Genomic DNA, 57,319 nt, shown 5'->3' with positions numbered 1-57,319 from the left:
ACTGCCCACATCGGAGCGGCGGGCACCCCGCCGCGCCCGCCGCGGTCCCGTGTATCCGTCGCACGGGCCCCCGACCTCGAGCGCGTCCCCGGACGCCGGACGGCCCCGGCCCCGTCCCCGCGTGAGGCGGGAGACGGAGGGCCGGGGCCGTCGTCGGGAAGGGCGCCGCAGGCGTCAGTCCTGCGCCTTCTTGGCCTCCTCCTCGGCGGCGATCGCCGCCTCGAGGGCCTTGTTCAGGCGGTCCTGCTGCTTGCCGTACTCGGCCCAGTCGCCCTCGGCCAGCGCCTCCTCGCCGCGCTCGATGGCGTCCTGCGCCTCCTTGAGGGCCTTCTCCAGGTCGGAGCCGGCCGGGGCCGGGGTGTCGCCGCCGGTCTCACCCTCGTCGGAGCCGCCCTCGTCGGAGCCTCCGTCACCGGCCTCTCCGCCGCCGGTCTCACCCTTGTCGAACTCCTGCTGCTCCTCCGGCGTCACCGCACCCGAGTCGCCGTCGAAGACCTGGTTCAGGGCCCCCTCCAGGGTGTCCGCGAAGCCGACTTGGTCGCCGAAGGAGACGAGCACCTTGCGCAGGGTCGGGTACGAGGTGGGGCCCGAGGACCGCACGTACACCGGCTGCACATAGAGGATGCCGCCGGCCACCGGGAGGGTGATCATGTTGCCGTTGATCACGTCCGAGGCGCCCTGGCGGAGCAGGTTCAGCTCCTGGGACACGCTGTCGTTCGAGTCGAAGTTCGCCTGCGCCTGGCCCGGTCCGGGGACCGTGGTCTGGCGCGGCAGCTCGAGCAGGCGGAGCGTGCCGTAGGAGTCGCGCTTCTGGCCGTCCTCGCCGGTGCCGGCGTCGCCGTCGGCGGAGAGGAAGCCGTACAGCACGTTGCGCTGCTGCGCGCCCTGCGTGATCTGCGGGATGAAGGTCGAGGTCAGCGAGAACGCGGCCTCGTCCTGGCCCGGCATCTGCATGGTCATGTAGTACGGCGGCTGCTTCACGTTGTCGTCGTCCTGGGTCGGGTCCGAGGGGACCGACCAGGCGTCGTTGTTCTCGTAGAAGTCGTCCGCATCGGTCACGTGGTATCGGCCGAGCAGCTCACGCTGCACCTTGAACATGTCCTCCGGGTAGCGGACGTGGTCCATCAGCTCCGCGCTCATCTCGGAGTACGGGTGCATGATGTCCGGGTACACGTTCTGCCAGGCCTTCAGCAGCGGGTCCTCGGTGTCCCACGCGTAGAGCTTCACGGTGCCGTCGTAGGCGTCCACCGTTGCCTTCACGGAGTTGCGGATGTAGTTCACCTGGCCGGAGAGGTTGAACTGCTCGTTGCGGTTCAGGGCGTCGGTGGTGGCCTCGCCCAGCGCCTGCGCGGTCGAGTACGGGAACGCGTCCGAGGTGGTGTAGGCGTCCACGATCCACTGGATGCGCCCGTCCACGATCGCCGGGTAGGCGTTCGAGTCCACGGTGAGGAACGGGGCGACCTTCTGGACGCGCTCCACCGGGTCACGGTCGTACAGGATCTGCGATTCCTCGTTCACATCGGAGGACAGCACGAGCTCGGTGGAGCCGAACTTCACGGCGTAGGCGAGCTGGTTGAACAGGTTGCCCACGGACGGGCCGCCGTCGCCGGAGAAGGTGTAGGCGGTGTCCTCGCCGGAGTCGGCGGTCTGCGGGCGGTCGCGCTCCTTCGGCGCCGCGCCCTCGGGAGCGCCCACCACGGAGTACTCCGGCGAGTTGGTGCCGAAGTAGATGCGCGGCTCGTAGTCCTTCTCGTCCGCCAGCGCGCCGGTGGTGGGGATGCCGGAGAGCAGGAACTTCGGCCGGCCCTGGGCGGCCACCTCGGAGGCGTCCGCGGCCACCATGCCGTAGCCGTGGGTGTAGACGATGTGGCTGTTCACCCAGGACTGGTCCTCGCTGACGTTGACGTCGCGGACGGACACCACGGTGTCGCGGGTCTCCCCCTCGATCTCGTAGCGGTCCACGTGCAGCGTGTCGGGGAAGGTGTAGTACGGGCGGAACTGCTGGAGCTGGCCGTAGGTCTGCGAGAGCAGGTTCGGATCCATCAGGCGGATGTTCGCGGTGTTCGCGGACTCGCCCGCCAGCGCGCCGGCCTCGGCGTCGGTGGCGCCCTCGTAGTTCGTGGTCTCGACGTCATGCAGGCCATAGGCCTCGCGGGTCATCTCGATGTTGCGCTTGATGTACTCGGCCTCGAGGGAGCGCTCGGACGGCTGCACCTGGTACTGCTGCACCAGGAACGGGTAGCCGGCGCCCACCACGAGCGAGGTGATCACCAGGACCGCGGTGCCCACCAGGGCGACGCGCCAGCGGCCGTTGAGGATGGTCACCACGAACAGGGCGGCCACGATCACCGCGGTCACCGCGAGGATCGCGGAGGTCGGGATCACGGCGTGCACGTCCGTGTACAGGGCGCCGGCCCAGCCGCCGTCCTGCGACTGCAGGGTGCGGTAGCGGGCGAGCCAGTAGTTCACACCCTGCAGGAGCAGGAACAGCGCGGCGAAGACGCCCACATGGATGCGGGCGGGCTTCTCCACGGTCACGCCGCCGCGCTCCTCCACGCGGATCGAGCCGTAGAGGTAGTGGACCAGCAGGCCGGCGATGCCGGCCACCAGGGTCACGGAGATCAGGAAGCTGACCAGCATGCCGAGGAACGGCAGGGTGGCCAGGTAGAAGCTGATGTCCATGCCGAACTGCGGATCCTGCTTGCCGTAGGGCTCCTGGTTCAGGAACAGCAGGACCGTCTGCCAGCCGTTCATGGCGGCGGAGCCGGCGAACAGGCCGACCACCACGGGAACGGCGACGAACACCAGGCGGCGCATCGGCTCGAGCTGCCGCTGGTACTGGCTCAGCGAGTCGCGGCCGGCCGAGGGCGCCTTCTGCGGGCGGCCCTTCCAGGCCAGGCGCACGGACAGCCACACGGCCGCGGCCATGACGACCGCGGCGACCGCGAACAGGGCCACACGGGTCCAGATCTCCGTCCAGAACACATCCGCGAAGCCGATCTGGTTGAACCAGAGGATCTCGGTGTAGACGCCGGTGAAGAGCACGAAGAGCCCCACCAGCACGACCACGGAGATCAGGGTGAGCACCAGGGCGCTCGGACGACCCGGTCGACGGGACTGCCCACCCTTCCGGGCACCGCCGCCCTCGCCCCCGTCGCCTCCGCCGAAGGGGCCGCGGCCCGCTCCTCCGCGGCCGCCGGCGCCGTCACCGTCGTCGCCGCGGCCGCCGAACGGGTTGAAGGGCCCGAAGGCGCCGAACGGTCCGTCGTTCCCCTTCCCCGGCGATCCGCCGGATCCTCCCTGATGCGGCGGGCCTCCGAAGGGCCCGCTTCCTGACTGTCCGAAGCTCACTCGTCTCCTCTGTGGTGCTTCCCGTCCCGCCGCCTGCGGGACTCGTGCTGATGGTCTCGGCGCCCCGTCCGTCCGACGGGGACTCCGTGGTGCCGGTGCGGGGCTGCGCGGCACGGCATCGTGCTGCGCTCCCCCACCGTCCGGGTCGTGGTGCGGCCGATGTCAGCCGCAGGTGCGCACCCCCTCGGGGGTGCGCCCGTGGGCCACGGCGTCCACCGTGTCCCGGGCCGTGGACAGGGTGTCCACGGCGTACACGGTCAGCCCCTCCGGGACCCGACCGTCCAGATCTGCGCAGTTCTCCATGGGGGCGAGGAACACCTCGGCCCCGGCCTCCCGGGCGCCGCGGACCTTCTGCGGGATGCCGCCGATCGCCCCGACGACGCCGTCCGGGGTGATGGTCCCCGTGCCGGCGATGTGCCGCCCGCCGGTGAGGTCGCCCGGCGAGAGCCGGTCCACGATGGACAGGGCGAACATCAGCCCGGCGGAGGGGCCGCCGATGTCCTCGAGCGCGATGTCGACCTGCACGGGGAACTCGAACGTCTGCTGCAGGTACGCGCCCATGAGCCAGCGGTCCGGCCCGTCGGTGGGGGCCGCGGACACGGGGACGTCGATCCGCATCTGTTCGCCGTCGCGGCGCACGGTCATGGGCACCGGGTCTCCGCCCGAGGCGTTGAGGACGTTCTTGAGCGCAGACACGTCCGAGACCTGCTCGCCGTCGGCCTCCAGGATCACGTCTGCCACCTGCAGCGCCCCCTCCGAGGCGCTGCCCTCGGTGAACTCCTGCACGGTCAGCTGGGTGCGGTAGTCCACGCCGAGCTCGGTGAGGGCGGCCGCGGTGGCGATCTCCTGGGACGAGGCCATGGCGGCCGTGTTGCCGGCGCTGACCTCCTCGGAGGTGGTGCCGGTCGGGTAGACGAGCTCCCGCGGGATCACGTCTGCGCCCGGGTCCAGCAGGGCTCCGAGCAGGTCCGAGACGGTGGTGGTTCCGGTCGGCGGCCCGCCCACGAGCACGGTGGTCATGTCGAGGCGGCCCTCGGAGGCGCCGTGGTCGTCCACCTGGGCCGTGTCCTCCTCGCCGGTGACGGTGAGGACCTCGTGCCCCTCATAGGTGCCGAGGACGTCGATGGCGGGGCCGGGGCTCTCCACGATGTAGGGGGTCGGCGCGGCCACGGCGACCGTCGCGCTGGCCGCGGCGATCCAGCCGGCCAGGCGAGGCGGCCTGCGGCGGCGGGCGGCCGTCGTCGTGGTTCCGGCGGGCGGCGAGGCGTGGCGGGGTCGGGCCGCAGATGCAGGTCCCCGGGGCGCGTCCGGGCGCGGCTCCGGAGAGGGTGTCTTCTGGGGCACGCGGCACCGCTTCCTGTAGCTCGGCCGAGGCGGGCTCGGCGGGGCGGGTCCGTGCGCCGTCGGCGTGCGACGGACACGGAACGGCCCCGCCAGTCTACTCCGTTCCCCGACGACGGCCCTCGGGCATGTCCTCCCAAGTCGCCCGGGCGCCCGGCAGAGGCCGGCACACCGCGTCCCGCGGGCGGCCCGCGGCCGTCACCTGGTGGCGAACACCGGCCCGCGGACGGGCCCCGGCACAGACAGGGCACGGCCGACGCCACTACGCTGAAGGACATGACCAACGACCCGAAGAACCCCGGATCCGGCGACGAGCGCGACCCCCTGGAGGAGATGCTCGGGCGCCTCTTCGGCGGTCAGGGCCCGGACCCGGAGGAGATCCGCCGCGCCATGGAGCAGATGGGCGGCCCCGGCGGCGGCGCCATGCCCGGCTTCGACCCGTCGCAGATGGACCCGGCGATGATGCAGCAGATGATGGCCCAGTTCCAGGCGATGATGAACCCGGCCGCGTCCGGCCAGTCCGGTCCCGTGAACTGGGACCTGGCCAAGAACGCGGCCCGCCAGGCCGTGGCCGGCACCGACCCGTCCGTGGGCTCGTTCGCCCGCCGCGAGGTCGACGAGGCGCTGCGCCTGGCCGAACTGTGGCTCGACGGCGCGACCGACACCGAGCAGTCCGGCCTGATCGGCAAGGCCGTCTCCCGTGCCGAATGGGTCGAGGCGACCATGGACAGCTGGCGCCGCATGACAGAGCCGGTCGCCACCTCGCTGTCCCGGGCGATGTCCGCGGCGATCGAGCAGCAGCTCTCCCGGCAGATGCCCGAGGAGATGGCAGGCATGCTCGGCGGCCTGGAGGGCCTGAAGCCGATGCTGCAGAACATGGGCGGCACCATGTTCGGCCTGCAGCTGGGCACGGCCGTGGGCGAGATCGGCAAGGACGTGCTCTCCGGCACCGACATCGGCTTCCCCCTGGCCGGCCACACCCTGTCCATGCTGCCGGTGAACATCGAGGAGTTCGGGGACGGGCTGTCCGTCCCGGACGACCAGCTGCGCATCTACCTGGCCCTGCGCGAGGTGGCCCGGATGCGCCTGTTCCTCCACTCCCCGTGGCTGGAGCGGGACCTGTTCGCGGCGATCGAGCAGTACGCCGCCGGAATCCGCCTGGACACCGAGGGCATCGAGTCCGCCGCGGCGAACGTGGACCCGATGGACCCGGAGTCCATGCAGCAGGTGTTCGACGGCCGTTCCTTCATCGCCGAGCCGGACGCCACCCAGCGCGCGGCCCTCGAGCAGCTGGAGCTGCTGCTGGCCCTGGTGGAGGGGTGGGTGGACGTGGTGGTCGCCGAGGCCGCCGCTCCCCTGGACCACGCCGCGGCGCTGCGCGAGACGATGAACCGCCGCCGCGCCTCCGGCGGCCCGGCCGAGCACGCGTTCGCCGCGCTCGTGGGTCTTGAGCTGCGCCCGCGCCGCCTGCATGCCGCCTCCGATTTGTGGGCGGAGATCACCAAGACCCACGGCAAGCAGTACCGGGAGGAGGTCTGGCGCCATCCGGAGCGCCAGCCCACCGCCGAGGACCTGGACGATCCGACCGGCTACGCCGGCCGCCGCGAGGAGCAGGACAGGACCACCGACTCCCTCGACGACGAGCTGCGCCGCCTGCTGGACGGCGGGTTCGGGGACGCCCCGAAGGAGAAGTGATCCCCTCCTGCTGACCGCCCGGTCCTCGCCGACGACGGCCGCCCTCCGCCCGCGACAGGCGCACCCGGGACGGTCGTCCGGTGAAGACGACGAGGCCGCCGCTCCCCCGCCGGGGCGGCGGCCTCTTCGCGTTCAGGACGTTCAGGACTCGGTATCCGCAGCCTGGTCCGGGGTGGCGTCCGGCACGGCGTCCGGGCTGAGCCCGCGGCCGGTGGCGAAGGTGACGCCCTGGAGGAAGGCCATGGCCTCGGCGTAGCGGTCGTACCGGGACACCAGGCGCCGGAAGGCCGGTCCGTGGCCGGACTCGAGCAGGTGGGCCAGCTCGTGGACCAGCACGGCGTCCAGGACCCACTCCGGCATGCCGTGCACCTGGGTGGAGATGCGGAGGGTGCGACGCGACGGGGTGCAGGAGCCCCACCGCTGCCGCTGCCGGGAGGACCAGGTCACGGACGTCGGGCGGGGCGCCTCGGGCACAAGGCGAGCGCGGAGGCGCTCCGCGCGGGCGGCCAGGGAGCCGTCGTCGGGTGCGGGACCGTCGTCGTGGGCCGCCGGCGGGGCCGGGGCCTTGGCGATCATGCGCTCGATCCACTGGCGCTCCTCCCCCGCCGCCAGGCCGGCGGGCAGCAGGATGCGCAGCCGGCCGTCCCGCCAGGCCGCGGACACGGTGCGGCGACGGGCCGTGGAGCGGATGAGCGTCAGCGGGACCCCATGGACCTCGGTGAGCTCCGTGGCGCGCACGGCGGGGGCGCGGCCGGAACGGCCGCCGGCCGAGGCGCGGGAGCCAGCCGCTGCGCGGCGCGGACTCGAGCGGCGACGCGATCCTCCGTTGAAAGGCATCCCCACATTGTGCACCGTCCGGGACTCGGAGGCGGCACCTGTGGAGGACCGGACCGCACGGGCGTCGTCGGGGGACGGCCTGCTGTGGACGGCCGCGGGGCGGTCGGACGCGTCGATGCGACGCTGGAGCGGACCCGCCGCGGACGGATCCGCGGCGGACCGGAGTGGTCGCAGGCGTCGTAAGGGACGCCGGAGGGGACAGAGCATGCGGATCGATCCGACGGTGTCGACGGTGCAGGTCGGCCCGGGGCAGGTGCAGGTGGGCAACGGGCCGCGGGCCGTGGTGGTGGACGTCCGGCCCCGCGGGGTGCGGACGCTGCTGGCCGAGCTGTCGGCGGGGACGGTGGCCGGACGCGGCTCCGCGGCTGCGCTGGCGCGCCGCTGCGGCATGGAGAAGACGGAGCTGGCCCTGGTGCTGGAAGGCCTGGCACCGGTGCTGGTCGAGGGCGCAGGGGCGGACGGCGCAGCGGACCCTGGGGCGGACGGCGCAGCGGACCCCGGAGCAGACGGGCGCCGGGACAGCGGCGGGAACGAGACGCAAGTTGCTCCGGCGCCGAGCCGGGCGCTGCCGGACGCCGTGCACGTGGACGGGCTCGGGCCGACCGGGGCCGCGGTGGCCGACCTGCTGGCAGCCGCCGGGGTCGGACGGTTCGGGCTGACGGACCGGCGCCCGGTGCGGGCGGAGGAGCTGGGCCACGGGCTCGTCACCGCGGACGTCGGGCGGCCGCGGGCCGAGGCGCTGGCCCAGCGCCTCGGAGACCGCGGGGTCGCCGCGGTGGCCTGTCACCCGGCTGGACGCCGCGCGATCGGGGCGGTCACGGTGACGGTGGCGGCGGGCGCCTGGGACGCGGACCGGCTGGCGCGGGCGCAGGCCGGCGGGCACATCGTCCTGCCGGTGGTGCTGCGTGACGAGGACACGCTCGTGGGGCCCTGGTGCGCGCCGGACGTCCCGGGATGCCCGCTGTGCTGGGAGCGCTGGGCCGGACAGGGGGACCCGCTCCGGGCGCAGCGGACCGCGGCACTGCACCGGGCCGGTGCCGGCCGGGACCCGGTGGAGCGGGCCCGCCTCACGGCCTGCGTGGTGGTCGCGGCCCTGAAGAGCGGGCCGGTGCCGGGACTCGCCTGGCGGGTGCGGGACCAGGCCCCCGGACCACGGTCGTCGCCCCTGAGCGTGGCCGAGGAGTCCGTGGCGCCCTGGCCGGGCTGCGCCTGCGGCGGGTGAGGGCTCTGGCGAGGGGCGGCTCGGACAGCTCAGGCGACGTCGGTGCCGTGGAGCAGCTCGATGACCTCTTCCCCGTAGGACTCCAGCTTGATCCTGCCGACGCCGGAGATCCTGAGCAGCTCGGCCGCGGAGCGCGGCATGGTCTCGGCGATCGCGACGAGCGTGGCGTCCGTGAACACCACGAACGGCGGCTTGCGCATCTGCTTCGCCTTGGCCGTCCGCCAGTCCTTGAGCGTGTCCAGAACGGCCTCGTCATAGGTGGCCGGGCAATCGATGCAGCGCCCGATCTTTCGCTCGGCGCCGGTGTCCAGGACCTCGCCGCAGGTGCGGCAGGTCGCGGGGGCCGCGCTGCGCCGGCGGCGGGCCGGGGCGGCCGACGCCGAGGCCGCCGCGGCCTTGCGGTTGCCTCCGAGCGTGGAGTCGATCGCGGACAGGAAGCGGGACGGCCTGCGGGTGGACCGGCCGCCGCCGCGGGACAGCGTCCAGGTCAGACAGAGGTGCTTGCGCGCACGCGTGATTCCCACGTAGAGCAGGCGGCGCTCCTCGTCCACCTCCGCGGGGGTGTCCGCGAAGGAGATCGGCATGAGCCCCTCGGACAGGCCCACGAGGAAGACGGCGTCCCACTCCAGGCCCTTGGCCGAGTGCAGGGACGCCAGGGTGACGCCCTGGACCGCCGGGGCGTGCTGGTGCTCGGCGCGCTCGTCCAGCTCGGCCACCAGCTCGGTGAGGGTGAACTCCGCGCCGCGGGTGTCCGCCAGCTGCTCGGCCAGGTGCACGAGCGCCCGCAGGGACTCCCACCGCTCGCGGTGGGCCCCGGAGCCGGCCGGAGGCTCGTCCGTGTAGCCGAGTGAGGACAGCACGTCCTTGACGCGCTGGATCACGTCGGCACCGGTGAGGTCCTGGGCCGCGCGGGCGGCCGCCCGCAGCTGCAGGATGCCGTCCCGGACCTCGGCGCGGGAGAAGAACCGCTCGCCGCCGCGCAGCAGGTAGCCGATGCCCGCCGTGGTCAGGGCGGTCTCGAACGCCTCGGACTGGCCGTTCGTGCGGAAGAGGACGGCGATCTCCGAGGCGGGCACGCCCTCGTCGATGAGCCGCTTCGCCTGCTCGGCGACCCAGCCGGCCTCGGCCTCGTCGTCGTCGCACTCGGCGAACACGACCTGCGGGCCGGACTCGCGCTGGGACACCAGCTGCAGCGGCTCCGGCCACGCCGGGAGGGAACGGTCGCGGGCCCCGGCGCGGGTGCGGTCGGCCAGCAGCCGGTTGGCGGCTTCGACCACCTGGGGGCTGGAGCGGTAGTCCCGGACGAGCTTCACCTGGGTGGCGTCCGGGTAGCGCTCGCGGAAGCCCGTGAGGAAATCGGAGGTCGCGCCGGTGAAGGAGTAGATGGTCTGGGAGGCGTCGCCCACCACGCAGAGGTCGTCGCGGCCGCCGAGCCACAGGTCCAGGAGCCGATGCTGCAGCGGAGAGACGTCCTGGTACTCGTCCACCACGAACACCCGGTACTGCTCGCGGACGGTGGCCGCGATGCGCTCCTCGGACTCCAGGATGGCCACCAGGATCAGGAGCACGTCCTCGAAGTCGATGGCCTGCTGCGCCGTCTTGAGCTCCTCGTAGCCGGCGTAGAGGCGGGCCACGGTGACCGGGGTCCAGCCGGAGGGCATGTCCCGCTCCGCGGCCGCCTCGGCGTAGGCCTCGGGGGCGTGCAGGGACACCTTCGCCCACTCGATCTCCGAGGCGAGGTCACGCAGGGCGGCGCGGTCCACGCTCATGCGCATGCGCTGGGCCACCTGCGTGAGCAGGCGGACCTTGTTCTCCATCACGTTGGGCATGGACCCGCCCACGGCATGGGGCCAGAAGTAGCGCAGCTGGCGCAGGGCGGCCGCGTGGAAGGTGCGGGCCTGGACGCCGTGGGCGCCGAGGTCGCGCAGGCGGGTGCGCATCTCCGCGGCGGCGCGCGCCGTGAAGGTCAGCGCCAGCGTGCGCTGCGGGTCGTAGACGCCGCAGGCCACGCCGTACGCGATGCGGTGGGTGATGGCGCGGGTCTTGCCGGTGCCGGCGCCTGCGAGGATGCAGACGGGTCCGTGGAGCGCGGTCGCGGCCTGGCGCTGCTCGGCGTCGAGGCCGCGGAGGATCTCATCGGGCGAGCTCACGGGTGTTCCAGACTCCTTCGGGCGCTTCGGCGTCGGCGTGCCCGCACGGGCAGGCGCTCCACCGTATCAACGGCGTCTGGACGGGGCCCGAGAGCCACACCGGGGCCGGTGTCGCCCCAGGGCGACGAGCCCGGACGGACCTAGGATTGTGGGCGTGAACCGTCAGCCCATGCATCTCGCCGCCCTTGCCGCCGCTGCCGTCCCGGGCCTGTCCCCGACCGGCGTGCTGGCCAGCCCGGACGACCCCGCGGACTTCTCCTCGGCGATCGTGCTGGCCGAGAGGGGCGAGCGCTGGCGCGTCCGCTCCCCGCACACCCCGGAGGCCGCCATGCGCCTGGAGACCGAGCTTCAGGTGCTCGCCGGCTTCACGCCTGCCGTGCGGGCGAACCTCCCCTTCCGCACCCCGTCCGTGGCCGGTGCCGTCCGCTTGGACGGGCTGCGCACCTTCGTCTACCAGGACATGCCGGGGGCCGTGCATCCGCTCGAGGACCTAGTGGACGCCGGCGAAGCGGCCGTGGCGGACGTCGCCCGGGTGATGGCCGCCATCCACACCCTCCCGGACCAGGTGGTGGCCCTGGCCGACCTCCCGGTGTACACCCCCGAGCAGGTCCGCACCCGCCGGCTCAACGAGCTGGACCAGGCCGCGACCACCGGCCGCATCCCGGCCACGCTGCTGCGCCGCTGGGAGACCGCCCTGGAGGAGAAGGAGCTCTGGAGCTTCGAGCCCGTCCCGGTCCACGGCGACCTGCACGAGGAGAACCTGCTGCTCGAGCGCGGCCGGGTGGTCGGGGTGACCGGATGGACCGACCTGCATGTGGGCGACCCGGCCGTGGACTTCGCCTGGCTGGCCGCCGTCGAGGACCCCGACTTCGCAGACCGCGTGCTCGAGGCCTACCGTGCGCGCCGGGGGGCCGCCGGCGCCGCCGACGACGGCGACGAGCACCTGATGCGCCGCGCCGCCCTGGTGGCCGAGTTCGCCCTCGCCCAGTGGCTGGTGCGCGGCGTGGACCGCCACGACACGGCCATGGTGGCGGAGGCGGAGGAGATGCTCGGCGAGCTCGAGGACGGGATCCGGGCGGCCGAGGAGGCCGAGCGCGCCGCCGAGCAGGCCCGGCGAGCCGAGGCGGAGCGTGCCGCCAAGCAGGCCCGCCGCGCCGAGGCGGAGCGCGCCGAGCTCGGCGCCCCCGCCTCCGGCGTGGACGACGAGGCCGAGACCGGCGTGCTGCCGGCAGTGCCGCCGTCCGGCACGCCGCGCACCGGCGGCTCGCACCGGGCCTGATCCGGCGCCGGCCGCCGAGGCTCTCTGCCGGCCCGCGACGGTCGAGGAGGCCGGTCACCCCGCAGCGCCCGCCTGGTGTCAGTGGCTGCCCAGCGCCTCACACAGGATCCGCTCCAGCTCCTCCTCCCCGGGGAGCGCCTCCATGGTGCGCTCTTCGCCGTGGGCGATGTAGACGAAGCTGGCGCCGATGTTCTCCAGCGGGATCCCGTGCAGCCGTGAGAAGGCCAGCCGGTAGACGGCCAGTTGCAGCGCCTTGTTCTCCAGATCCCGGCCAGTGGGGACCCGGCCGGTCTTCCAGTCCACGAGCTCCCACTGCGCCTGCGGGTCGAAGGGGTCGGCCGGGTCTCCTCCGGAGCGGTAGACGGCGTCCACGCGGCCGCGGAGGGTCACTCCGGCCACCGTGGTCTCCAGCGGCGCCTCCACCTGGGCGGGAGTCCGGTCCGCCCAGCGGGAGGACAGGAACCACTGCTGCATCGGCTCGAGGTCGAGGGCGTCGTCCATCCACTGGTCGGCGGCGTCGTCCGGGTCGTCGATGTCCAGCATGCCGGTGGCTTCGAAGCGGTCCTCGAGCCAGGCGTGGAAGGCGGTGCCGCGGCGGGCGGCGTGGGCCGGCGGGCGGGGCATCGGCCTGCGCAGCTGCTCCGCCACGGCCTCCGGGTCCTTCGCCAACTCGCCGTACAGGGAGACGGACAGGTGCTGCGGCAGGGCCACCTCGCCGCTGGCGTCCTGCAGGGCGCGCTCGCGCAGCACGGCCCACTCCAGCTGGGCGCCGAGCGCCGAGTCCAGGTCCAGGTCGGCCGGATCGGCTCCGCGCACGGCAGCGGCGGCGGCCTCGACGGCCGCGCGGCGTCCGCGGGAACGGCGCGGCAGCTCGGTCCATGCCTCGCGGTCCTCGGGGTCGTCCGGGTCCACGTCGTAGGCGATCGGGCCCTCGAGCGGGTCGAACGGCCAGAGGGCCGCCCGCATGCGGCCGGCGGTGGGGTTGGCGTCAGTCCGCTGCTGGTCGGTGAGGCGAGTCCCCCAGCCGACGCCGGCGACCGGTGTGGGGCCGTCCTCGGCGAGCTCGGCGGCCTCGGCGAAGAACTCGGAGACCTCCACGGGCGTCTTGTTGGTCCCCTTCCACTGGCAGGTGCTCAGCCAGAGGCGGCTGCGGGCGCGGGTGAAGGCCACGTAGGCCAGGCGCCGCTCGTCCCGGAGCGCGTGCTCGGTGAGCAGGGTGGCGAAGTCCGGGCGGGAGCCGAGCAGCTCGAGGGCGGCCTTGGCCTTCACGGTCCCGGAGCTCTGCACCCAGTCGCGGTCGTTCTCGGCCCACGAGTGGTCCCACTGCGGGAGGGCGTTCCGGTCTCCGCGCAGGGGCCACGGAAGGGCGCCGGCGCCGAGGGCCATCCAGCGGTCGGCACGGGTGGAGGGGAAGGCGCCGCGCACCAGGCCGGGCACGGCCACGACGTCCCACTCCAGGCCCTTGGAGGCGTGGGCGGTGAGGACGGAGATCGCGCGCGGGTCCGGCTCGGCGTTCTCGATGCCCAGGCCCTTCTCGTGCTCGGCGGCGGACTCGACCCAGGCGAGGAATCCGGCCAGGTCCACGGTGCGTCCGACGGCGCGGCGACCGAACTGCCGGGCGGTGTCGATGAAGGCGTTCAGGTGCCGCCGGGCGGCCACGGCGGAGGGTCCGGGGCGCAGGGCGAGCTCGACGTCCAGGCCGGTGGCGCGCTCGACCTCGCCGATCATCTCGGCCGGGTCCATGTCCGTGCGGCGGGCCAGGCGGCGGAGCATGTCCCGGGCGGCGGTGAGCCGGCGCAGCCCCTCGGCGGAGAAGGTGCGCCCATCGCGGCCGGTCCAGCGGCTCGACTCGCGGGGCAGGTCGTCCAGGGCCTCGAGCAGCACGGCGGCGTCCGCGTCCTCCTCCGGGCTGGTGTCCTCGAGGCGGGCGGCCTCCTCGTCGCTCTGGCGCGTGCGCAGCCGGGCGACGAAGCGGGCGCGTTCCTTCAGCAGCGCCAGGTCGGCCGGGCCGATGCGCCAGCGCGGGCCGGAGAGCCAGCGAACGAGGTGGTCGGAGCGGCCGGGCTCGGCCACCACGTGCAGGACGGCGAGGACCTCGGCGACCTCGGGCAGGGACAGCAGGCCGTTGAGCCCGAGGACCTGGTAGGGGGCGCCGGCGGCCTCGAGCGCGTCGATCACCGGGCCGAACTGGGCGCGTCCGCGGCAGAGGATCGCCCGCGAGGGCACGGGGCCGTCGCCGGCGTCGTCGGCGAGCCGCTGCATCCGGGCGACGAGGTCGGCGGCCTCCTCCTCGCCGGTCACGTACTCGTCCAGGCGGACCTCGCCGGCGGAGGCGCCGGGGCGCGACTGCAGGGGCTGCACCTGGACGGTGTCCGTCTCCGGCTGGGCCATGGGCGCCACGATCCGGTTGGCCAGGGCGAGGATCGACTCGTCGTTGCGCCAGGCGGTCGTCAGGTGGGACACGTCCGCCGGCCTCAGCCTCCCGACGACGGCCCCCTCCCCCGTCTGCGCCTCGCCGTCCGCGGCGGCCGGGTCGGCGCCGGGCGCCTGCCGCGCGTCCTCGTCCCTCGCCGGGAAGCGGTGGGGGAAGTCGAAGAGCTGCCCGGCGGAGGCGCCGCGGAATCCGTAGATGGACTGGTGGGGGTCGCCGACGGCGGTGACGCAGTGGCCGGCGCCCTCGCCGGAGGACGCGCCGAAGAGCCCTGCGAAGATCGTCATCTGGGCGTGGGATGTGTCCTGGAACTCGTCCAGCAGGACCACTCGATAGCGGTCTCGCTCGATGCGGCCGACCTCGGGGACGGCGGCGGCGATGCGGGCAGCATGGCGTAGCAGGTCGCCGAAGTCCATGACCTCGGCCTCCTCCTTGGCGGCCGTGTAGGCCTCGACCATGTGCGCCATGAGCAGCCGGGCCCGCAGGGAGAAGAGCAGCTCGCCGGCCTCCTTGTTGCGGGCGGCCCCGGCACGGGTCGGCGGCAGGGAGGCGCCGTGGGCGATTTCGGCGGCCAGGTAGTCGCGGACGGCGTCGGGCTCGACGAGGTGCTCGGCCATGTCCCCGGCCAAGCCGAGCGCGCCGGAGATGAGCGTGGACAGGGCGGGTGCACCCTCCTGCAGGTCCACATCCGCGTCCTCGGCGATCTGCCGCATCATCCGATACGCGTCGGCGTCGGTGATCTGCACGGCACCGGGTTCGACGCCGATGCGCAGACCGTGGTCCCGCACCAACGCGCCCGCGTAGGAGTGGTAGGTGGAGACGGCGGCGCGGCCGAGCTCCTCGGCAGTGCCCTCGAACCCGGGGATCTCGAAGCCGGGCACGGCGAGCAGCCGCTCGAGGCGGCCGTTGATGCGGTGGGTGAGCTCGCCGGCGGCCTTGCGGGTGAAGGTGACGCCGAGGATCTGGTCCGGGCGGACGAGTCCGTTGGCCACGAGCCAGACCACGCGGTCGGCCATGGTGGCGGTCTTGCCGGAGCCGGCGCCGGCCACCACCAGGCGTGGCGTGAGCGGCGCCTGGATGACCTCGGCCTGCTGGGCGGTGGGCCGCAGCCAGGTGCCGGCCTCCTGCTCGGCCTCGGTGGCCAGGAGGCGGGCGAGCTCGTCGGGGCTGTAGCGGATCTGCATGGGCTGCTCCACGGTCTGGGCTGGGCTGCTCGGTGCTGGGCTACTCTGGGCTGTGCCGCCGCCCGGGCGGCCGGCGGTGGTGCTGGGGGCGTCGGTCACCGGGTCCACTCGGTCACCTGCCGTCCCTCGGAGCACAGCGGGCAGAGCGCCGCGTGGCGGCAACGGTCCCCTGTGCCGTGCAGGGTCAGGTAGAACGGGCCGACCGTCCGACCGGCGGCGAGCGCCAGCTGGGCCCATGCCCACTCGTCGTCCTCGCCGAGGGCGGGCTGGTCCTGGACCTTGACCTTCTTGGTCCCCGCGCCGAGCTGCACGAGCCCGGCGCCGCCGGGCTCGGTGGGTCGGGAGACGCCGGGGACCTCGACGCCCTCGGCGGTGAGCGCGCCCGCGGCGAGGGCCACCTGGTAGGCCGCCAGCTGGGGCTGGCGCAGCATCTCCTTCTGCGTGGGGGTGCTCCGGCCGGTCTTCAGGTCGATCACGTAGGGGCGTCCCTCGGCGTCCACCTCGAGACGGTCGATCACACCGGTGATGCGCACGGTGACGTCGGCCAGCGGCACCGGCACGTCGATCCGGATCTCCTGGGCCACGCACACACGGCCGGCGTCGCGGGACTCGGGCAGGTAGCGGATGAAGGTCTCCACGAGCTCACGGACCCGCTCCAGCTGGACCTCGCCGGTCCAGCCCGCCGGCAGGCCGAGCTCGGGCAGGCGACGCTCGACCTCGTCCCGCAGCGCTTCGGGCGGGCCGGCAGGGTGGGCCTCACAGACGCTGTGCACGAAGGTGCCCACGGACTGCGCCAGGGTGGTGGTCGCCTCGGCCCCGGCCTGGGACATGATCCAGTCGAGCGGGTTCTGCAGGAGCATCTGGGCGCGCGAGGGGGACAGCCGGACCTCTCCGGCCGGGTCCACGACCGGTTCCTGCGAGGACAGCGGGGCCAGGCCCCACCAGTGGTCCGGATGGGCTGCCTCCACGCCCTGGGCGGCGAGCCAGGCGAGGCCGCCCGCGGCCTCGGCGCCGTCCTTGCCCTCGCCCTCCTCCAGCGAACGCCGCATCCGGGCCACGAGGGCGCCGGTGGTGAGCGGGTCGGGGACCTCGGTGCAGACCAGCTCGCCCTTCTCGGTGCGTTCGGGGCGGGCGATCAGCTCGAGGAACTCGGACGGTGCCGCCTCATGGTTGACCACGGCCGTGCCGACCACCGTGTGACGGGCCCGTGAGACCGCGGCGGCGAACGTGCGCAGCTCGTCCTGGCGGGTCTCCTGCAGGCGGATCCGGTGCGGGGTCGGCCAGGCCGCGCCCTGACGGTGCAGGACGAGGTCCGCCAGGTCCGTGGCGCCGAGCAGCTGGCCGCGCAGGCGGGTGTTGGGCCAGACGCCGTCCTGGATCCCGACGACCAGCACGGTGTGCCAGCCGCGGCCGGCCGCGGAGGCGGGGGTGAGCATGTGGACGGCGTCCCGTCCGGACGCGCCGCGGGCCAAGGAGTCCATCGGCAGATCCTGGGACTCCATGTAGCGGGAGAACGCTGCGGGGGCAGCGCCGGGGAACTGGTCCACATAGCGCTCGACCATCTGGAACAGGGCGACGACGGCGTCGAGGTCCGCGTCCGCGCGCCGGCCCTCGCGGGCGGCGTCCGGGCGGTCGGTCTTGCCGAGCGCAAGACGGCGCCATGCCTCCCCGCGTTCGGCGGCCTCCCAGACGGCCCAGAGGACGGTCTCCGCGGTGGCCCCCTCCTGCCGGGCGGCGTCGAGCCCGGCGTGGAGCATGCGGGACAGGCGCTGCAGGCCGTGGTGGCGCGGCGCCTCCTCCCCCAGCAGCGAGGGGTCCAGCAGGGCGGCCGGAAGCAGCACCTCGGAGCCACGGCGTCCGCCGCGGGCGCGCTCCGTGGCGAGCAGGTCCTGGCGCAGGCGGCGCAGGTGCAGCGGCGTGGTGCTGCCGTAGCGGCCGCGCAGCAGGTGCTGCACGTCGAGGGAGTCCAGGACGCCGGCGAGCACGTCCTGGCGGTCCTCCTCGGCGGTGTCCCGGCCGTCCTCGTCCACGAGGGCGGCCACCACGGTCAGCAGGTGCAGCAGCGGGGCCACCGCGGGCTCGTCCTTGAGGACGGTGCCGGCGACGTCGCGGACCACCGGCACGCCCTCCGACTCGAGGAACGCGGTGATTTCGGCGACGCGGGAGCCGGCGCGGGCGATCACCGCGATCTCGTCCAGGGGCACGCCCTGGCCGTGGTGGACCTGCAGCACGCGCTGCAGGACGAGGCGGTCCTCGTGCGCGGCGGTGGGCACCACGTGGACCTCGGCTGCCGGGGCCGGGATCTGTCCGCCGTCCGGCCCCTCGGTGCCGTCCGCAGTGCCGTCGTCCGTGCGGTCCTCGGCCGCCCGGGTCAGCCCACGCACGCGCGCCAGGTCCGCGGAGGCGGTGGCCACGCGTCGGGCCACCCGCTCCCAGGCCTCGAGCACGGGGGCGGACATGCGGTGGCCCTGGGTGAGCACGTGGATCCGTTCGGCGGCCGGACGCGGCCCGCCCTCCTCGTCCAGACGGGCCGGATAGGCGCCGACCTCTGCCGGGACGGCGCCGCGGAAGCCCTGCACGGTGGTGTCCGGGGAGGCGGCGAGGAGCGCATCGGTGCCGCGGGCGATCACCGCGAGCAGGTCGTGGACCGCCGGGGTCGCCTCCTGCAGGTCGTCCACCATCACAAGCCGCAGCCTCCGGCGCTCGGCTGCGGCGAAGGCCTCCGTGGCTGCGGCACGCTCCGGGTCGTCCGGGTCCACGTCCGTGAGCACGCGGACGGCTGCGGAGATCAGACCGGCGGGGTCGAACGCCTCGGCCATGCCCAGGTCGATGCGGTCGCGGTAGTCCTGCACGAGGATCGCGGCGGCCTCCCACTCGGGTCGGCCGTGCCGGGCGCCCAGCTCCTGCAGGTCCCCCGGCTCCACGCCGAACTCGCTCATGCGGTCCACGAGCTCGCGGACCTCGCGGCGGAAGCCGCGGGTGCCGACGGCCTCGGACACGGACGGCGGCCAGTCCGGACCCACCGCGGCGCCCTCCGCGTAGCCGTCCAGCAGCTCGGCGATCACGGTGTCCTGCTCGGCGCCGGAGAGCAGGCGCGGCGGCCGGGCCAGGTGCCGTAGGGGGCCGTCCACACGGGCGCGGCGGATCAGGTCGAACGCGTAGGAGGACCAGGTGCGCACCGGTGTGACGGCGCGCGTGCCGTGGCCGGTGGCCTCGAGGCGCACGGTCAGGGCGTCCCGCAGGCGAGCCGCGGCCTGGCGGGTCGGTGCGAGCACGAGCACGGACTCCGGGTCCAGCCCCGCCTCGAGCCGGCGGGCGACGGCCTCCACGAGCGTCGCGGTGCGACCGGTGCCCGGGCCGCCGAGCAGCAGGACGGCGCCGTGCCCGGCGGTGAGCGAGGCGACGGCCTCCTGCTCCTCGGCGAAGGCTCCCGGACCCGTCTTCGCGGCGTCCGGTCCGCGCAGCCGGGCCGCCACGGTGCCCTCGACGGTGGACGTCTCCGCCCAGGACTCCTCCCACGCCTGCCGCTGCTCCTGCCGCAGGGCGGCGACGTCCTGCACGTCGTCCGCGGCCGGATGGTCGGCGACGTTCGGCGGGGCGGGGTGCTCGGTGCTCTGGTCCATGTCCCCGATTCTGTCAGGAGCACCGGACACGCTAACGGCCGCCTTCGGGCCTCAGGCCTGGCGCGACCGCTGCGCCAGCCGCTCCAGGGAGCGCTGCGCCGCGGCATCCGGCTGCCAGCGCGCAGCGGACAGGTCGACCCTCGGATCATCGTGTCCGCGCAGCGGCGTCCCCTCGGTCTCCCAGTGTCCCTTCGCGACGACGGCCAGCTGAGTCGGCAGGGACCCGTCAGCCCGCACCACGCGCCACCAGGGCGTGCCCTCGGCAGACTCCGCCATGGCCCTGCCCGCCTGACGGGCGCCGCCGACGCCGAGCAGGGCGGCCAGGCCGCCGTAGGCGACGGCACACCCGGCCGGGATCAGCCACGCGGCGGCGGCGAGGGCCTCGAGCACGGTGAGGGGGCCGTCGTCGGGAAGGCCGGGGACGGCAGGAAGGGAGCCGTCGCCAGGCAGGCAGTCCCCGGCGAGCGGCTGTGCAGGAGGGGTCTGAGCGGTGTCCACAGGCCCATCCTGCCGTGTCCGTCGACGCGGTAGCGTGGAGGCCGTGAACTGGCATGAGCAGATCCGGGCAGGGTTCGACCTCGAGACGACCGGCCGCGACCCCGCGAAGGCGCTGATCGTCACCGCGACGATCGTCATGGTGGACGGCGCGGGCCTCGCCCGCTCCAGCGCCGAGTGGCTGCTGGACCCGGGTGTGCCGATCCCGGACGAGGCCGCCGAGGTACACGGGGTCACCACCGCGAAGGCACAGGCTGAGGGCATGCCCGCCGCTCAGGGCGTCGCCGAGATCCTCGAGACCCTGCGTGACCTGTTCCGCGCCGGCATCCCGGTGATCGCGTTCAACGGCGTCTACGACTTCACGGTGATGGACCGAGAGGCCCGCCGCCACGGCCTGCAGCCGCTGGAGCCGACGCCGGTGATCGACCCCTTCGTCCTGGACCGTCAGATGGACCGCTTCCGCAAGGGCAAGCGCACCCTCTCCGTGGTGTCGGAGCACTACGGCGTCACCCTCGAGAACGCCCACACCTCCGCCGCGGACGCCCTCGCCGGCGTGCACGTGGCGGACGCCCTGGCCCGCAAGTACGACGCGCTGCGCATCGACCCCGCCGACCTGCACGAGCGCCAGGTCACCTGGAAGGCCGAGCAGGCCGCCAGCTTCGAGGAGTACCTGCGCCGCAAGGACCCCCAGGCCACCGTCTCGCGGGCCTGGCCGGTCGAGCCGCAGGCCTGAGGCCGCCGGCTGCCCCGCCGCCCGGCTCGGCCAGGCCGCGCACACCACGAACAGTCGTGACGTCCGTGATACGACGACGGCGCCCCACCTCGAGCAGGTGGGGCGCCGTTCGTCTGTGCTCCGGTCCGGGAGGCAGCGGCTGCGGATCAGCCCTGCGGCGTGGCCTGCGCCGCGGCCTCGGCGGCGGCCGGCAGTGCGTCGAGGACCTGCTGGACGGCGGCGTCGTCGTGGGCGGCGGAGACGAACCAGGCCTCGAACACCGAGGGCGGCAGGTACACGCCGGAGGCCAGCATGGACTGGAAGAACGGGGCGTGGCGGAAGACCTGTTGGCCCTGGGCGTCGGCGTAGTCCTTGACGCCGTCGGCCGAGGTGCCGAAGGCGACGGAGAACAGGGTGCCGGCACGCTGGATGGAGTGGTCCACGCCGGCGGCGGTCAAGGCTGAGGTCAGGCCCTCGCGGATGGCGTCGGAGGCGGCGGCCACACGGGCGTAGACGGCCTCGTCGGCGTGCTCGAGGGTGGCGTGGCCGGCGGCCATGGCGACCGGGTTCCCGGAGAGGGTGCCGGCCTGGTACACCGGGCCGAGCGGGGCCAGGTGGTCCATGATCTCGGCGGAGCCGCCGAGGGCGGCCGCGGGCATGCCGCCGCCGATCACCTTGCCGAAGCACCAGATGTCCGGGGTCCAGCCCTCGACCTCGCCGAACAGTCCCCAGCCGCCGGTGGCGGTGGCGCGGAAACCGGTGAGGACCTCGTCCCAGATCAGCAGCGCGCCGTGCTTCGCGGTGATCTCGCGCAGGAAGCGGTTGAACCCGTCGCCCGGCTCCACCACGCCCATGTTGCAGGGCACGGCCTCGGTGATCACGGCGGCGATCCTCTCGCCGTGCTCGGCGAAGACGGCCTCGAGCGCCTTGGGCGAGTTGTAGTCCACCACGATGGTCTCGGAGGCGGCGGCCTCGGTGACTCCGGCGGAGCCGGGCAGGGCCTGGGTGGCGACGCCCGAGCCGGCGGCGGCGAGCAGGCCGTCCGAGTGGCCGTGGTAGCAGCCTGCGAACTTCACGATCAGGTTGCGGCCGGTGACGCCGCGCGCCAGGCGGATGGCGGTCATGGTGGCCTCGGTGCCGGTGGACACGAAGCGCACGCGCTCGACCGGCACGCGGGAGGCGATCAGCTCCGCCAGCCGGGTCTCGCCCTCCACGGAGGTGCCGAAGGACAGGCCCGCGTCGACGGCGCGGTGGACGGCCTCGACCACGGCGGGGTGCTGGTGGCCCAGGAGCATGGGGCCCCAGGAGCAGACGAGGTCCACGTAGCGCTTGCCCTCGACGTCGGTCAGGTACGGGCCCTGGGCAGAGGCCATGAAGCGGGGCGTGCCGCCGACGGAGCCGAAGGCGCGGACGGGCGAGTCGACGCCGCCGGGGATGACGGCCTGGGCTGCGGCGAAGGCCGCGGCGTTGGTGGTCACAGTGACCCCTCCTTGATCCAGCGGCCGAGCTCGGCCGCGTAGTAGGTGAGCACGGAGCCGGCGCCGGCGCGCCGGATGGAGAGCACGGACTCGGCGATCGCGGCGCGGCGGTCGATCCAGCCCTGGGCCGCGGCCGCCTCGATCATCGCGTACTCGCCGGAGATCTGGTAGGCGGACACCGGGACGTCGGCCGTCTCGGCCACGTCGCGGACGATGTCCAGGTAGGCCATGGCCGGCTTGACCATCACCATGTCCGCGCCCTCCTCCAGGTCCAGGCAGACCTCACGCAGCGCCTCGGTGCGGTTAGCCGCGTCCATCTGGTAGGTCTTGCGGTCGCCGGTGAGCTGGGAGTCGACGGCGTCCCGGAACGGTCCGTAGAACGCGGAGGAGTACTTGGCGGCGTAGGCGAAGATCACCGCGTCGGTGTGACCGGCCGCGTCGAGGGCCTCACGGATGACGCGGACCTGGCCGTCCATCATGCCGGAGGGGCCGAGCACGTCCGCCCCGGCCTCGGCCTGGGCCACGGCCATCTGCCCGTAGATCTCCAGGGTGGCGTCGTTGTCCACGGCACCGTCCTCGCGGAGCACGCCGCAGTGCCCGTGGTCGGTGAACTCGTCCAGGCAGAGGTCGGACATGACCAGCAGCCCGTCCCCGACCTCGGCCTTCACGTCCGCGATCGCCCGGTTGAGCACGCCCTGCGGGTCCAGGCCGGCGGAGCCGGTGGCGTCGCGGGTCTCGGGGACTCCGAAGAGCATGATGCCGCCCAGACCCAGTTCGGCGGCCTCGGCCGCGGCGGCCTTGAGGGAGTCCGTGGTGTGCTGCACGACGCCCGGCATCGAGGCGATCGGCAACGGCTCGTCCGCCCCCTCCTTGACGAAGGCGGGCAGGATCAGCTGGGACGGATGCAGGCGGGTCTCGGCGACCAGCCGACGCATCGCCGGGGACTGGCGCAGGCGGCGCGGACGCTGCAGCGGGAACGGCATGGGGACGTCATCTCCTGTCAGAGAGTCTTTCCGGGGGCCCGGACGGGCCGACGGTCCAGCCCTCCACTGTACCGAGACGCCACCGCCGCCCGCAGGAGAAGGCGGACAGCCGTCGTCGAGACGAGCCCGGCCCCGCCGATAGGGTGGGACCATGACCTCCCCCTCCGCCGGCACACGCATCGCCGTGCTCATCGACTGCGACAACGTCTCCCCGTCCTACGCCTCCCTGATCCTGGAGGAGCTGGCCAGCCACGGCACACCCACCATCAAGCGGGCGTACGGCGACTGGACCACCACCAACCTGAACGGCTGGAAGAAGACGCTGTCCACGCTGGCGATCCAGCCGATGCTGCAGATCGCCAACACCGTGGGGAAGAACTCCTCGGACTCCGCCCTGATCATCGACGCGATGGACCTGCTCTGGATGGGCAACGTGGACACCTTCGCCATCGTGTCCTCGGACTCCGACTTCACCCGCCTGGCCATGCGCCTGCGTGAGTCCGGCAAGCGCGTGATCGGCCTGGGCGCCCGCAAGACCCCGGCTTCCCTGCGCAACGCCGTGGACCAGTTCGTGTACCTCGAGCTGCTGGCGAAGGCGGCCGAGGACGAGCAGGCCGAGAAGCGGACCGGTGAGGCCGCCGACGAGGCCGAGGACTCGAAGCCCTCGGGACGCTCCCGCTCGCGCGGCGGCCGCGGCTCCGGCACCAGCGGGGCGAAGAGGAAGGCGGAGACGAAGGACGAGACGGACGCGGCTGCCGCCGAGGAGACGAAGCCGGCCAAGGAGCCCGCGAAGCCCGCGGGTTCGCGTGCAGACGACGTCACCCCGGCGTTCTCCGATGCCGAGCACGCCGACGACGCCCCGCGCATCAACCTGCAGTCCGCCCTGGTCAAGGCCATCAACGCCACCTCCGGCGACGACGGATGGGCCTCCCTCGGCGTCATCGGCCAGCACCTGTCCCGCACGCACGTCGACTTCGACCCGCGCGACTTCGGCTTCCGCAAGCTCTCGGACCTGGTGGAGGACCAGTCCTACCTGCAGACCCGCACCGAGGGCCGGACCATGGAGGCCGCCGTCAAGGCCCGGCGCCGCCGCAGGGCGGAGGGCTGATGGCCGGACCCGAGTACGCCGGGGCGGACACCGCGGCGGGCGCCGGGCGGTCAGGGGCGGTGCGCCGCGCGCGTTCGCTGCTGGCGATGCTGCGCAACCCGAAGCTGCGCCGCAGCCTCGGCGCCGTGTTCTCCGGGACCGCGACCGCCGACGACGCCGGTCCCCTGCGCGGGGCCGTGTCGCTGGGTGCGGTCGAGCTGTCCGAGGACGGCGCTCCCGTGTTCGTCGAGTCTTTCCTGGGCGAGGCCGTGGCCGACCTGGACCGGGTGCTCGGCCCGCTCGCGGTGCTGGACGGCGCGCGGATCGACGTGAAGGACCTCGCCCTGGACGCCGTGGACGACGCCGTCCGCGCCGTGGCCGTGCGCGTGCTGGATGAAGGCGAGCGGGTGACCGAGTCGGAGCTCAACGGACGCCTGCGACTGTTCGTGCAGGACGTGGCGTTCTTCCGCCGGCACGCCTTCGACCTCGGCGTCTACGAGCGCGCCGCCGACGGCTCGGCCTACTGGCGCGTGGAGGGCTGAGCGGGGCTGGACGGCGGCTGACCGGGCTTCGTGTCAGGAGTGTCTTGCGTGTATGGAAGGCACCACCGCGTTGCGTGGATCGAAGGCACCGCCGCGTTGCGTGTATCGAAGGTGGGCCGAAACCGCTCTGATCGGGCCGATCTCGCCCAACTTTGATACATGCAAGGACGTCCGACCAGGAAACAGTCCTGCAGGTCCTGAACCCCGCCCCGCAGGTCCTGACCTGTCACGGCCGCACGGCCACGCCCCATTCACCTCGGCGATACCCTGCGCTCACCTGGGATTCCTACGCTGACCGGCATGGCCAACGAACTCGAGTTCCTCAAGGGCGTGGACAAGCTGCATGCCTTCTACACCGAGAATGTCAGGATGCTGGCCCACGCCTACGACCTGACGGACGAGGAGGCCTCGAACCTGCTCTACCAGCACGACTTCCAGAACGTCTCGCGCTCCATCCTGCGGCCGCCGCGGGTGGACGTGATGGCCCCGCCGCCGGAGAACTGACCGGGGCTGCACCGGGCACACGGCCACGCCCGCCGCTCAGGCGATGCGGGTCAGCTGGATGAGCACGACCTCGGTCTCGTCCGGCAGCGCCCCGCCCCAGAACTCCTCATGGGCCGCCCGCCAGGCGCGCACGTCCCGGTGGCCCTCCCCCTCCGCCACCACGTGCCAGTGCGGCACCCGGCCCAGGGGCACCACGGTCACGCCGGTGACCTCCACGACGGCCGCCACCTGCCCGGCCGAGTCCAGCACACGCTCCCGCGTCCCGGCCCGCGGCAGCGGCTCCTGCGCAGCCTCGTAGTCCCGCAGCAGCGCGGAGGTGGCGGTCTTCTCCCCGGCCAGGATCGCCGCGACCAGCGCATCGCGCAGCGGACCGGGCTCGGCGTACTCGCCGTCCACCTCTGCAGTGCCGCCCGCCTCCTGAAGGCTCAGCCCATGCCCCAGCGCACGCAGGATCCCCTCGGCGTCCGGCGTCTGCGCCACGGCCGACAGCTCCAGCCCCAGCCGCCGCGCCTCCGCGGCCGTGGGCCGGCCGATCGCGACCAGGCGGCTGGTCAGCCGCACCCGCTCGTCGTCCAGCCCGTGGTGCGTGGCCAGCTCGCGGGCGGCCGAGGGGCTCGTGAGCACCACATCGTGGCCGGCCAGCCCCGCCACCGGCACGACGACGGCACCCGCCTCCGCCATCTCGCCCACCGGGGCATCGTGGCCCGTTCGCGCTGCACGGTGGCCCGGTCGGGCTGCATCGTGGCTCGCTCGGGCTGCGCCGTGGCTCGCTCGGGCTGCGCCGTGGCCCGGTCGGGCTGCGCCGTGGCCCGGTCGGGCTGTGCGCGCGGACCCCGCCCCGGGCGCCGGCCCGGCGGTGTCCCCGCGACGGTCGAGCTCGCCGGCGTGGTCGGCCCCGCCCTGGGGTTCGGGCAGCAGGCGACGAAGCGGGTCGGCCGGGTAGGGCACGGTCCGGTAGGCCTCCACGCGGGCGACGTGCCAGCCCTTCGCCTCCAGGCCGGAGGTCAGCTCCCCGGTGGCCAGCGCGGACTGCGGAAGCAGCACCAGGGACGCCGGGGCCTCATGGGGGTCGGAGACGTCCGCATCGACACCCTGCGGAACGGCACCCTGCGGAACGGCGACGTCCGCATCGGCGCCCTGCGGAACGGACCGGTCACCGGCGTCCCCGGCGACGTCCGCTCCGTCGGCCATCATGGCGGCGTCTGCGGCGCAGCGGCCTGCAGGCTCCACGGACGGGAAGTCGGCCAGGATCCCGGCGGCCGACGCCTGCTCAGGCATCCACGGCTCGGCGGTGCAGCCCAGCTCGGCCAGAACCCGCGCGGTGCCGGCTCCGGTCACGGCCACCTTCGTGCTCCCGCCGACCCCGCCGGTCCAGCCGGCGGCCTGCAGGGCGCGCACGGTGTTGGGACTGGTCAGCACCAGCCATGCGCACTCCCCCGCCTCCACCCGGGCCACCACGGCCCGCAGAGGCCCCGGCTCGCCGGACAGCTCGAAGTCCGTCAGCGGGCAGAAGCGGACGTCCAGCCCCGCCGCGGCCAGGTCCGCCTCCACGGCACCGGCCTGAGCCGGCTGCCGGGTGAGCACCAGCGGTCTGCGTCGCACACCGGCAGTCCGCCCGGTGGCCACGCCTGCCACGGGACCACACCCACTCGTCCCCGAGGACCCCTGCCCGGCGCCCGGGCGAGGGCCCTCGAGACGGTGCGGGTCCGACGTCGTCATGTGCGGGGTGCCCCGAGGATCAGGCACCGGTGCCGCGGACGGTTCCCGGCAGCAGGTCGGCGCCCTCGGCGATGAACCCCTCGGCCATGTGCACGCCCAGCGCACCGGCCGCCGTCATCAGGGTGTCCTCGAGCCACTCGGCCGACTGCTCCGGCTCCGCATTCACCTCCTGCGGCACCGCGTCCAGCTGCACCGAGGAGGTGCGGCGCAGGATGCGGGAGCCGTCCAGCGCGGCGACCATCGCGTCCATGACGATGCGCGGGGCGGCGGCACCGGCCTCGTCCTCACCGTCCTCCACACGGGCGACCGCCCCGATCGGCGCGGCGCAGCCGGCCTCCAGGCGCAGCAGCAGGGCGCGCTCGGCGGTCACGGCGGCATGGGTGTGCAGGTCGTCCAGGCGGGCCAGGCCCTCCCGCAGGCGTCCGGCCGGCGTGGTCGGGTCCAGCAGGGCGTCGCCCACGATGCCGTCGTGGAGCGCACGGACCTCCACCGCCAGGGCGCCCTGGCCCGGGGCCGGGAGCATGACGTCCGGGTCGATGCGCTCGGTGATCACGTGTTCCAGGCCGAGACGGTCCAGGCCGGCGCAGGCCAGGACGACGGCGTCCAGGTCCCCGCGCGGGGAGCCGGCGGCGGCCGGGGCGTTGTCGTCGTGCTGCTCCAAGCCCGGCACACGGGCCAGGCGGGTCTGCACGTTGCCGCGGATGTCCACGAGCTCCAGGTCCGGACGCAGCGCCTTCAGCTGCGCCACACGGCGCGGCGAGCCGGTGCCGACCCGGGCTCCCTCCGGGAGGGTCTCCAGGGTCAGGCCGTCACGGGCGCACAGGGCGTCCCGCAGGTCCGCACGCGCCGGGACGGCGATGATCTCCAGGTCCTCCGGCTGAGCCGCCGGCAGGTCCTTGAGCGAGTGCACGGCCATGTCCACCACGCCGTCGAGGATCGAGGCGCGCAGCGCGGAGGCGAACACGCCGGTGCCGCCCAGGGAGGCGAGCGAGCCGGTGGTGACGTCCCCGTCGGTCCGGATGATCACCAGCTCGTGGTCCAGGCCCGCCTGCTCGGTCAGCGCCTGCGCCACCGTCCGGGTCTGGGTGGTGGCCAGCGCAGAGCCGCGGGTGCCGACGCGCACGGACATGGTTCAGGCCTCCTCGACGTCGGCGGCGGTCTCGGCTGCCGGGGCCCCCTCGGACGCCTCGGCGCCTCGGCCGTGCTCGGCCAGGCCGCGCACAGCGGCGTCCACGGCGGAGGTGGTCGGGCGGACGGAGCCGTCCCGCATGACCTTCACGCAGCAGTCCGGGCGGCAGACGTCCGGCCAGGCCGGGAAGCAGCCGACGGCGGCGCGGCCGGCACGCAGGCCCATGCGCTCCTCGACGATGTCCACCAGGCCGGACACGAAGCGCGCGTCGGTGCCCGGGGTGCCGGTGCGGCGGAAGCCGACGCCCAGCTCGGCCGCGGTGTCCTTCGCCTCGGTGTCCAGGTCCCAGATGACCTCCATGTGGTCGGACACGAAGCCGAGCGGGACCACCACGAAGCCGGCCACGGCACGGCCGGAGGCGTCGGTCTGCGCCCCCTCGCCGGCGAGCGCCTCCATGGCGTCGTTGATGTCCGGCTCGAGCCACGGCACCTGCGGGGAGCCGGAACGGGACTGGTAGACCAGCGACCACTCGACCCCCTCGGCCTCCGGGACGCCGGCGAGGATCTCGCGGGCCACGTCCAGGTGCTGCGCCGAGTACAGGTCGGCGCCCTCGGCCTCGCCGGCCTCCGCGCCAGCCTCGGAGGCCAGCTGCGCGGACAGCTCGCGCGGGCCGGCGGCCTCGGCGTCGGCGGTCGGGATGGAGTGGGTGACGAACAGGACGTGGATCCGGGCGTCGTCGCCCAGCTCTCCGCGCAGGGAGAGCAGGTCCTCACGCAGGCCGTCGCGGAACGGCTCCACGAACCCCGGGTGGTTGAAGTACTGGCGGGTCTTGTCCAGGTCCACCGTGCCCTCCAGGCCGGTCTTCTCCATGGCCATGCCCATGTCCTCGCGGTACTGGCGGCAGGACGAGTAGCAGGAGTAGGCGGAGGTGGTGACGGTCAGGATGCGGCGGTGGCCGTCGTCGACCATCCGCTGGAGGGTGTCCGGGAAGTACGGCTCCCAGTTGCGGTTGCCCCAGTAGACGGGCAGATCGTGGCCGCGGCGGTCCAGCTCGCCCTCGATCGCGGCGATCAGCGCACGGTTCTGGGCGTTGATCGGGCTGACGCCGCCGTTGGTGCGGTAGTGGACGGCGACCTCCTCGAGGCGCTCGTCCGGGATGCCGCGACCGCCGGTGACGTTGCGGAGGAACGGGAGGACGTCCTCCTGGCCCTCGGGGCCGCCGAAGGAGGCGAGCATGAGGGCGTCGTAGGTCTTGGGCGCCATGGTGCCGCAGACGTCGTAGTCGACGCCGGCGGCGGCCTCCGGGACCTGCCGGACCGGGCGCTCGGCGCCGTCCGGGTGGTGGTGCGTCGGGGACAGGCTCATCAGGCGAGGACCTCCAGGATCTCGGCGGTCTCCACGCGGCGGCCGGTGTAGAACGGCACCTCTTCGCGCACGTAGTGGCGGGTCTCGTTGTCCCGCAGATGGCGCATCATGTCCACCAGGTCGGTGAGCTTCGGGGCCTCCAGCCCGAGCAGCCACTCCCAGTCGTTCAGGGCGAAGGCGGACGTGGTGTTGGCCCAGACCTGCGGGAAGTCGCGGCCGAGCAGGCCGTGTTCGCGCAGCATGCGGGCGCGCTCCTTCGGATCCATGGTGTACCAGTCGTAGGAACGCACGAACGGGTAGAAGCAGAGCCACTCGAGGGGCTCGCGGCCCATGGCGAACGCCGGGATGTGCTCCTTGTTGAACTCGGCCAGGCGGTCGGCGCCCATCGCGGAGAGCACGATGTGCGTGCCGGCGAACAGGCGGGTGCGGCGGATGCGGCGGATCGCAGCCTGCAGGTCCTCAGGGACCTGGCCGTACATCCACACCATGACGTCGGCGTCGGCGCGCATGCCGGAGACGTCGTAGGTGCCGCGGACGGTCACGCCCTGCTCGCCGAGCTCGGCGACGAGGGCGTCGAACTCCTGCACGGCGTCCTCCGCCTGCGGACCGTCGAGCGGGGCGGGGCAGGAGCCGTCGTTCGGGCGGGCGAACACGGTGTAGGTGGTGAACCAGTCCTTGCCGGCCAGCGGGTTCGGCGCGTTCTCCTCGGTGGCGGCGGCGTCTGCGGTGTGCTGGGTGTCCTGCACGGGGATCACTCTCTTCCTGCTGCGGGGGTGATGGGGTCGAAGGAGCCGAACCGGCGGTCCACGGCCTCCACGATCGAGGCCAGGCCGGTGCCGTCGGCCCAGGCGCCGACCACGTCCACGCCGTCGGTGGCCTCGGCGTAGGCGGTCAGCGCCTTCATGGCGGTGCGGGCGGGGCCGGACTGCGGCGGGATGGCGTCGCGCCAGCGGACGACCATGTGAGCGGCCACGTCCTCGGCTGCGAGGTCCACTCCGGTGAGCACGGCGGCGTCGGCGATCGCCTGCTCCACGAGCTGCTCGTCCGCGGTGCGGTAGCCCAGCTGGTCCGGGCCGCCGCCGTGCCGGCCGTAGGAGAGGCGGAGCACGTGGCGGTGCCGGTGGCGGGCGGTGCCGTCCTCGCGGTCGCGGCGGACGACCTCGGCGAGCCACTCCCACTTGGCGGTGGCGTGGGTGAGCGCCTTGGCGCCCACCTCGGTGCCCTCGGCCACGAGGACTCCGGTGCCGCGCGGGGCGCAGTCGAGCCCCTCGGCGTCCACCACGAGCGTCACCAGGGCGACGCCGTCGGCCGGGTGGGGGCCGTCGTCGGGGTCGAGGGCGCCGTGCGAGGCGGGGGCGAGCAGCTCCCAGGCGTTGGGGCCGTCCACGGCGAGGACGATGCGGTCGGCTTCGAGCCCCCGGAGGACCTCCTCGTTGCGATCGCTGATCTGCGCCCACCACTGGCCGCGCTCGTCGAAATGCTTCAGGGCGGCCACACGGACGCCGCGCAGCACGGTCACGCCGGTGTCCCGCAGCCGGGCGATCAGCCGGGTGGTCAGGATGTTCATGCCGCCGTCGAGGCCGGCCACGAGGGAGCCCGGGGTGTGCTGGCCACGCAGTGCGGCGACGCCGGCGGACAGGCTGCCCTGCTCCACGAAGGCCTCGAGCAGACCCGGGGCCACCCGGTGCACGGCGACGGTGGAGGGGTCGGCGGAGTGCACCCCCGCCACCACGGGGGCCACGAGGCGCTGCAGCACCTCGTCGCCGAGACGGTCGGCCACCAGCTCGCCGAGGGTGATCTCCTCGCCGGCGGCGATGCGCTCGGCCCAGTCGCCCACCTCGGCGGTCAGGTCCTGGCGTGCGCGCTCCAGGCCGGCGGCGGACAGGGCCGCGGCGGTGTCCTCGGCGTCCAGGTCCCCGGGGATGCCCAGCAGGCCCAGCCGTGGAGACGGGAACGAGCCCTCGGCGGCGTGGATCCAGGACCCGCCGGCCGCCGGGGACATGATGCGTTCGTAGATGTCCAGCTCATGCAGCAGCTCCTGGACTGCGGTGCCGCGCAGCGCGAAGGCCTCCGCTCCGCCGTCCAGCTCCAGCGTCTGGTCCTGCACGGCGCCGTGCTCGTCTTCGGACGGCACGGTGAGGTAGCGCGGCGAGACGGCGCCGCCGAGCACCGAGGTGGCCTCGGCGAGGGTGACTTCCCAGCCGGACTGGCGCAGGCGCAGCGCGGAGAGCAGGCCGGCGATGCCGCCGCCGATCACCAGGGCCGTGCGGGGCGCCTGGTCCGCAGCGGGGGCCACCGGGGCCGGGATCTGCTGCACAGAGATGTCCGGGACCTTCATGCGTGCTCCTCCCCCGAGGCGGGACGCTCGGGCACGTCGATGGAGTGGATCAGCTCGACCACGCGGGTCAGCTCGGTCGGGTCGGTCTCCGGCGGGACGCCGTGGGCCAGGTTGACCACGTGTCCCGGCGCAGCGGCGCCGGAGGCGACGACCTCGCGGACGTGGGCCTCGAGCACCTCCCAGGGGGCGCCCAGCAGGGCCGGGTCAATGTTGCCCTGCAGCGGGACGGCGCCGCGGCCGTCCGGGCCCGGGTTCGCGCAGAGGCGACGGTGCGCCTCGGCCAGGGTGAGGCGGTGGTCCACGCCGACGGCGGACGCGCCGGCATCGCGCAGGTGGTGCAGGAAATCGCCGGTGCCGATGCCGAAGTGCAGCAGCGGGACGCCTCCGACCACACCCGGTCCGGCCAGGTCGGCGACGGCCTCGAAGGCGGCGGCGGAGTGACGCTGCACGTGGGCACGGTAGTCGGCCGCGGAGAGCGAGCCGGCCCACGAGTCGAAGAGCTGGGCGGCGGAGGCGCCGGAGACGATCTGGGCGCGGAGGAACTGGCCGGACACGCGGGCGGCCCAGGACGCCAGCGCGTTCCAGGTCTCCGGGTCGGCGTGCATCATGCGGCGCGGCCCGAAGTGGTCGCGGGAGGGGCGGCCCTCCACCATGTAGGCGGCCAGGGTGAACGGCGCGCCGGCGAAGCCGATGAGCGGGCGGCTGCCGAGCTCGCCCACGGTGAGCGAGACGGCCTCGCGGATGACGTCGAGGGCGGAGTCCTCGAGCTCGGGCAGTGCGGCGACGTCCGCGGCGGTGCGCACCGGGTGGTCCAGGACCGGCCCGACGCCCGGGACGATCTCCACGCCGATCCCGGCCAGGCGCAGCGGGACCACGATGTCCGAGAAGAAGATGCCGGCGTCCACGTCATGGCGGCGGACCGGCTGCATCGTGATTTCCCTCACAAGGTCGGGCATGAGGCAGGAATCGAGCATCCCGATGCCCTCGCGCACCTTCTTGTACTCCGGCAGCGAACGGCCGGCCTGGCGCATGAACCAGACGGGGTGGCGCTCGGGGCGGGCGCCGCGCAGCGCGGTGATCAACGCCGAATCGGCCGTGGATCGCGCGGATTCGGTGGTGCGCAACGGATGGTCGGCCGGCAGGGCTGCGGCCGCCGTGGACGGGGTCTGAGCAGAGGTCTCGGCGGACATGCCCCCCATTCTTCCATCGAAAGCGATTCCGGGCCCGTGGACGACGACGGCCCACCTCGCCCCACGTGACGGCCGTCACCTCAGCGTCGCCCTATCTGAGCGGATGCCCCGCTGCAGGTGAGGTGCGCCTCGGTGACGGAAGGACCGGCCCCGGCTAGGATGGACGGCGCTGTGACACTCTTCTCGCTGATCGCCTCGCACAAGGACGTCCACCTCGACACGGTCGCCCGCCTGTCCGCCGGTGCCGCGTCCGTGCTCTCCGCCCTGCCCGCCTCCGGTGCCGGCGGGGCCGTCGTGCTGACCACGTGCAACCGCGTGGAGGTCTACGCCGACGCGGACAACGGCGACGTGTCCGGCACCCACAACACCCTCGTGAAGGCGATCGCCGCCGAGACGGACCTCCCGTACGCCACCGTGGACGGCACCTTCCGCCTGCTCGGCGCCGACGCCACCGTCCGCCACCTGTTCGAGGTCGCCTCCGGCCTGGACTCCGCCGTGGTCGGCGAGCGCGAGATCGCCGGACAGGTGCGCCGGGCCCTCGTCGAGGCCCGGGAGGCCGGCACCGCCACGGGCCCGCTCGTCCGCCTGTTCGAGGGCGCGACCCGCGCGGCCAAGGACGTGGGCTCCCAGACCGCTCTCGGCGCCACCGGCCGGTCCGTCGTGACCGTGGCCCTGGACCTGGCCGAGGAGCTGCGCGGCGTCGTCACCGAGGAGGAGGCCGAGGACTTCTGGGCCGAGGCGAACGTGCTGCTGATCGGCACCGGCTCCTATGCGGGCACCACCCTGTCCCAGCTGGCGGACCGCGGCGCCACCGCCGTGGCCGTGCACTCCTCCTCCGGCCGTGCCGAGCAGTTCGTCGCCGATCGCGGCGGCTGGGCGATGGCCTTGGGCGGCGAGAGCATCGCCGGGGCACTGGCCGAGGCCGACGTGGTGATCGGCTGCTCCGGGTCCGGCCGGCAGGTCTCCCCTGAGCAGCTCGTGGCCCTCCGTGAGGGCGCCCGGCATCCGGTCACCCTGCTGGACCTGGCGCTCACCCGTGACTTCGACCCCGCCGTGGCGGACCTGGACCAGGTCGACCTGATCACCCTCGAGGACGTCCGCCTCGCCGCACCGGAGCAGGCCGCCTCTGCCGTCTCCGAGGCACGCACCCTCGTGGAGGGCGCCCTCCGCGACTTCACCGACTCCCAGCGCGGCCGCACCGCAGACGGCGCCATCCGCGCCCTGCGCGAGCACACCCTCGCGGCCCTGGACACCGAACTGGAGCGCGTCCGCCGCCGCCACGGCTGCACCGCACCGGCCGAGGAGATCGAGTTCGCCCTGCGCCACATGGTGCGCCAGCTCCTCCACACCCCCACCGTCCGCGCCCGGCGCATGGCTGCCGAGGGACGGCTGGACGAGTACGAGCGCGCGCTGCAGGCGCTGTACGACATCGAGGTGCCCGCCGCCGCTCCGATCCCGGACTCGCCGTCCGCCTGCCCGGTCCCCCATCAGGACGCGGACGGGCAGAGACGCACCGCATGAGCGGCCACACCCGCGCGGCACGCCTGCCCCGGGCCGAACGCCGCCGGCAGCTGGTGGAGGTCGCCCGCGCGCTGTTCGTGGAGCACGGCTACGCGCAGACCTCCATGGACCAGATCGCCGAGTCGGCGGCCGTGTCCAAGCCGGTGCTCTACCAGCACTTCCCCGGCAAGCACGAGCTCTTCCTCCACCTGCTCGACGTCGAGGTCGAGGCCTTCGTCGCACAGATCTCCGAGGTGCTGTCCTCGGACCTGGACAACAGGCAGCGCACGCGCCAGACGGTGACCGCGGTCTACCGGTATGTGTCCGACCCGAGCCGCCGCCACCGGTTGCTGCTGTCCTCCGGCCGCACCCACGACCCGGACGTCCAGCAGCGCGGCGAGGTCATCGAGGGCACCCTGGCCCGGCACATCGCCAAGCTGCTGCAGGAGGGAGCCACGGTCTCCGTCGAGGAGGCCGAGCTGGTCTCCCGCGGCCTGGTGGCCTGCATGATCGAGGCCGCCCGCTGGTGGGCCGACGAGACCGACGAGGCCTCCCGTCCCACCCTCGAGCGCGCCGCCGAGGTCACCTTCACCATGCTCTGGCGCGGCCTCTCCAGACTCTGAGCACGCCCCGCCCCGACAGCGGGGCGCCACACACGCCCCGCCCCGCCGACGGGGGCCCCACACCGCCCGCGCCCCGCGGACGGACCTGTTCCGGCCCCTGTGTTTCGCCACGGGGTGAAACGCCTCCCGTGCCCTGCCTGCCGCCGCGCCCCGTGCCCTAGTCTAAACGGGAACAGAGCCGTTCCGGACGCGCGCGGCCCCGGCCCCGCCGTCCGACGCAGACCGCAGACCCCTGTCCTAGGAGGACCCCATGGAGATCCGCATCGGAGTGCAGCACTCGGCCCGCGAGGTGACTCTGGAGACCGAGCACACCGCCGAGGAGGTCCGCGAGCGCGTGGCCGCCGCGATCGCCGACGGCTCCCTGCTCCAGCTGGACGACGCCAAGGGCCGCACCGTGCTCGTGCCCGGCGAGAAGATCGCCTTCGTCGAGATCGGCGCCCAGAAGGCCGGCCCGCTGGGCTTCGCCGCTCGCTGAGCCGACGGGCGAAGGGGCCTGACCCATGCTGCTGCCCGCACTCGGCGTCCACGGCGCCGGTGAGGACTCCGCCCTCACCGCACGGCTGACCCGTCTCCGCCGGGACCTCGAGCTGCCGGACGCGTTCCCGGACGACGTGCTGGCCGAGGCCGAACGTGCCGCCGAGGACGTCCTCGGCTCCCTCGGGCAGGACCCCGAGCGCGTGGACCTCACCGACGTCCCCTTCGTCACGGTGGATCCCGCCGGGTCCACCGACCTGGACCAGGCCGTCTTCATCGAGCGCACGGACGTCGGCGTCCGCGTGCACTACGCCATCGCCGACGTCCCCGCGTTCGTGGCCCTCGGCGGGGCCATCGACGCGGAGGCCCGCCGACGGGGCCAGACGGTCTACCTTCCGGACGGGCGTGTCCCCCTCCACCCCGAGCGCATCAGCGAGCACGCCGGCTCCCTGCTGCCCGAGCAGGAGCGCCCCGCCTACGTCTGGTCCATGGACCTGGACGCCGAGGGCGTCCTCGGGGCCGTGGAGCTGGTCCGCGCACGGGTGCGCTCCCGCTTCCAGCTGACCTACCCGCAGGTGCAGGCCCTCGTCGGGGACGAGTTCCCGGCGGGCGGGGCACCCGGGGGCGGTGCCGTCGTCGGGAAGGACGGGCGGGCCCCGGCCGACGTGCCGGACCTGCCCGAGGATGTTGTGGCCTCGTTGCGGCTGCTCCCCGAGGTGGGCCGGCTGCGGCGCGCCCAGGAGGCGGCCCGTGGCGGCGCGTCCCTGAACATGCCGGACCAGGAGATCCACGTGGACGAGTCCGGCGCCTACCGCCTCGTGCAGCGCAACCCGCTGCCGGTGGAGGACGACAACGCCCACGTCTCCCTCATGACGGGGATGGCGGCGGCCCGCATCATGCTCGACGCCGGCGTCGGCATCCTGCGCACCATGCCCGCCCCGGACGACGAGGCGATCGCCGAGTTCCGCTCTCGCGTGGCCGCCCTCGGCCTGCCGTGGACCCACGAGCAGGACTACGGCGCCTACCTGCGCACCGTGGACCCGACCGCACCCCAGGGCCTGGCCGTCCTCCACGCCGCCACCGCCCTGTTCCGCGGCGCCGACTACACCGCGTTCGACGCGTCCTCCGACGACCCTGAGCTGCACACCCCGCCGGAGGACCCGGAGCAGGCCGCCCTGGCCGCCCCCTATGCCCACACCACCGCTCCGCTGCGCCGCCTGGTGGACCGCTTCGTGCTGATCGTCTGCCATGCCCTGGTGCAGGGCCACGAAGTGCCCGCCGAGGTGCGGGCCGCCCTGCCGGAGCTGCCCGCGCTGATGGCGGACTCGGGGCGCCGCGCCTCCCAGGCCGACCGGGCGGCCGTGGACCTCGTGGAGGCCGCAGAGCTGACCGCCCACGTGGGCGAGGAGCTCGCCGGCACCGTGGTCCGCACCCGCGGCGAGGACTCCGTGGACGTGCAGCTCGTGGACCCGCCCGCCTACCTGAGCGTCCCCGCCGGTGCCGCCCCCGGCGACGAGGTGCGCGTGCGCATCGACTCCGTGGACGTGGCCTCCGGTCAGGTCGACGCGTCCCTGGCCGGAGGCCGCTGAGGCTCCCTGCCGTCCGCTCCTTCCGGCGCGCCCGCAGGCCGAGGGGCTAGACTGGCCCCCGACGACCGCGTCCCCGCAGTCGTCGTGACCACTGGATGACCGGTCGCACCTGATCACCTGTACTGCCGAATCCGGCGGCGCCTCCCCACCGTGGGGGACGGCCGAGACCGGGTTCCCGGGGCGGGGCCACGAGGCCTTGCGGCTCCGGTGTGTTCTCCCCGCGATCGGCTTCCCCCTGCAGCGCGCACACGGCGCGAGCCCGCACGCACGGGCCCGGAGGCATCCGGCCGCCCGCGCCGCGGACCGACGCCCCGCGCGCCCGAGAAGGAAACGGGAGCGTGAGCATGAGCGACACACCCACCACCCAGAACCCCGAGACCACCCCGGACAGGGCCGCCGAGGAGATGGCCGCCGTCGAGGAGATGGCCGCCGAGACCGTGACCCCTGACGAGGTCCCGGCCGTCGAGGAGAAGACCTTCGCCGACTACGGCGTCTCCGCCGAGATCGTGGACGCGCTGTCCGCGCGCGGCATCACCCATCCGTTCCCGATCCAGTCCATGACCCTCCCGGTCGCCCTGGGCGGGCATGACATCATCGGCCAGGCCAAGACCGGCACCGGCAAGACCCTCGGCTTCGGCATCCCCGCCCTGCAGCGGGCCGTCGGTCCGGGCGAGCCCGGCTGGGACAGGCTGGAGAAGGACGGCTCCGCCGGCGCCCCGCAGGCGCTCATCGTGGCACCGACCCGCGAACTGGCCGTCCAGGTGGCCGGCGACCTCACCGAGGCCGCGAAGAACCGCTCGCTGCGCATCGCCACCATCTACGGCGGCCGCGCCTATGAGCCGCAGATCGAGGAGCTGGGCCGCGGCGTGGAGATCGTGGTCGGCACCCCCGGCCGCCTGATCGACCTGATGCGCCAGCGCCACCTGCGGCTGAACCTGGTGAACACCGTGGTGCTCGACGAGGCCGACGAGATGCTCGACCTCGGCTTCCTGCCGGATGTGGAGACCCTGCTGGCCGCCGTGCCGCAGGTCCGCCAGACCATGCTGTTCTCGGCCACCATGCCGGGTCCGGTGGTCGCCATGGCCCGCCGGTACATGACCCACCCGACGCACATCCGCGCCACCGACCCGGACGACGAGGGCCTGACCAAGAAGGACATCCGCCAGCTCGTCTACCGCGCCCACCACATGGACAAGGACGAGCTCATCGCCCGTGCCCTGCAGGGCGAGGGCCGCGGCCGCACCATCATCTTCACCCGCACCAAGCGCACCGCCGCCCGTGTGGCCGACGAGCTGACCAAGCGCGGCTTCGCCGCCGGCCCGCTGCACGGCGACCTGGGCCAGGGCGCCCGCGAGCAGGCGCTGCGCGCCTTCCGCAACGGCAAGATCGACATCCTGGTGGCCACCGACGTCGCCGCCCGCGGCATCGACGTGGACGACGTGACCCACGTGTTCAACTTCCAGGCCCCGGAGGACGAGAAGACCTATGTCCACCGCGTCGGCCGCACCGGCCGCGCCGGCAACAAGGGCATCGCGGTGACCCTCGTGGACTGGGAGGACATGCCGCGCTGGTCCCTGATCGACAGGGCCCTCGGTCTCGGCCAGCCCGAGCCGGTGGAGACCTACTCCTCCTCCCCGCACCTGTTCGAGGACCTCGGCATCCCGAAGGGCACCAAGGGCCGTCTGCCGAAGGACAAGCGCACCCTCGAGGGCCTGGACGCCGAGCACGTCGAGGACCTGGGCGGTCCGGGCTCCGCAGCGCGCGGCGGCCGCAGCTCCGAGCGCGGCGGTCGCGGCGGCGGCCGGGGCCGTGGACGCGGTCGTGGCCGCGGCGGCGAGGCCCGGGGCCGTGGTGGCGAGGGCCGGAGCCGCGACAGCGAGCGCGGCGAGTCCGGCGAGTCCCGCGGCCGACGCGGCGGCGAGGGTCGTGACCGCTCCGAGGGCGGCGAGCGCTCGGGTGAGGGCGGGGGCGGGGGCCGTCGCAGGCGCTCCCGCGGAGGCCGCAACCGCACCCGCCGCCGCAACGGCGAGGTCGTGAAGGGCGGCGAGAGCGCCCCGAAGACCGAGAGGTGACCCTCCCCCGCGCACGTACTGGTGAGGACTCACCGTCATCACGGGTCCTGAGGGGCTCGAGACGGCGTGTCCTCACCAGTTGGGAAGCGGGTCGCCTTAGTATCCGGACGCCGACGACGGCGGCGCACCTGACGCTGTCAGGTGCGCCGCCGTCGTCGTCTCGTCTGCCGCGCCCGGGGCATGGCCTCCGGGTCCCCAGACCTCGTCGTCTCCCCGCGGCGCCGCTGGGACACGGCGCCCGCTCAGCGCAGGACGTCCGTCCCGGTTGCCTGACGTTCGATCTCGGCGAGCACCTCGGGTGCGGTGAGGTTCTCCCCCAGCCGGTTGGGCTTGCCGCTGCCGTGGTAGTCCGAGGATCCGGTGGTGAACAGGCCGTGGCGCTCGGCGATGCCGCGGAGCACGGCGCGGGCCTCGTCCGGGTTGTCGCGGTGGTCCACCTCAAGACCGCCGAGGCCGGCGCCGATCATCTCCTCGAAGGTCTCCATGCCCACCACCCGTCCGCGGGCCGAGGCCAGCGGATGCGCGAACACGGGGACTCCGCCGGCGTCGCGCACGAGGCGGACGGCGTCGGCCGGATGCGGCGCGTAGTGCGGGACGTAGTACTTGGAGGAGCCGGCGAGGATGGAGCGGAACGCGGCGGTGCGGTCCGGGACCACGCCGATCCGCACGAGGGCATCCGCCAGGTGCGGTCGCCCGATGGTGGCTCCCTCCCCCGCGTGCTCGAGCACGTCGTCCCAGGTGAGGTCGAAGTCCTCGGCGAGGCGCTCCACCATCATCTGCGCGCGGTGCAGGCGGGCGTCGCGGGCGCGGGCCATCTCGGCGTTGAGGCCGTCGTGCTCCGGGTCGTGCAGGTAGGACAGCAGGTGCACGGAGACGCCCTCGTCCGTGCGGCAGGACATCTCCATCCCACGCACCAGCAGCAGGCCGTGCCTGCGGGCCGCCTCCTCGGCCTCGGCCCAGCCGGCGTTCGTGTCATGGTCGGTGAGCGCCAGCCCGTCCAGCCCCGCCGCCGCGGCCGCCGCCACGAGCTCGGCGGGAGACTCGGTGCCGTCCGAGACGGTCGAGTGCGTGTGCAGGTCGAAGCGGGGCGTGCTCATGACCCCAGCCTACGGGGCGGAGCCTGCTGCCGGTCCCCGCGGCAGCGCCCCGAGTGCGGCGCCCGGTCCCGGGTGACAAGATGGACGGCATGACCGAGCAGAACAGCGAGAAGACGACCCTCGAGACCTCCGGTGCCGAGCAGGAGCGCCAGCCGCTTCACGAGCGCGTGGAGAACCGCTCACAGCGCCCGAACTCGGACGCGTTCCGCGCGTTCATGGGTTCCCAGTGGGCCCCGGCGCGCACCGAGCTGCCGGAGGCGGACGCCTCCGCCGAGCACGCCGCCCGCCGCCGTGCCGCGGTGTCCGAGCGCTTCCAGGGCGAGCGCCTGGTGATCCCGGCCGGCCAGCTGAAGGTGCGCTCGAACGACACGGACTACCGCTTCCGCCCGCATTCGGCCTTCGCCCACCTGACCGGCCTGGGCGTGGACCACGAGCCGGACGCCGTGCTCGTCCTCGAGCCGACCGACGCCGGTGCCGGGGACGAGGGCTCCTCCCACGCGGCCACCCTCTACTTCCGACCGCTCGCCGGCCGGGACACCGAGCAGTTCTACGCGGACGCCCGCTCCGGCGAGTTCTGGATCGGCCCGCGCCCGACGCTGGCCGAGATGGCCGCCCGCACCGGCCTGCGCACCGCCTCCCTCGAGGAGCTCGAGGTGGCCGTGACCAAGGATGCGGGCTCCCCTGCCGCCGGTCAGGTCCAGCTGCGCCTGCTCCGCTCGGACGACGCGGACATGCTGCAGCTGGTGGAGTCCACCCGCTCCGCCGCGGGCGTGGACCCGGCCGAGGCCGAGGCGCAGGACGGCGAGCTCGCCGAGTTCGCCTCCGAGCTGCGCCTGGTCAAGGACGAGTGGGAGATCGAGCAGATGCGCGAGTCCGTGGCCGCGACCATCGCCGGCTTCGAGGACATCGTCCGCGTGCTGCCGCGGGCGATCGGCCACCACCGCGGTGAGCGCATCGTGGAGGGCGCCTTCTTCTCCCGTGCCCGCCTCGAGGGCAACGACCTCGGCTACGACACCATCGCCGCCTCCGGCAACAACGCGACCATCCTGCACTGGATCCGCAACACCGGCGACGTGCAGGACGGCGAGCTGCTGCTGGTGGACGCCGGCGTGGAGGCCGACTCCCTCTACACCGCGGACATCACCCGCACCCTGCCGGTCAACGGCACGTTCACGGACATCCAGCGCAAGGCCTACCAGGCGGTGCTGGACGCGGCGGACGCGGCTTTCGCGATCGTGAAGCCGGGCATCCGGTTCCGCGAGATCCATGCCGAGGCCATGAAGGTCCTCGTCTCCCGCCTGCACGAGTGGGGCCTGCTGCCGGTCTCCGTGGAGGAGGCGCTGTCCGAAGACGGCCAGCACCACCGCCGCTGGATGCCGCACGGCACGAGCCACCACCTCGGCCTCGACGTGCACGACTGCGCCCAGGCCAAGCGCGAGCTCTACCTGGACGGCGTGCTCGAGCCGGGCATGGTGTTCACCATCGAGCCGGGCCTGTACTTCAAGGAGGAGGACCTGGCCGTGCCGGAGGAGTACCGCGGCATGGGCATCCGCATCGAGGACGACATCCTCGTCACCGAGGACGGCGCGGAGAACCTCTCCGCCGCGCTGCCGCGCACCCCGGACGAGGTCGAGGCCTGGATGAAGGGCCTCCAGCAGCACTGACGCCCAGCATCACGACGACGGCCCCGCACCGTGCCGAGAATCGCTTCCGGCGGGTGCGGGGCCGAGTCATGTCCGGGTCGGCCAGGTCATGTCCGGGCCGGTCAGGTCATGTCCGGGCCGGTCGGGTCAGCGGCCGGAGCCTCCCTGCGGCGGCTCGGGCGGCTGCTGTCCGGGGGTGCCGCCGCGGGCGGCGATGATCCGGTCCACCTCCTCCTGGGACAGGCGCAGGCCGTAGGTCCTGTCCAGACCCTGCGGGGCACCGTCGGCGGAGGCGGAGCCGTCGGCCTGCTGTCCGTCCTGCGCCGGCTGCGCCGGCTGGGCCTGCTGCCCGTCCTGGGTCTGCGGCCCCTCGGCCGGCCTCTGCGCCTGCGGCGCCCCGTCCTGCTGCACGTGACCGGCCTGGCCGCCCTGGCCGCCCTGGCCCTCATGCGGGGTCTGGCCCGGCTGCGGCCCCTGCGGCGCGGGGACCTGCTCGGACCCGTCCGGACCGGAGGCGCCCTGCGGGGCGGAGGCCGGTGCCGTCGTCGGGACGCCCTGCTGACCCTGCTGGGCCGACTGGCCCTGCGGACCCGGCTGGACCGCGGCGGGCACGGCCTGACCGGTCCCGGCGTTCAGGACGCCGCGGGCGCGGCCGGCGTGCTCGAAGGCGACCACCACGTCATAGGCGGCCGGGACGACCTGCTGGGTGGAGGCGAAGCCGTTGCTGTCCTTGCGCATCGCGAACGCGATCACGCCGAGGATCATCCACAGGCCCACGCCGAGCAGCGCGGAGAACAGGATCTGCTGCGCGCCGCCCTGGGGAGCGATCAGGTACATGAACAGGCCGATGAGCGAGCCGAAGAGCAGTCCGCGCAGGCCCGCGGACAGCGCCACCTGCGGATAGGACATCCGGCCGCGCACCCGCTCGACCACACGCAGGTCCTTGCCCACGATCGTCACCGCGGTGGGCGGGACGTCTCCCTGGACCAGCTTCTCCAGCTGCTCCTGGGCGGCCGCGCGGGTGGTGTGGGTGGAGACGAGCTCGCCGCGGGGCAGGCCGTCGTCACGGGAGGCGTTCGGTCCGGACATCATGAAGGACATGTGCCCATTCTGCCGTGTCGGCCCGCACACGGACGGGTCGGCGCGGCCCTGTACGCCCAGGGCCGATCTGGGACGGCACGCACCGGACGACTAGGCTGGACCGGTGAGCTCCTCCAAGATCTTCGTGGCCCGGCTGCTGGGCCTGGACGTGTTCGACCCGCTCGGCGACCGCCTCGGCCGCCTGCGGGACGTCGTGGTGCTCGACCGCGGGCTGCGCAACGCACCGCTGGCGATCGGCCTGGTGATCGAGGTCCCCGGCAAGAAACGCGTGTTCGTGCCGATGACCCGCGTGACGTCCATGGACTCCGGGCAGATCATCACCACCGGCCTGATCAACCTGCGCCGGTTCTCCCGCCGCGGCGCCGAGCAGACCGTGGCCGCCGACCTCTTCGACCGCCGCATGACGCTGCTGGACGGGGAGGGTGAGGTCGTCCTCGAGGACGCCGGACTGGAGCAGCAGCGCAACGGCGACTGGCTGATGACCGAGCTGTACGTCCGCAAGGACGCCGGGCGCAGCACCTTCGGCCGCCCCCGCGGCGAGCACCGGCTCATCGCCTGGAACGAGGCCCGCTGGACCTCCGGCGCCGAGCCGCAGGGCGCCACCAGCTTCGTGGCCCACCATGAGGACCTCAAGCCCGCCGACCTGGCGGACATGATCCATGACATGCCGGCCAAGCGCCGCGTGGAGGTCGCCTCCGAGCTGCAGGACGAGCGCCTCGCGGACGTCCTCCAGGAGCTCCCGGACGACGACCAGGTGCAGATCCTCTCCCACCTGGACATCGAGCGCGCCGCGGACGTGCTGGAGGAGATGGACCCGGACGACGCCGCCGACCTGCTCCACGAGCTGCCGGACAGCCAGCAGGAGCTGCTGCTCGAGCTGATGGAGCCCGAGGACGCGGACGACGTGCGCCGCCTCCTGGAGTACGAGGAGGACACCGCCGGCTCCGTCATGACCCCGGTGCCGGTGATCATGGCCCCGGAGGACACCGTGGCCGAGGCCATGGCGACCATCCGCCAGCAGGAGATCTCCGCGGCCCGCGCCTCCCTCGTGCTGGTGGTCCGCCCCCCGCTGGAGACCCCCACCGGCCGCTACCTCGGCGCCGTGCACTTCCAGCAGCTGCTGCGCTACCCGCCGCCGGAGCCGCTGGGCAACATCCTGGACAAGGACCTCGAGCCGGTCTCCGACCTCGCCCCGATCGCCCATGTGACCCGCGAGCTGGCGACCTACAACCTCACCTGCATCCCCGTGGTGAACGAGCAGCAGCGCGTCGTCGGCGCCGTGACCGTGGACGACGTGCTGGACCACATCCTCCCGGAGGACTGGCGCGCCATGGACCCCGAGGACCTGCCGAACCCGACGACGAGCACGCAGTAAGGAGCGCCCATGGCCGAGAACGCGAACGACCCGCGCACCCGCCAGTCCGGACTGGACACCCCGCTCAGCGCGCGCCGCCGCCGCCTGCCCCGCCTCTCCCCGAACCCGGACGCCTTCGGCGAGGCCACCGAGGGCTTCGCCCGCTTCATGGGCACGCCGCAGTTCCTGCTCTGGATGACGCTGTTCTGTGCCCTCTGGCTCGGCTGGAACACCTGGGGTCCGGAGTCCCTGCGCTTCGACGACGCCGCGATCGGCTTCACCGCCCTGACCCTGATGCTCTCGCTGCAGGCCTCCTATGCCGCCCCGCTGCTGCTGCTCGCCCAGAACCGCCAGGACGACCGTGACAAGGTGGCCCTGCGCGAGGACCGCGACCGCGCCGAGCGCAACCTGGCGGACACCGAGTACCTCACCCGCGAGATCGCGGGCCTGCGCCTGGCCCTGCAGGACGTCTCCACCCGTGACTTCGTGCGCTCCGAGATGCGCAGCCTGTCCGACGACGTCGTCGAACAGCTCCGCGAGTCCCTGCGCGAGGAGATCCGCAACGAGATCCGCAACGACCTCCTCGAGGCCCGCTCCGCGGACCGGGACAGGAAGGCCACCAAGAAGGGCTCGGCCACGAAGTCCGGCAAGAAGAAGCGCGGGACTCGACCCGCCGACGCGGAGGACACCTCCACCACCACGCTGGCGCTCCTGGCCGCCGAGGAGGCCGCCGAGGCAGCCGCCGAGCGCCCCCAGGAGGGACCGCAGGCATGAGCGCCCCCGAGATCGTCACCTCCACCCCGACGACGGCTCTGGAGTCCGCCGCTCTCGTCGCCCTGGCGGCGGTGCAGGACCCGGAGATCCGCCGTCCGGTCACCGAGCTCGGCATGGTCGCCTCCGTCAGGGAGTCCTCCCCGGGCCGGCTCGAGGTCGTGCTGCGCCTCACGATCGCCGGCTGCCCGCTGAAGGGCACGCTCGAGGCGGACGCCCGGGCCGCCGTCGAGGGCCTGGACGGCTGCGTGGAAGGCGAGGTGAGGCTCGAGGTGATGACCCCCGAGCAGCGTCGCGACCTGCAGGAGCGACTGCGCGGCTCCCGGCCGGCCAATCCCTTCGGGGAGGGCACGCTCACCCGGGTGGTCGGCGTCGCCTCCGGCAAGGGCGGCGTGGGCAAGTCCACCGTCACCGCCAACCTCGCGGTCGCGCTGGCCCGGCGTGGGCTGTCCGTGGGACTGATCGACGCGGACGTCCACGGCTTCTCGATCCCCGGCCTGCTCGGCACCCACGCCTCCCCGACCCGCGTGGAGGACATGATCCTGCCTCCGGTCGCGCACGGGGTGAAGGTCATCTCGATCGGCATGTTCCTGGACGAGGACCGACCGGTGGCCTGGCGCGGCCCCATGCTGCACCGCGCCCTGGAGCAGTTCGTCACCGACGTCTACTGGGGCGACCTGGACGTCCTGCTGATCGACCTGCCGCCCGGCACCGGGGACATCGCGATCTCCGCCGCCCAGCTGCTGCCGACCTCCGAGCTGCTCGTGGTCACGACCCCGCAGCACGCCGCCGCCCAGGTCGCCGCCCGTGCCGGCCAGCTGGCGAAGCAGACCGGCCAGCGCGTGGCCGGCGTGGTGGAGAACATGGGCCCCATGACCCTGCCGGACGGCACCGTGATGGAGGTCTTCGGCGCCGGGGGCGGCCAGGAGGTCGCCGACCGCCTGTCCCAGACCCTCGGGGCCGAGGTGCCGCTGCTGGGCACCGTCCCGCTCGAGCCGGCCGTCCGCACCGGCGGCGACGACGGCGTGCCCGTGGTCCTCACAGACACCGCCGCCTCCCCCGCGGCGCAGGCGCTGGAGCAGGTCGCCGCACGCCTGGCCGTCCGCCCGCGCAGCCTGCGCGGCGTCGGACTGCCGCTGTCCCCGCGCTGACCGCGGCGTGCCCGGCCGTCGTCGGGAAGGACGACAGGAGGGTCAGGTGGCGTCCACGTCGAACGGGGCGGGCGCCTTGCCGAGCAGGTCCAGCGGATCCGGCTCGGTGTCCGGGTGCGCGGCGGGGGCCTCCTGTGCCATCGCGGCCTCGGCACGGCCGGAGCCCATGAGCGCGGCGGCGGCACCTCCGGCGGCGACGGCGGCCGCTCCCCCGGCTGCTGGGGCGCCGGATGCGGCGGTCCCGGCGGTGGCCGCGGGAGCCGCAGTCTCTGCGGTGGCCGCGGAGGCGGCGGTCGAGCCGCCGCCTGAGGCGCGGAAGATCGTCCGCGGGTCCATGTCCTGGATGTCCTGACGGCTCAGGCCGCCGTGCAGGTCCTCGGCCCGGACGCCGTTGCGGGCGGTGTCGCGGGTGGAGTCGACGGGCTCGCGCAGTGCCTCCCGGATCATGCGGCGCGGGTCGTACTGGCGCGGGTCGTACTTGCGCCACTCGATCTCGTCGAAGTCCTGGCCGGTCTCCTCCTTGAACTGCTCCTTCGCCCCTTCGGCCATGACCTTCATGGAGCGGAGCCAGTCCGTGAACTTCCTCGTGTACTCGGGCAGTCGCTCAGGACCCAGCACAAGAAGGGCGATGAGGACGAGGACGATGAACTCGCCACCGTTGATACCGATGTTCACAGGCTCTGACTCTACTAGAGGCCCGGCCCCCGGGCCACGCCGGTGGACAGTCCCATCGAGCCGAACAGGCGATCGATGCCGCGTTCGAGACGGTCGGTGATCTCGTCCGGGTCGCCCAGGTCGTCCGCCACGCTCGAACGCTCGGACAGGACCATCATGGACAGCAGCTGCTCCACGCGCTCGCGCGGCATGTCCGAGGTGACCACATACCGCGCCTGGCCCACCGGCAGGACCGCCGTCCAGGTGTCCGTGCCGTCGTCCGCGGTCACGTGGTAGGTGACCCCCACCGGGAGGGTGCCCTCGGTGGCCGCCGGGGCGCTGTCCTGGCCCGGGCACGCGGCCGGGACCGCAGACTCGCCCGCACTGCGGCACTCGCGCACGTGCACCGAGCGCTCCTCGTCCGACCAGTCCACGGACACCTCCACCACGTCCTGGTCGCTGGCGACCTCCAGGCCGTGGGGGCGCAGGCCGACCGTCTGCAGCGACGGGACCGCCCAGCCCTGGCGGCGCAGGGCGCGGATCGCCGCCCCGTTCTCCGCCGCCACCGCGGCCGAGGCAGCCCCTGCGGACTCGGCGGAGGCGGCCGGGTCCGCCTCGGACTCGGCGTCGGCGACGATGCTGCGGGCGTCCGCCAGGTCGGGGCTCGACGCCGCGTCGGACGGGTCTCCGGCGACCCAGACGGCCGCCAGGGCGCCGGCGGCGAGGACGAGGACGCCGAGCCCTGCGACCACGAACCGACCCGAGACGCCCTGGGCGGCCATGGCGACGCTCTGGCGGTGCGTCGCACCGGCGGCGAGATCGGCGGCCGTGGATCCATGGCCGGCGGGCGTGACGCCGTGGGAGGCGGGTGTGACGCCGTGGGCGTGGTCGCGTTCGACGCGGCGGGCGGCGGCCAGCACGCGGGCGCGCTCGCGAACGGCGTCGGTGCAGTAGGGACACGACTGAAGATGGGAGGCGACGCGCCGACGGCGACGACCGCTCAGGGTGCCCTCAAGATATCCGTCGAGGCGCCCCAGGGGATGGCGGGCCATCGGTCCGAGCGCCTCCTTCCCTGGATCGGTCCGGAACGGCGGTCGTGCGGAGCCGTCCCGCTGTGCCTGCCATTCTCGTCGCCGCTACTGGGAGAAGGCTGAACCCGAGCCGCCAAGGTCCCGAGACCCCGCGGCCACGAGGGCCGGGACGCGACGCGCCGGGAACCGTACACTGGGCCGGTGGCCCGGTCCGGGCCCAGCGCGGAAGGAAGCAGCACACGTGAGCATGAAGGCCGTCAGCCCCCAGCCCTCGGACAAGCACGCCTCCTGGGCCTATGCCGAGTCCCGCCCCGTCGAGGGCGAGGTCGTGGAGCGTGCCCGTGAGCGCTCGGCCGAGCTCGGCCTGCGGGCGGTCACCCCGGGCACCTCGGCGCTGCTCACCGTGCTCGCCGCCACGCGCTCCGCGTCCGCAGTGGTGGAGGTCGGCACCGGCGCCGGCGTCTCCGGCCTCGCCCTGATGGCGGGTCTTCCCGCGAACGCCGTGCTCACCACGCTCGACGCCGACGGCGACGCGCAGCGCGCCGCCCGCGAGGCCTTCAGCGAGGCGCGCCTGCCCAGCCAGCGCACCCGCATGATCACCGGCCGGTCCCGGACGGTCCTCCCCCGCCTCAGCAGTGGCTCCTACGACATGGTCGTCCTCGACGGCGACCCGGCTTCCCTGCCCTTCGACGTCGACCAGGCCGGCCGCATGCTGCGCCGTGGCGGCCTGCTGGTGATCGTCGACGCACTCGACCACGACCGCGTCCCCAAGCCGGCCGTCCGTGAACCGGCCACCGTCACCGCCCGCCAGGTCGAGCGCGCCCTCCGCGAGGACGAGGCCTGGAACTCGGCGTTGGTCACCACGGGCACCGGCGTGCTGCTGGCGGTGCGCCGCTGACGACCGTGACGCGGCCCCGGTCCGGCCTGCCACAGCCTGGGATCGGTCCCGGCCGCGGCGATCCGGGCACGAGCGAGCCCCCGCCTTTCGACCGTGCGGTCGAAAGGCGGGGGCTCGCGCTGTCTGAAGTGCAGACGAAGGGGCTCAGGCCTCGGTGACTCCCACCAGGCACTCCTTGAGCTCTGCGGCCTCCTCGTTGTTGAGCTCCAGGACCAGGCGGCCACCGCCGTCGATCGGAACTCGCATGATGAGGCTGCGGCCCTCCTTGGTCACTTCCATGGGGCCATCCCCCGTACGAGGCTTCATGGCGGCCATTGCGACTTCCCTTCTTGCTGGTCGGCTCAGGACGACGACCGCCCGGTGCAGGGCTGCGACGTCTCGGGCCCGTGCTCGCCGCCTGTCGGCGAGTCGCCCGTCACACGTTCATTATCCAGGATTCTCCTCGTTGGTGCTAACCGGACCTGCTCCGTCCGCTTCCAGCACCGCGATGCGCTCCTCGCTCCGGCGCAGCGCCTCCTGCAGGCGGGCGACGGTCGCGTCCACCTGCCCGCGGTGGTAGCCGGGCACCGAGTGCGCGAAGCGGACGTGGTCCACGTCGTCCGCCGTGGGCTCGTCCGGCAGCAGCACCGGGGCCGCCGGAGCACCGTCACGGGGGTCCTGCAGCGGGGCGGTGAACCGTCCGGCCAGCACGGCCACCAGGACCGCGACGACCACGGCCACCGCGGCCAGCAGGGTCAGCCAGACCGGGAGCATCATGCCCGCTCCTCCTGGGCCACGGCGCGCACGGCCGCGACCGCCTCCTGCGCGGTGTCCACGACCGACACGAGGTCCAGGTCCTCGGGCGAGATCATCCCGCGGGCGGCGAGCGTGTCTCGCAGCCAGTCCACGAGCGGACCCCAGAACTCTCGGCCCACCAGGACGATCGGAAAGCGGGTGACGGTGCCGGTCTGCACCAGAGTGAGCGCCTCGAACAGCTCGTCCAGGGTGCCCATGCCTCCGGGGACCACGATGAACCCCTGGGCGTACTTCACGAACATGACCTTCCGCGCGAAGAAGTAGCGGAAGTCGATCCCGATGCCGACCCACTCGTTCATGCCCTGCTCGTGGGGCAGCTCGATGCCGAGGCCGACGGAGGTCCCCTCGGCCTCGGTGGCGCCGCGGTTGGCAGCCGTCATCGCGCCCGGGCCACCGCCGGTGATCACCGCATACCCGGCGGCGACGAGCTCCCGGCCGACCGCCCGGGCCAGCTCGTACTCCGCGGTGCCCTCGCCGGTGCGGGCGGAGCCGAACACGGAGACGGCCGGGCCGAGCTCGGCCAGGGTGCCGAAGCCCTCCACGAACTCGGACTGGATGCGCAGCACGCGCCAGGCGTCCGTGGCAGTGGAGTGGACCTGCTCCGCCGGCGGCACCGCGGCGTCGTGGCGGCGCGTGTCCAGCAGCATCTGGTCGAAGGTCGGCCGGCGGGCGGCCTCGCCCCGCAGGGTCTGCGGTCCGCGCCGGAGGCACCGGCGGCGGACGTCGTCGTTCTCAGCCATGACGCCAGCCTATCGGCGCACCGTGACGATCGGGCCTCGGCGCGGATGTCGGTCTGCGCAGAACCTGCGGGCGTTCGGTATATTCCCCGACTATGACGCAGCGCACACCTGAGGCCTCCGCCGCCGCGGAGACCGACGCCCTCATCCAACTGCAGGGCGTCAACAAGCACTTCGGCGACTTCCACGCGCTCAAGGACATCGACCTGACGATCCCGCGCGGGCAGGTAGCGATCGTGCTCGGCCCCTCGGGCTCCGGCAAGTCCACCCTGTGCCGCACCATCAACCGCCTCGAGACGATCGACGACGGCGGCCGCATCCTGATCGACGGGAAGCCGCTCCCGGCGGAGGGTCGCGAGCTGGCCCGCCTGCGCGCCGAGGTCGGCATGGTGTTCCAGTCCTTCAACCTCTTCGCCCACAAGTCGATCCTCGACAACGTGACCCTCGGCCCCATCCGCGTCAAGGGGAAGAAGAAGGCCGCCGCCGAGGCCCACGCCATGGAGCTGCTCGAGCGGGTCGGCGTCGCCCACCAGGCGAAGAAGCTGCCGGCCCAGCTCTCGGGCGGCCAGCAGCAGCGCGTGGCCATCGCCCGCGCCCTCGCCATGGAGCCGAAGGCCCTGCTCTTCGACGAGCCGACCTCCGCCCTGGACCCCGAGATGGTCCAGGAGGTGCTGGACGTGATGGTCGGCCTCGCCACGGAGGGCATGACCATGGTCGTCGTCACCCATGAGATGGGCTTCGCACGCAAGGCCGGCGACCGCGTGATCTTCATGGCCGACGGCGCCATCCTCGAGGACACGGACCCGGAGTCCTTCTTCACGAACCCGCAGCACGACCGCGCCCGCGACTTCCTCGGCAAGATCCTGACCCACTGACCGGAGCACCCGGCACCGGCCCGACCCCCACACCACCGCACCTGACACCCAAGGAGGCCACCATGGCCCGCAAGAAGTTCCTCTCCCTGACCGCCGTCGCCGCCGCGGCCGCACTGTCCCTGTCCGCCTGCTCCCCCTCCGCCACCGAGAGCAGCGAGGAGAGCTCCTCCGCCGACGGCTCCAAGAAGGGCGGCTCCGGCGAGTCGCTGACCATCGGCATCAAGTTCGACCAGCCGGGCCTCGGCTTCCGTGAGGGCTCCAACGACCCGACCGGCTTCGACGTGGAGGTCGCCAGGTTCGTCGCCAAGGAGATGGGCGTGGACGAGGCGGACATCACCTGGGTCCAGACCCCGTCCGCCAACCGCGAGAACGCGTTGGAGAACGGTGAGGTCGACATGATCTTCGCGACCTACTCCATCACCGACGAGCGCAAGGAGCGCGTGGCCTTCGCCGGTCCGTACTTCGTGGCCGGCCAGGACCTGCTGGTCCGAGCGGACGAGGAGGAGATCACCGGCCCGGACTCCCTGGACGGCAAGAACCTGTGCTCGGTCACCGGCTCGACCTCCGCGCAGAAGATCAAGGACGAGTACTCCCAGGGCGTGAACCTCGTGGAGCAGGGCGGCTACGCCGAGTGCGTGACCTACCTCGAGTCCGGCCAGGTGGACGCCGTCACCACCGACGACATCATCCTCGCCGGCCTGGCGGGAACCGAGGCCAACAAGGGCAAGTTCAAGGTGGTCGGCGACCCGTTCTCGGTCGAGCGCTACGGCGTGGGCCTGAACAAGGACAACGACACCTGCCAGCAGATCAACGACGCCATCCAGAAGATGAAGGACGAGGGCGCCTGGGAGGAGGCGCTCAAGTCCAACACCGAGGGCACCGGCTACGAGGCCGACGACGAGCTCAACTCCGGCGCGGACGCCGAGTTCGAGTCCTGCGACTGATCCTGCCGTCGGTGATCGCCCACCACCGGTGACCACCCACCAACACGGAGCCGACCGGGTCGGCGGCGTCCTGCACGGACCCGCCGGCCCGTCCGGTCCGCCCCTGTCTCACCCCTGGGAAGGCCCATGGAATCCCTGACCACCCTCTTCGAGCAGTACGGCTCGCAGATCCCGGTCGCGTTCTGGATGAACATCAAGCTGACCGTCCTCGCGGCGATCGGCTCGTTCGTCCTCGGCGTCGTCCTGGCACTGTTCCGGATCTCGCCGGTCGCCTCGCTGCGCGCCGTCGGCACCGCCTACGTGCACCTCGTCCGCAACACTCCGCTGACGATCATCATGCTCATCGGCGTGCTCGCCGTCTGGGGGCAGCTGAAGATCACGTTCGCGGACGACTTCACGCTGAACTTCTTCATCTTCGCGGTCATCTCGCTCTCGCTGTACCACGCGGCGTTCATGTGCGAGGCGATCCGCTCCGGCGTGAACACGGTCCCGCAGGGGCAGGCCGAGGCCGCCCGGGCGATCGGCCTGGGCTTTTTGCCCGCCGCCCGCCTCGTGATCCTCCCGCAGGCCCTGCGCGGCGCGATCACGCCGATCGGCAACACCCTGATCGCGCTGACCAAGAACACGACCGTCGCCGCCGCGGCCTCCGTGGCCGAGGCCTCCGTCCTGATGAAGACGATGATCGAGTTCCGGCCGGACGTCATGGTGGCGATCTTCATGACCTTCGCCGTCGGCTTCTGCCTGATCGTCATCCCCATCGGCCTGCTGACCACGTGGGCCTCCGACCGTCTGGCGGTGGCACGATGAGCGCCCGGTCCGTCCTCTTCGACGCGCCGGGGCCCAAGGCCCGCCGGAACGTGTTGATCGTCAACGTCGTCGCGCTGATCGGCGTGGCGATCGTCGCCTGGATCGTGTTGGGCATGCTGAACGAGCGCGGCCAGCTCGAGCCCTCGCGCTGGATCAGCGCCGTCAACGGCAACGCCTGGTCCAACTACTACCTGCCGGGACTGCAGTTCACGCTCCAGTCCGCGGCGATCGCGGTGGTCACCTCGGTGCTCTTCGGCCTGGTGTTCGGCTTCCTCCGTCTGGCGCCCTACGCGCCGATCCGCGCCGTCTCGGGCGTGGTCGTGGAGTTCCTCCGCGCCGTGCCCGTGCTGCTGATGATGGTGTTCTTCTATCAGGTGTTCGCCATGCTCGGCCGCGCCGGCGTGGTCCCCTCGGCGGACGGCCCGTACTTCGCGGTGATCGTCGGGCTGACGCTGTACAACGGCGCGGTGATCGCCGAGCTCGTGCGCTCCGGCGTGAAGTCCCTGCCGAAGGGGCAGCGCGAGGCGGCCGCGGCGATCGGCATGACACCGAACCAGTCCCTGCGCCTTGTGGAGGTCCCGCAGGCCCTCGTGGCGATGCTGCCGTCCCTGCTCAGCCAGTTCGTGGTGATCCTCAAGGACTCCGCCCTCGGCTACCTGATCGGCTTCTACGAGCTGCTGCAGTACGCGCGTCAGCTCGGCTCCGGCCAGGGCAACATCCTGCAGACCCTGGTGGTCGCCGCCGTGGTGTTCATCGTGATCAACGTCCTGCTCACGTGGCTGGCCACCCTGCTGTCCACGAAGCTCTCGTCCAAGACCGCCGGCCGCACCAAGCCGCGTGCCGGCTCCTCGGCCGTGAAGGTCTGAGCCGGCCCGCCCGGGCGGTGGACGACGACGGCGCCGGCACCTCTCGGACGGAGGTGAGGGCGCCGTCGCCTCCGGATCGCCTCCGGATCGCCTCCGGATCGCCTCCGGGTCGCCTCTGGATCGGCTCCGGGTCGCCTCGGGGCCGCCAACGGCGATGCTCGGCCGCTCAGCCGGCCAGCAGCCAGGCGCGCAGCGCCTGCAGGCAGGCGTGCACCTGCCCGCGTCCGACGTGCTCGTCGTCCGTGTGGGCGAGCAGGGCGTCTCCGGGGCCGAAGTTCACGGCGGGCACGCCGAGCTCGGAGAAGCGGGCCACGTCCGTCCACCCGTACTTGGGCTTCGGCTCGCCGCCGACCGCGGCCACGAAGCTCGCCGCCGCGGCCCGGTCCAGCCCGGGGCGGGCCGCCGGTGAGGCGTCCGTGACCTCGACCTGCCCGTCCCAGTCCACCCCGGCGGCCTCGAAGACCTCACGGACGTGGGCATGGGCCTGCTCCAGGGTCTTGTCCGGGGCGAAGCGGTAGTTGACCTCCACCGTGCAGGCGTCCGGGATGACGTTGCCGGCTACGCCGCCGGTCACGCGGATCGCGTTCAGGCCCTCCCGGTACTCCAGGCCCTCCACGGTGATCGTGGCAGGCTCGTAGTCCGTCAGCGCCGTGAGCAGCTGCCCGGCGTCGTGGATGGCGTTGTGGCCGCGCCAGGCGCGGCCCGAGTGGGCGGCGACGCCGCGGAAGGTGACCCGGTACCGGTTGGTGCCGTTGCAGCCGCCCTCGACGACTCCGTCGGTGGGCTCGAGGAGCACAGCGAAGTCGGCCTCGAGCAGCTCTGGGGCCTCACGCGCCACACGGGCCAGGCCGGAGCGCATCGCGTCGACCTCCTCATGGTCGTAGAACACCCAGGTGACGTCATAGGCCGGAGCCGGCCCGTCCGCCGCGCCGACGAGGCCCGCCAGGGCCAGCTGCACGGCAACACCCGACTTCATGTCCACAGCGCCGCGGCCGTAGAGGACGTCCCCGTCCCAGACCGACGGGACGGTGCCGCGCGAGCCCTCCACGGTCGGCAGCGGCACGGTGTCCAGGTGACCGGCCAGGATCACACGCTGCGGCAGTCCCAGATCCGTGCGGGCGACCACACAGTCGCCGATGCGCGTCGTCTCCAGCCGGGGCAGGGCACGCAGCGCCTGCTCGACGGCGTCGGCCAGCGGCGTCTCCCAGTCGGAGACCGAGTAGGCGTCCAGCAGGGTCGCCGTGAGCTCAGCCACGTTCGGGCCGGCGGCCAGGTCCGGCAGATCCACCGGACGGCCGGCGTACGGGTGCGGGGTGTCTGTGGTGGTGTCCATGGCGCCAGTCTAGGAACCTGCTGCCCTGTCCGCCCTGCGGACGACCGTGTGGTGAGACGGCAGACGGGCGGGGCGTGCGCCGTCGTCGTGCTGGCTAGGTGTAGGAGGTCATGACGTTGTTGACTCGGGCAGGACCAACGGATATGCCGACGGGCACCGGATCTAGAACCTGGCGTTCCCAGGCCTCACCCTGCAGGAGCAGGTTCCCAGGCCTCACCCCTGAAGGAGCAGGCCGAGCCTGCCGACACCCAGACTGCCCTGCGTAGGCCAGACACCGTCATCATCGGGATCGACATCAACGACCTGCACGTCGAGCATGGGCCAGTCCGCACCGCGGAGCCGGTGGCTGTTATGGAAACCCCGTACACCCGGTTGGAGGGGCCGGGTGCTGGCCCGTGATCTTGACGCCCGTGTGGGTTGACGTCGGGCGCGCTGCCAAGCTGTTCGGTATGCGGGTACGAGCCCAAGACGCCGCGCAGTACCGCGACCATCTGTTCCGCTGAGATTGGCGGACCAACCGAGACGCCCTGGGTCTGCGGTCCGTTCTGGGTGGATATAGACGCTTTAGCCTTACCAGTTGCAGGCTCGAGCAGGGTTGCCACTGAGCACCGCGCCGAGAATTCCCGAGCGCCACCCCGGCCAGCTCTTTCGGTAGCTTTCAAGATCGATATTTATCGTCCCCGGCAATCCCGTGACGTGACAGTCCCACTGCTGGGCCATTGTATCTTTCGCCATGGAACGCGGGTGATACTCCCGCAAGTCCTTGAGACCCTCACTGTAGACGTAACGAGGGTTGAAGGGCTGATACCAACGCGCCAGGGCAGTGACAGTGAGTCGCAACTCCCATCCACCATTTGCCCACCGCTCATGCTTTACCTCCTTAATCATTCCTCGGCTGTATGCAGGGTCTGCTACGACTGGATATTTAATCCCCTCTACATCTGCATGATCAATCCGCTGCACGAGAGTTGACCCATCGAGCTCGTACGATGTGGGCACAGGATCGCCTTTCGCGTCCACCGCCCAGGGGGGAGTGAACCCTCCAATTAGGTCGCCTTCAAGATCTTCAATAAGGACCCCTCCGCGCACCCTGAAGGCAATTGCCCCCTCAGGGAGACCGAGGCCATACTCATATATTTCCGGAGAATCTGCATTATGGATAATGGTGGCCATTTGAACATCACTGCCACCTCGAATCGATGTCACAGTCGTGAACTCTTCGCCATAATTCTCGACTACCCCTGGGGAAATTCCGACGGCATCTTCTGCGCCCGAGCCAAAGGGTCGATAGATTTCGATATATTCGCCCCCCTCTGCACTGATCTGCACGGGACCGCTTGGAGACGACGGCACAGTTACCGCCGACCCCTCACTCTGGAATAAGATTTTGTCGTCTGCGCTAATGTCACTGACATCAATATTTACAGCTTGCCCCAATAGGTCGTACTTTTCTTCAATGAGTGAATCCGAAACTTGATTTAGTGCATCAACTGAATCTGGTTTCAGATCCAAGGCGCTTGCTGGCACTGCAAGCGATGCGACGAGTGCAGTGCACCCAAAAACTGCTGCGCCATAATCCAATCTTAATGCAATGCGCATCTGGACACCCTTTCTAAGGTGTGGCATAATAAACGCCATGAACTCAACGGGACGAAACAGGGGAAACAGGCGGTTAATACTTTGGATTCTAGTGATCTTGCTTGTGATTTTTGGGGCAATGACACTGGTTCTCTCAGGTGCGCCCGCCCTCATCTTGGACCCCGACCCCGAGACTGACCTGGGCTCCACACCAGGATCCTATATCCTAGACATCACACACCAGTTGTAGGACGTCATGACGTTGTTGACTCGGGCCGGGGTCAACGAGGTCAGCGGGGCGTCCCCACAGGAGGTATGAGGCAGATGGTAGTTGTAGCGATTCACCCACACCGCCAGGGCCTCACGGCGAGCCTGTTCTGACTTGTAGGGGCGGGCGTAGAGGACCTCATCGACCATCAGCCGGTTGCACCTCTCCACCTTCCCATTATGGCGCGGGGTGTAGGGCCGGTTCCGGTGATGCCGGCCTCCGAGCGAGACCACCGTCGCGGTGAAGTCCGCAGCCCGGTCGCTGCTTCCGTTGTCCGTGACCACCCGGTCCACGGTGATGCCGTGGGCGCCAGATCTTGCAACCGGGAGAGGCCCAGCCGGTGCAGCCACAGTCCCACGGTACGAAGACACACCCGGTGTCCCTCGGAGGCGAGGTGGTGATGGATGCGCCCTGTGGACCATCCTGAGTCGGTCGGTGAGGGTCAGGGTGTCGCGCGTCAGACTTAGTGGCAGGGCCGTTATGTAGGTCCTGAAGGAGAGTCA

At 72.9% G+C, this 57,319-nt stretch carries 45 protein-coding genes and 1 pseudogene; 21 read left to right on the top strand and 25 right to left on the bottom strand.

Annotated elements, in window-relative coordinates; all coding sequences use genetic code 11:
- Window positions 1-174 precede the first annotated feature (174 nt).
- Together FM125_RS04560 and FM125_RS04555 are read right to left on the bottom strand one after the other, a co-directional pair.
- Window positions 175-3,087 (bottom strand): UPF0182 family membrane protein, encoded by a 2,913-nt coding sequence (locus FM125_RS04560; protein WP_067189100.1) that lies wholly within the window; start codon window positions 3,085-3,087, stop codon window positions 175-177.
- A 426-nt stretch (window positions 3,088-3,513) separates the two neighbouring features.
- Window positions 3,514-4,695 (bottom strand): YlbL family protein, encoded by a 1,182-nt coding sequence (locus FM125_RS04555; protein WP_087133782.1) that lies wholly within the window; start codon window positions 4,693-4,695, stop codon window positions 3,514-3,516.
- A 273-nt stretch (window positions 4,696-4,968) separates the two neighbouring features.
- On the opposite strand from FM125_RS04555, the gene FM125_RS04550 reads away from it, so the two are divergent.
- Window positions 4,969-6,387 (top strand): zinc-dependent metalloprotease, encoded by a 1,419-nt coding sequence (locus tag FM125_RS04550; RefSeq protein WP_067189075.1) that lies wholly within the window; start codon window positions 4,969-4,971, stop codon window positions 6,385-6,387.
- Between the two features lie 141 nt (window positions 6,388-6,528).
- Here the strand turns inward: FM125_RS04550 and FM125_RS04545 are convergent, their stop codons facing one another.
- Window positions 6,529-7,224 (bottom strand): M48 metallopeptidase family protein, encoded by a 696-nt coding sequence (locus FM125_RS04545; protein ID WP_087133781.1) that lies wholly within the window; start codon window positions 7,222-7,224, stop codon window positions 6,529-6,531.
- A gap of 205 nt (window positions 7,225-7,429) precedes the next feature.
- Here FM125_RS04545 and FM125_RS04540 point away from each other — a divergent pair, with 205 nt between their 5' ends.
- On the top strand, window positions 7,430-8,446 hold the full coding sequence (locus FM125_RS04540; RefSeq protein WP_087133780.1) for a ThiF family adenylyltransferase: 1,017 nt from the start codon (window positions 7,430-7,432) through the stop codon (window positions 8,444-8,446).
- Between the two features lie 29 nt (window positions 8,447-8,475).
- On the opposite strand, the gene FM125_RS04535 is transcribed toward FM125_RS04540, so the two are convergent.
- Window positions 8,476-10,596 (bottom strand): ATP-dependent DNA helicase UvrD2, encoded by a 2,121-nt coding sequence (locus tag FM125_RS04535; RefSeq protein ID WP_067189070.1) that lies wholly within the window; start codon window positions 10,594-10,596, stop codon window positions 8,476-8,478.
- Between the two features lie 154 nt (window positions 10,597-10,750).
- Here FM125_RS04535 and FM125_RS04530 point away from each other — a divergent pair, with 154 nt between their 5' ends.
- Complete coding sequence (locus FM125_RS04530) at window positions 10,751-11,875, top strand: phosphotransferase (protein WP_087133790.1); 1,125 nt, start codon at window positions 10,751-10,753, stop codon at window positions 11,873-11,875.
- Between the two features lie 78 nt (window positions 11,876-11,953).
- Here the strand turns inward: FM125_RS04530 and FM125_RS04525 are convergent, their stop codons facing one another.
- The 3 genes from FM125_RS04525 to FM125_RS04515 all read right to left on the bottom strand — a co-directional run bounded on the left by FM125_RS04525 (window position 11,954) and on the right by FM125_RS04515 (window position 19,611).
- On the bottom strand, window positions 11,954-15,490 hold the full coding sequence (locus FM125_RS04525) for an ATP-dependent helicase (protein WP_087133779.1): 3,537 nt from the start codon (window positions 15,488-15,490) through the stop codon (window positions 11,954-11,956).
- Window positions 15,491-15,585: 95 nt separating this feature from the next.
- A complete protein-coding gene (locus FM125_RS04520; protein ID WP_087133778.1) occupies window positions 15,586-19,113 on the bottom strand; it encodes an ATP-dependent helicase in 3,528 nt (1,175 codons plus the stop codon).
- Between the two features lie 51 nt (window positions 19,114-19,164).
- Complete coding sequence (locus FM125_RS04515; protein ID WP_245829801.1) at window positions 19,165-19,611, bottom strand: MGMT family protein; 447 nt, start codon at window positions 19,609-19,611, stop codon at window positions 19,165-19,167.
- Window positions 19,612-19,654: 43 nt separating this feature from the next.
- On the opposite strand from FM125_RS04515, the gene FM125_RS04510 reads away from it, so the two are divergent.
- Entirely contained in the window at window positions 19,655-20,341 is a 687-nt protein-coding gene (locus FM125_RS04510; RefSeq protein ID WP_070637813.1) for a 3'-5' exonuclease, read from the top strand.
- Window positions 20,342-20,487: 146 nt separating this feature from the next.
- Here FM125_RS04510 and hemL read toward each other — a convergent pair whose 3' ends face one another.
- The gene (gene hemL / locus FM125_RS04505) at window positions 20,488-21,798 is read right to left on the bottom strand and encodes a glutamate-1-semialdehyde 2,1-aminomutase (protein ID WP_070637733.1); all 1,311 of its coding nucleotides are present in this window, start codon (window positions 21,796-21,798) and stop codon (window positions 20,488-20,490) included.
- Window positions 21,795-22,781, bottom strand: a complete 987-nt coding sequence (hemB, locus tag FM125_RS04500; protein WP_087133776.1) for a porphobilinogen synthase — start codon at window positions 22,779-22,781, stop codon at window positions 21,795-21,797. Before hemB ends, hemL begins: the two co-directional genes overlap by 4 nt.
- A 151-nt stretch (window positions 22,782-22,932) precedes the next feature.
- Between hemB and FM125_RS04495 the strand changes: the two genes are divergently transcribed.
- From FM125_RS04495 to FM125_RS04485, 3 genes are all read left to right on the top strand, one after another.
- A complete protein-coding gene (locus FM125_RS04495; protein ID WP_070637730.1) occupies window positions 22,933-23,889 on the top strand; it encodes an NYN domain-containing protein in 957 nt (318 codons plus the stop codon).
- Window positions 23,889-24,410 carry a DUF2087 domain-containing protein gene (locus tag FM125_RS04490; protein WP_087133775.1) on the top strand — a complete coding sequence of 174 codons (522 nt, stop codon included), beginning with the start codon at window positions 23,889-23,891 and terminating at the stop codon, window positions 24,408-24,410. The genes FM125_RS04495 and FM125_RS04490 overlap by 1 nt, the downstream gene beginning before the upstream one ends.
- A gap of 300 nt (window positions 24,411-24,710) precedes the next feature.
- A complete protein-coding gene (locus FM125_RS04485; RefSeq protein ID WP_067189054.1) occupies window positions 24,711-24,914 on the top strand; it encodes a hypothetical protein in 204 nt (67 codons plus the stop codon).
- A 36-nt stretch (window positions 24,915-24,950) separates the two neighbouring features.
- On the opposite strand, the gene FM125_RS04480 is transcribed toward FM125_RS04485, so the two are convergent.
- The 6 genes from FM125_RS04480 to hemE all read right to left on the bottom strand — a co-directional run bounded on the left by FM125_RS04480 (window position 24,951) and on the right by hemE (window position 32,664).
- Window positions 24,951-26,516: a uroporphyrinogen-III synthase gene (locus FM125_RS04480; protein ID WP_180525349.1), complete on the bottom strand. Its 1,566-nt coding sequence runs from the start codon at window positions 26,514-26,516 to the stop codon at window positions 24,951-24,953.
- 136 nt (window positions 26,517-26,652) lie between these two features.
- Entirely contained in the window at window positions 26,653-27,762 is a 1,110-nt protein-coding gene (hemC, locus tag FM125_RS04475) for a hydroxymethylbilane synthase (RefSeq protein ID WP_087133773.1), read from the bottom strand.
- A gap of 3 nt (window positions 27,763-27,765) precedes the next feature.
- Entirely contained in the window at window positions 27,766-29,127 is a 1,362-nt protein-coding gene (locus FM125_RS04470; RefSeq protein WP_087133772.1) for a ferrochelatase, read from the bottom strand.
- Window positions 29,127-29,813, bottom strand: a complete 687-nt coding sequence (gene hemQ / locus FM125_RS04465) for a hydrogen peroxide-dependent heme synthase (RefSeq protein WP_067189089.1) — start codon at window positions 29,811-29,813, stop codon at window positions 29,127-29,129. Before hemQ ends, FM125_RS04470 begins: the two co-directional genes overlap by 1 nt.
- A gap of 65 nt (window positions 29,814-29,878) precedes the next feature.
- A complete protein-coding gene (locus tag FM125_RS04460) occupies window positions 29,879-31,465 on the bottom strand; it encodes a protoporphyrinogen/coproporphyrinogen oxidase (protein ID WP_087133771.1) in 1,587 nt (528 codons plus the stop codon).
- A complete protein-coding gene (gene hemE, locus FM125_RS04455) occupies window positions 31,462-32,664 on the bottom strand; it encodes a uroporphyrinogen decarboxylase (protein WP_425435785.1) in 1,203 nt (400 codons plus the stop codon). The genes FM125_RS04460 and hemE overlap by 4 nt, the downstream gene beginning before the upstream one ends.
- Before the next feature lie 162 nt (window positions 32,665-32,826).
- Between hemE and FM125_RS04450 the strand changes: the two genes are divergently transcribed.
- From FM125_RS04450 to FM125_RS04430, 5 genes are all read left to right on the top strand, one after another.
- On the top strand, window positions 32,827-34,176 hold the full coding sequence (locus FM125_RS04450) for a glutamyl-tRNA reductase (protein WP_087133789.1): 1,350 nt from the start codon (window positions 32,827-32,829) through the stop codon (window positions 34,174-34,176).
- Window positions 34,173-34,778, top strand: coding sequence for a TetR/AcrR family transcriptional regulator (locus FM125_RS04445; RefSeq protein ID WP_067189046.1), 606 nt, complete (start codon window positions 34,173-34,175; stop codon window positions 34,776-34,778). Before FM125_RS04450 ends, FM125_RS04445 begins: the two co-directional genes overlap by 4 nt.
- A gap of 250 nt (window positions 34,779-35,028) precedes the next feature.
- Window positions 35,029-35,253: a DUF3107 domain-containing protein gene (locus FM125_RS04440; RefSeq protein ID WP_067189044.1), complete on the top strand. Its 225-nt coding sequence runs from the start codon at window positions 35,029-35,031 to the stop codon at window positions 35,251-35,253.
- 25 nt (window positions 35,254-35,278) lie between these two features.
- Window positions 35,279-36,841, top strand: coding sequence for an RNB domain-containing ribonuclease (locus FM125_RS04435; protein ID WP_087133769.1), 1,563 nt, complete (start codon window positions 35,279-35,281; stop codon window positions 36,839-36,841).
- 344 nt (window positions 36,842-37,185) lie between these two features.
- A complete protein-coding gene (locus tag FM125_RS04430; RefSeq protein WP_087133768.1) occupies window positions 37,186-38,913 on the top strand; it encodes a DEAD/DEAH box helicase in 1,728 nt (575 codons plus the stop codon).
- A gap of 242 nt (window positions 38,914-39,155) precedes the next feature.
- Here the strand turns inward: FM125_RS04430 and FM125_RS04425 are convergent, their stop codons facing one another.
- Complete coding sequence (locus tag FM125_RS04425) at window positions 39,156-40,010, bottom strand: PHP domain-containing protein (protein ID WP_067189040.1); 855 nt, start codon at window positions 40,008-40,010, stop codon at window positions 39,156-39,158.
- Window positions 40,011-40,099: 89 nt separating this feature from the next.
- Between FM125_RS04425 and FM125_RS04420 the strand changes: the two genes are divergently transcribed.
- Window positions 40,100-41,674 (top strand): aminopeptidase P family protein, encoded by a 1,575-nt coding sequence (locus FM125_RS04420; protein ID WP_067189038.1) that lies wholly within the window; start codon window positions 40,100-40,102, stop codon window positions 41,672-41,674.
- Window positions 41,675-41,800: 126 nt separating this feature from the next.
- Here the strand turns inward: FM125_RS04420 and FM125_RS04415 are convergent, their stop codons facing one another.
- Complete coding sequence (locus tag FM125_RS04415) at window positions 41,801-42,754, bottom strand: YflT domain-containing protein (protein ID WP_087133767.1); 954 nt, start codon at window positions 42,752-42,754, stop codon at window positions 41,801-41,803.
- A gap of 103 nt (window positions 42,755-42,857) precedes the next feature.
- Here FM125_RS04415 and FM125_RS04410 point away from each other — a divergent pair, with 103 nt between their 5' ends.
- From FM125_RS04410 to FM125_RS04400, 3 genes are read left to right on the top strand one after another with little or no spacing between them, the layout of a single operon-like run.
- Window positions 42,858-44,129, top strand: a complete 1,272-nt coding sequence (locus FM125_RS04410) for a magnesium transporter MgtE N-terminal domain-containing protein (RefSeq protein WP_067189034.1) — start codon at window positions 42,858-42,860, stop codon at window positions 44,127-44,129.
- A 9-nt stretch (window positions 44,130-44,138) separates the two neighbouring features.
- The gene (locus FM125_RS04405; RefSeq protein WP_087133766.1) at window positions 44,139-44,882 is read left to right on the top strand and encodes a DUF1003 domain-containing protein; all 744 of its coding nucleotides are present in this window, start codon (window positions 44,139-44,141) and stop codon (window positions 44,880-44,882) included.
- Entirely contained in the window at window positions 44,879-46,030 is a 1,152-nt protein-coding gene (locus FM125_RS04400) for an Mrp/NBP35 family ATP-binding protein (RefSeq protein WP_087133765.1), read from the top strand. Before FM125_RS04405 ends, FM125_RS04400 begins: the two co-directional genes overlap by 4 nt.
- A gap of 42 nt (window positions 46,031-46,072) precedes the next feature.
- Here the strand turns inward: FM125_RS04400 and FM125_RS04395 are convergent, their stop codons facing one another.
- Together FM125_RS04395 and FM125_RS12390 are read right to left on the bottom strand one after the other, a co-directional pair.
- A complete protein-coding gene (locus FM125_RS04395; RefSeq protein WP_245829799.1) occupies window positions 46,073-46,705 on the bottom strand; it encodes a twin-arginine translocase TatA/TatE family subunit in 633 nt (210 codons plus the stop codon).
- A 14-nt stretch (window positions 46,706-46,719) separates the two neighbouring features.
- Entirely contained in the window at window positions 46,720-47,736 is a 1,017-nt protein-coding gene (locus FM125_RS12390) for a zf-HC2 domain-containing protein (protein ID WP_087133764.1), read from the bottom strand.
- A 226-nt stretch (window positions 47,737-47,962) separates the two neighbouring features.
- On the opposite strand from FM125_RS12390, the gene FM125_RS04385 reads away from it, so the two are divergent.
- The gene (locus FM125_RS04385; protein ID WP_087133763.1) at window positions 47,963-48,613 is read left to right on the top strand and encodes an O-methyltransferase; all 651 of its coding nucleotides are present in this window, start codon (window positions 47,963-47,965) and stop codon (window positions 48,611-48,613) included.
- A 144-nt stretch (window positions 48,614-48,757) separates the two neighbouring features.
- Here FM125_RS04385 and FM125_RS04380 read toward each other — a convergent pair whose 3' ends face one another.
- From FM125_RS04380 to FM125_RS04370, 3 genes are all read right to left on the bottom strand, one after another.
- Window positions 48,758-48,928, bottom strand: a complete 171-nt coding sequence (locus FM125_RS04380) for a DUF3117 domain-containing protein (RefSeq protein WP_070637713.1) — start codon at window positions 48,926-48,928, stop codon at window positions 48,758-48,760.
- A 111-nt stretch (window positions 48,929-49,039) separates the two neighbouring features.
- Window positions 49,040-49,369 carry a DivIVA domain-containing protein gene (locus tag FM125_RS04375; RefSeq protein ID WP_087133762.1) on the bottom strand — a complete coding sequence of 110 codons (330 nt, stop codon included), beginning with the start codon at window positions 49,367-49,369 and terminating at the stop codon, window positions 49,040-49,042.
- Window positions 49,366-50,148, bottom strand: a complete 783-nt coding sequence (locus tag FM125_RS04370) for an LOG family protein (RefSeq protein WP_087133761.1) — start codon at window positions 50,146-50,148, stop codon at window positions 49,366-49,368. Before FM125_RS04370 ends, FM125_RS04375 begins: the two co-directional genes overlap by 4 nt.
- 92 nt (window positions 50,149-50,240) lie before the next feature.
- Between FM125_RS04370 and FM125_RS04365 the strand changes: the two genes are divergently transcribed.
- The 4 genes from FM125_RS04365 to FM125_RS04350 all read left to right on the top strand — a co-directional run bounded on the left by FM125_RS04365 (window position 50,241) and on the right by FM125_RS04350 (window position 53,637).
- Window positions 50,241-51,020 carry an amino acid ABC transporter ATP-binding protein gene (locus FM125_RS04365; RefSeq protein ID WP_067189020.1) on the top strand — a complete coding sequence of 260 codons (780 nt, stop codon included), beginning with the start codon at window positions 50,241-50,243 and terminating at the stop codon, window positions 51,018-51,020.
- A gap of 62 nt (window positions 51,021-51,082) precedes the next feature.
- Entirely contained in the window at window positions 51,083-51,964 is an 882-nt protein-coding gene (locus FM125_RS04360) for a glutamate ABC transporter substrate-binding protein (protein ID WP_067189018.1), read from the top strand.
- Between the two features lie 126 nt (window positions 51,965-52,090).
- Window positions 52,091-52,771, top strand: a complete 681-nt coding sequence (locus FM125_RS04355) for an amino acid ABC transporter permease (RefSeq protein ID WP_067189016.1) — start codon at window positions 52,091-52,093, stop codon at window positions 52,769-52,771.
- On the top strand, window positions 52,768-53,637 hold the full coding sequence (locus FM125_RS04350; RefSeq protein WP_087133760.1) for an amino acid ABC transporter permease: 870 nt from the start codon (window positions 52,768-52,770) through the stop codon (window positions 53,635-53,637). The genes FM125_RS04355 and FM125_RS04350 overlap by 4 nt, the downstream gene beginning before the upstream one ends.
- Before the next feature lie 166 nt (window positions 53,638-53,803).
- Here FM125_RS04350 and dapE read toward each other — a convergent pair whose 3' ends face one another.
- From dapE to FM125_RS04340, 3 genes and pseudogenes are all read right to left on the bottom strand, one after another.
- On the bottom strand, window positions 53,804-54,970 hold the full coding sequence (gene dapE / locus FM125_RS04345; protein WP_087133759.1) for a succinyl-diaminopimelate desuccinylase: 1,167 nt from the start codon (window positions 54,968-54,970) through the stop codon (window positions 53,804-53,806).
- 570 nt (window positions 54,971-55,540) lie between these two features.
- Complete coding sequence (locus tag FM125_RS11720; protein WP_143745219.1) at window positions 55,541-56,569, bottom strand: hypothetical protein; 1,029 nt, start codon at window positions 56,567-56,569, stop codon at window positions 55,541-55,543.
- Window positions 56,570-56,767: 198 nt separating this feature from the next.
- Window positions 56,768-57,124: pseudogene (locus tag FM125_RS04340) on the bottom strand (integrase core domain-containing protein); the annotation flags it as partial.
- Window positions 57,125-57,319 lie beyond the last annotated feature (195 nt).

The organism is Micrococcus lylae (assembly GCF_900163825.1).
In the GTDB taxonomy this organism is placed as follows: domain Bacteria; phylum Actinomycetota; class Actinomycetes; order Actinomycetales; family Micrococcaceae; genus Micrococcus; species Micrococcus lylae.
This window is presented reverse-complemented; position numbering and strand designations above follow the sequence as displayed.

What these genes read in the sequence shown, in the direction of transcription:
- hemC (WP_087133773.1), bottom strand. Translation starts at nt 27,762, where the DNA reads ATGTCCGTGCGCGTCGGCACCCGCGGCTCTGCGCTGGCCACCACCCAG.
- FM125_RS04425 (WP_067189040.1), bottom strand. Translation starts at nt 40,010, where the DNA reads ATGAGCACGCCCCGCTTCGACCTGCACACGCACTCGACCGTCTCGGAC.
- FM125_RS04415 (WP_087133767.1), bottom strand. Translation starts at nt 42,754, where the DNA reads ATGTCCTTCATGATGTCCGGACCGAACGCCTCCCGTGACGACGGCCTG.
- FM125_RS04405 (WP_087133766.1), top strand. Translation starts at nt 44,139, where the DNA reads ATGGCCGAGAACGCGAACGACCCGCGCACCCGCCAGTCCGGACTGGAC.
- FM125_RS04370 (WP_087133761.1), bottom strand. Translation starts at nt 50,148, where the DNA reads ATGGCTGAGAACGACGACGTCCGCCGCCGGTGCCTCCGGCGCGGACCG.
- FM125_RS04460 (WP_087133771.1), bottom strand. Translation starts at nt 31,465, where the DNA reads ATGAAGGTCCCGGACATCTCTGTGCAGCAGATCCCGGCCCCGGTGGCC.
- FM125_RS04445 (WP_067189046.1), top strand. Translation starts at nt 34,173, where the DNA reads ATGAGCGGCCACACCCGCGCGGCACGCCTGCCCCGGGCCGAACGCCGC.
- FM125_RS04355 (WP_067189016.1), top strand. Translation starts at nt 52,091, where the DNA reads ATGGAATCCCTGACCACCCTCTTCGAGCAGTACGGCTCGCAGATCCCG.
- FM125_RS04365 (WP_067189020.1), top strand. Translation starts at nt 50,241, where the DNA reads ATGACGCAGCGCACACCTGAGGCCTCCGCCGCCGCGGAGACCGACGCC.
- FM125_RS04540 (WP_087133780.1), top strand. Translation starts at nt 7,430, where the DNA reads ATGCGGATCGATCCGACGGTGTCGACGGTGCAGGTCGGCCCGGGGCAG.
- FM125_RS04430 (WP_087133768.1), top strand. Translation starts at nt 37,186, where the DNA reads ATGAGCGACACACCCACCACCCAGAACCCCGAGACCACCCCGGACAGG.
- FM125_RS04380 (WP_070637713.1), bottom strand. Translation starts at nt 48,928, where the DNA reads ATGGCCGCCATGAAGCCTCGTACGGGGGATGGCCCCATGGAAGTGACC.
- FM125_RS04385 (WP_087133763.1), top strand. Translation starts at nt 47,963, where the DNA reads ATGAAGGCCGTCAGCCCCCAGCCCTCGGACAAGCACGCCTCCTGGGCC.
- FM125_RS04485 (WP_067189054.1), top strand. Translation starts at nt 24,711, where the DNA reads ATGGCCAACGAACTCGAGTTCCTCAAGGGCGTGGACAAGCTGCATGCC.
- FM125_RS04520 (WP_087133778.1), bottom strand. Translation starts at nt 19,113, where the DNA reads ATGGACCAGAGCACCGAGCACCCCGCCCCGCCGAACGTCGCCGACCAT.
- FM125_RS04435 (WP_087133769.1), top strand. Translation starts at nt 35,279, where the DNA reads ATGCTGCTGCCCGCACTCGGCGTCCACGGCGCCGGTGAGGACTCCGCC.
- FM125_RS04400 (WP_087133765.1), top strand. Translation starts at nt 44,879, where the DNA reads ATGAGCGCCCCCGAGATCGTCACCTCCACCCCGACGACGGCTCTGGAG.
- FM125_RS04375 (WP_087133762.1), bottom strand. Translation starts at nt 49,369, where the DNA reads ATGATGCTCCCGGTCTGGCTGACCCTGCTGGCCGCGGTGGCCGTGGTC.
- hemE (WP_425435785.1), bottom strand. Translation starts at nt 32,664, where the DNA reads ATGGGGGGCATGTCCGCCGAGACCTCTGCTCAGACCCCGTCCACGGCG.
- FM125_RS04440 (WP_067189044.1), top strand. Translation starts at nt 35,029, where the DNA reads ATGGAGATCCGCATCGGAGTGCAGCACTCGGCCCGCGAGGTGACTCTG.
- FM125_RS04525 (WP_087133779.1), bottom strand. Translation starts at nt 15,490, where the DNA reads ATGCAGATCCGCTACAGCCCCGACGAGCTCGCCCGCCTCCTGGCCACC.
- FM125_RS04420 (WP_067189038.1), top strand. Translation starts at nt 40,100, where the DNA reads ATGACCGAGCAGAACAGCGAGAAGACGACCCTCGAGACCTCCGGTGCC.
- FM125_RS04495 (WP_070637730.1), top strand. Translation starts at nt 22,933, where the DNA reads ATGACCTCCCCCTCCGCCGGCACACGCATCGCCGTGCTCATCGACTGC.
- FM125_RS04470 (WP_087133772.1), bottom strand. Translation starts at nt 29,127, where the DNA reads ATGAGCCTGTCCCCGACGCACCACCACCCGGACGGCGCCGAGCGCCCG.
- dapE (WP_087133759.1), bottom strand. Translation starts at nt 54,970, where the DNA reads ATGGACACCACCACAGACACCCCGCACCCGTACGCCGGCCGTCCGGTG.
- FM125_RS12390 (WP_087133764.1), bottom strand. Translation starts at nt 47,736, where the DNA reads ATGGCCCGCCATCCCCTGGGGCGCCTCGACGGATATCTTGAGGGCACC.
- FM125_RS04360 (WP_067189018.1), top strand. Translation starts at nt 51,083, where the DNA reads ATGGCCCGCAAGAAGTTCCTCTCCCTGACCGCCGTCGCCGCCGCGGCC.
- hemB (WP_087133776.1), bottom strand. Translation starts at nt 22,781, where the DNA reads ATGCCGTTCCCGCTGCAGCGTCCGCGCCGCCTGCGCCAGTCCCCGGCG.
- FM125_RS04550 (WP_067189075.1), top strand. Translation starts at nt 4,969, where the DNA reads ATGACCAACGACCCGAAGAACCCCGGATCCGGCGACGAGCGCGACCCC.
- FM125_RS04350 (WP_087133760.1), top strand. Translation starts at nt 52,768, where the DNA reads ATGAGCGCCCGGTCCGTCCTCTTCGACGCGCCGGGGCCCAAGGCCCGC.
- FM125_RS04545 (WP_087133781.1), bottom strand. Translation starts at nt 7,224, where the DNA reads ATGCCTTTCAACGGAGGATCGCGTCGCCGCTCGAGTCCGCGCCGCGCA.
- FM125_RS11720 (WP_143745219.1), bottom strand. Translation starts at nt 56,569, where the DNA reads ATGCGCATTGCATTAAGATTGGATTATGGCGCAGCAGTTTTTGGGTGC.
- FM125_RS04490 (WP_087133775.1), top strand. Translation starts at nt 23,889, where the DNA reads ATGGCCGGACCCGAGTACGCCGGGGCGGACACCGCGGCGGGCGCCGGG.